At 63.1% G+C, this 56933-nt stretch carries 47 protein-coding genes, 5 tRNA genes, 1 pseudogene and 1 riboswitch (1 of these 54 running past the window's edge); of the genes and pseudogenes, 19 read left to right on the top strand and 34 right to left on the bottom strand.

Annotation, left to right across the window (positions count from 1 at the left end):
* From AC788_RS15680 to AC788_RS15670, 3 genes are all read right to left on the bottom strand, one after another.
* Positions 1-4275 carry the 5' portion of a DEAD/DEAH box helicase gene (locus AC788_RS15680; RefSeq protein WP_049861508.1) on the bottom strand. It extends 18 nt beyond the left edge of the window, so 4275 of the gene's 4293 nt are visible here — the first part of the coding sequence; the start codon lies at positions 4273-4275; the stop codon falls past the left edge of the window.
* 125 nt (positions 4276-4400) lie between these two features.
* Positions 4401-5288 carry a protease HtpX gene (gene htpX, locus AC788_RS15675; protein WP_049861507.1) on the bottom strand — a complete coding sequence of 296 codons (888 nt, stop codon included), beginning with the start codon at positions 5286-5288 and terminating at the stop codon, positions 4401-4403.
* Positions 5289-5417: 129 nt separating this feature from the next.
* A complete protein-coding gene (locus AC788_RS15670; protein ID WP_049861559.1) occupies positions 5418-6629 on the bottom strand; it encodes a pyridoxal phosphate-dependent aminotransferase in 1212 nt (403 codons plus the stop codon).
* Between the two features lie 164 nt (positions 6630-6793).
* On the opposite strand from AC788_RS15670, the gene msrB reads away from it, so the two are divergent.
* Both msrB and AC788_RS15660 read left to right on the top strand, forming a co-directional pair.
* A complete protein-coding gene (msrB, locus tag AC788_RS15665) occupies positions 6794-7201 on the top strand; it encodes a peptide-methionine (R)-S-oxide reductase MsrB (RefSeq protein WP_049861506.1) in 408 nt (135 codons plus the stop codon).
* 20 nt (positions 7202-7221) lie between these two features.
* Positions 7222-7704, top strand: coding sequence for a glutathione peroxidase (locus AC788_RS15660; protein ID WP_049861505.1), 483 nt, complete (start codon positions 7222-7224; stop codon positions 7702-7704).
* Between the two features lie 18 nt (positions 7705-7722).
* On the opposite strand, the gene AC788_RS15655 is transcribed toward AC788_RS15660, so the two are convergent.
* On the bottom strand, positions 7723-10032 hold the full coding sequence (locus AC788_RS15655) for a response regulator (RefSeq protein ID WP_049861504.1): 2310 nt from the start codon (positions 10030-10032) through the stop codon (positions 7723-7725).
* Positions 10033-10157: 125 nt separating this feature from the next.
* Between AC788_RS15655 and AC788_RS15650 the strand changes: the two genes are divergently transcribed.
* Together AC788_RS15650 and AC788_RS15645 are read left to right on the top strand one after the other, a co-directional pair.
* Entirely contained in the window at positions 10158-11048 is an 891-nt protein-coding gene (locus AC788_RS15650) for an ATP-binding protein (RefSeq protein ID WP_049861503.1), read from the top strand.
* Positions 11045-11536 (top strand): GAF domain-containing protein, encoded by a 492-nt coding sequence (locus tag AC788_RS15645; RefSeq protein WP_049861501.1) that lies wholly within the window; start codon positions 11045-11047, stop codon positions 11534-11536. Before AC788_RS15650 ends, AC788_RS15645 begins: the two co-directional genes overlap by 4 nt.
* 13 nt (positions 11537-11549) lie before the next feature.
* Here AC788_RS15645 and AC788_RS15640 read toward each other — a convergent pair whose 3' ends face one another.
* A complete protein-coding gene (locus tag AC788_RS15640) occupies positions 11550-12320 on the bottom strand; it encodes a hypothetical protein (RefSeq protein WP_049861500.1) in 771 nt (256 codons plus the stop codon).
* 331 nt (positions 12321-12651) lie between these two features.
* On the opposite strand from AC788_RS15640, the gene AC788_RS15635 reads away from it, so the two are divergent.
* The 4 genes from AC788_RS15635 (at position 12652) to AC788_RS15620 (ending at position 13063) form a co-directional block, all read left to right on the top strand.
* A tRNA-Glu gene (locus AC788_RS15635) sits at positions 12652-12727 on the top strand.
* A 2-nt stretch (positions 12728-12729) separates the two neighbouring features.
* Positions 12730-12805, top strand: a tRNA-Gly gene (locus tag AC788_RS15630).
* Between the two features lie 103 nt (positions 12806-12908).
* A tRNA-Glu gene (locus AC788_RS15625) sits at positions 12909-12984 on the top strand.
* Positions 12985-12987: 3 nt separating this feature from the next.
* Positions 12988-13063: transfer RNA gene (locus tag AC788_RS15620), tRNA-Gly, on the top strand.
* A gap of 93 nt (positions 13064-13156) precedes the next feature.
* Here the strand turns inward: AC788_RS15620 and AC788_RS15615 are convergent.
* From AC788_RS15615 to AC788_RS15560, 12 genes and pseudogenes are all read right to left on the bottom strand, one after another.
* Positions 13157-14023 carry a TauD/TfdA dioxygenase family protein gene (locus AC788_RS15615; protein ID WP_049861499.1) on the bottom strand — a complete coding sequence of 289 codons (867 nt, stop codon included), beginning with the start codon at positions 14021-14023 and terminating at the stop codon, positions 13157-13159.
* Between the two features lie 62 nt (positions 14024-14085).
* Positions 14086-15420, bottom strand: a complete 1335-nt coding sequence (locus AC788_RS15610) for an LLM class flavin-dependent oxidoreductase (RefSeq protein ID WP_049861498.1) — start codon at positions 15418-15420, stop codon at positions 14086-14088.
* A 12-nt stretch (positions 15421-15432) separates the two neighbouring features.
* Positions 15433-16410, bottom strand: a complete 978-nt coding sequence (locus tag AC788_RS15605; protein ID WP_049861497.1) for an ABC transporter substrate-binding protein — start codon at positions 16408-16410, stop codon at positions 15433-15435.
* 285 nt (positions 16411-16695) lie between these two features.
* Positions 16696-18315, bottom strand: coding sequence for a dipeptide ABC transporter ATP-binding protein (locus AC788_RS15600; RefSeq protein WP_049861496.1), 1620 nt, complete (start codon positions 18313-18315; stop codon positions 16696-16698).
* Positions 18312-19256 (bottom strand): ABC transporter permease, encoded by a 945-nt coding sequence (locus AC788_RS15595; RefSeq protein ID WP_082223690.1) that lies wholly within the window; start codon positions 19254-19256, stop codon positions 18312-18314. The genes AC788_RS15600 and AC788_RS15595 overlap by 4 nt, the downstream gene beginning before the upstream one ends.
* A gap of 20 nt (positions 19257-19276) precedes the next feature.
* Positions 19277-20236, bottom strand: coding sequence for an ABC transporter permease (locus AC788_RS15590; protein WP_043187222.1), 960 nt, complete (start codon positions 20234-20236; stop codon positions 19277-19279).
* Positions 20233-21885 (bottom strand): ABC transporter substrate-binding protein, encoded by a 1653-nt coding sequence (locus AC788_RS15585; protein WP_049861495.1) that lies wholly within the window; start codon positions 21883-21885, stop codon positions 20233-20235. Before AC788_RS15585 ends, AC788_RS15590 begins: the two co-directional genes overlap by 4 nt.
* A 153-nt stretch (positions 21886-22038) precedes the next feature.
* On the bottom strand, positions 22039-22821 hold the full coding sequence (locus tag AC788_RS15580; RefSeq protein WP_049861494.1) for an ABC transporter ATP-binding protein: 783 nt from the start codon (positions 22819-22821) through the stop codon (positions 22039-22041).
* Between the two features lie 5 nt (positions 22822-22826).
* Positions 22827-23600: pseudogene (locus AC788_RS15575) on the bottom strand (ABC transporter permease); the annotation flags it as partial.
* A gap of 64 nt (positions 23601-23664) precedes the next feature.
* Positions 23665-24459, bottom strand: a complete 795-nt coding sequence (locus AC788_RS15570; protein ID WP_049861492.1) for a class II aldolase/adducin family protein — start codon at positions 24457-24459, stop codon at positions 23665-23667.
* Positions 24460-24574: 115 nt separating this feature from the next.
* On the bottom strand, positions 24575-26158 hold the full coding sequence (locus tag AC788_RS15565) for a rhodanese-related sulfurtransferase (RefSeq protein WP_049861491.1): 1584 nt from the start codon (positions 26156-26158) through the stop codon (positions 24575-24577).
* The gene (locus tag AC788_RS15560) at positions 26155-26793 is read right to left on the bottom strand and encodes a cysteine dioxygenase (RefSeq protein WP_049861490.1); all 639 of its coding nucleotides are present in this window, start codon (positions 26791-26793) and stop codon (positions 26155-26157) included. Before AC788_RS15560 ends, AC788_RS15565 begins: the two co-directional genes overlap by 4 nt.
* Positions 26794-26887: 94 nt before the next feature.
* On the opposite strand from AC788_RS15560, the gene AC788_RS15555 reads away from it, so the two are divergent.
* From AC788_RS15555 to mntP, 3 genes are all read left to right on the top strand, one after another.
* Positions 26888-27781: a LysR family transcriptional regulator gene (locus AC788_RS15555; protein WP_049861489.1), complete on the top strand. Its 894-nt coding sequence runs from the start codon at positions 26888-26890 to the stop codon at positions 27779-27781.
* 159 nt (positions 27782-27940) lie between these two features.
* Positions 27941-29065: an acyl-CoA dehydrogenase family protein gene (locus AC788_RS15550; RefSeq protein ID WP_049861488.1), complete on the top strand. Its 1125-nt coding sequence runs from the start codon at positions 27941-27943 to the stop codon at positions 29063-29065.
* A gap of 53 nt (positions 29066-29118) precedes the next feature.
* Positions 29119-29286, top strand: a riboswitch (yybP-ykoY riboswitch).
* 5 nt (positions 29287-29291) lie between these two features.
* Positions 29292-29858, top strand: a complete 567-nt coding sequence (gene mntP, locus AC788_RS15545; RefSeq protein WP_049861487.1) for a manganese efflux pump MntP — start codon at positions 29292-29294, stop codon at positions 29856-29858.
* A gap of 107 nt (positions 29859-29965) precedes the next feature.
* Here the strand turns inward: mntP and AC788_RS15540 are convergent, their stop codons facing one another.
* The 3 genes from AC788_RS15540 to AC788_RS15530 all read right to left on the bottom strand — a co-directional run bounded on the left by AC788_RS15540 (position 29966) and on the right by AC788_RS15530 (position 34046).
* Positions 29966-30931, bottom strand: coding sequence for an aliphatic sulfonate ABC transporter substrate-binding protein (locus AC788_RS15540; RefSeq protein WP_049861486.1), 966 nt, complete (start codon positions 30929-30931; stop codon positions 29966-29968).
* A 184-nt stretch (positions 30932-31115) separates the two neighbouring features.
* A complete protein-coding gene (locus AC788_RS15535; protein ID WP_049861485.1) occupies positions 31116-31526 on the bottom strand; it encodes a PA2817 family protein in 411 nt (136 codons plus the stop codon).
* Positions 31527-31598: 72 nt separating this feature from the next.
* The gene (locus AC788_RS15530; RefSeq protein WP_049861484.1) at positions 31599-34046 is read right to left on the bottom strand and encodes an acyl-CoA dehydrogenase; all 2448 of its coding nucleotides are present in this window, start codon (positions 34044-34046) and stop codon (positions 31599-31601) included.
* A 385-nt stretch (positions 34047-34431) separates the two neighbouring features.
* On the opposite strand from AC788_RS15530, the gene AC788_RS15525 reads away from it, so the two are divergent.
* The 5 genes from AC788_RS15525 (at position 34432) to AC788_RS15505 (ending at position 39352) form a co-directional block, all read left to right on the top strand.
* Positions 34432-35364, top strand: a complete 933-nt coding sequence (locus tag AC788_RS15525) for an ABC transporter ATP-binding protein (RefSeq protein ID WP_049861483.1) — start codon at positions 34432-34434, stop codon at positions 35362-35364.
* A complete protein-coding gene (locus AC788_RS15520) occupies positions 35361-36140 on the top strand; it encodes an ABC transporter permease (RefSeq protein ID WP_049861482.1) in 780 nt (259 codons plus the stop codon). Before AC788_RS15525 ends, AC788_RS15520 begins: the two co-directional genes overlap by 4 nt.
* Positions 36141-36294: 154 nt before the next feature.
* Positions 36295-37149, top strand: a complete 855-nt coding sequence (locus AC788_RS15515; RefSeq protein WP_049861481.1) for a glycine betaine ABC transporter substrate-binding protein — start codon at positions 36295-36297, stop codon at positions 37147-37149.
* A gap of 236 nt (positions 37150-37385) precedes the next feature.
* Positions 37386-37697, top strand: a complete 312-nt coding sequence (locus tag AC788_RS15510) for a DUF485 domain-containing protein (RefSeq protein ID WP_049861480.1) — start codon at positions 37386-37388, stop codon at positions 37695-37697.
* Positions 37694-39352 carry a cation acetate symporter gene (locus AC788_RS15505; RefSeq protein ID WP_049861479.1) on the top strand — a complete coding sequence of 553 codons (1659 nt, stop codon included), beginning with the start codon at positions 37694-37696 and terminating at the stop codon, positions 39350-39352. The genes AC788_RS15510 and AC788_RS15505 overlap by 4 nt, the downstream gene beginning before the upstream one ends.
* A gap of 101 nt (positions 39353-39453) precedes the next feature.
* On the opposite strand, the gene AC788_RS21430 is transcribed toward AC788_RS15505, so the two are convergent.
* Entirely contained in the window at positions 39454-39612 is a 159-nt protein-coding gene (locus tag AC788_RS21430; protein WP_090356827.1) for a DUF3309 family protein, read from the bottom strand.
* A 167-nt stretch (positions 39613-39779) separates the two neighbouring features.
* Here AC788_RS21430 and AC788_RS15500 point away from each other — a divergent pair, with 167 nt between their 5' ends.
* Positions 39780-40112: a YnfA family protein gene (locus AC788_RS15500; protein ID WP_049861557.1), complete on the top strand. Its 333-nt coding sequence runs from the start codon at positions 39780-39782 to the stop codon at positions 40110-40112.
* A gap of 226 nt (positions 40113-40338) precedes the next feature.
* The gene (gene csrA, locus AC788_RS15495; RefSeq protein ID WP_049861478.1) at positions 40339-40536 is read left to right on the top strand and encodes a carbon storage regulator CsrA; all 198 of its coding nucleotides are present in this window, start codon (positions 40339-40341) and stop codon (positions 40534-40536) included.
* A gap of 3 nt (positions 40537-40539) precedes the next feature.
* Here csrA and AC788_RS15490 read toward each other — a convergent pair whose 3' ends face one another.
* The 13 genes from AC788_RS15490 to AC788_RS15430 form a co-directional block, all read right to left on the bottom strand.
* Positions 40540-40767: a YheU family protein gene (locus AC788_RS15490; protein ID WP_043187253.1), complete on the bottom strand. Its 228-nt coding sequence runs from the start codon at positions 40765-40767 to the stop codon at positions 40540-40542.
* Between the two features lie 111 nt (positions 40768-40878).
* Entirely contained in the window at positions 40879-42069 is a 1191-nt protein-coding gene (locus AC788_RS15485) for an osmoprotectant NAGGN system M42 family peptidase (RefSeq protein ID WP_049861477.1), read from the bottom strand.
* Positions 42070-42174: 105 nt separating this feature from the next.
* The gene (gene ngg, locus AC788_RS15480) at positions 42175-43917 is read right to left on the bottom strand and encodes an N-acetylglutaminylglutamine synthetase (protein WP_049861476.1); all 1743 of its coding nucleotides are present in this window, start codon (positions 43915-43917) and stop codon (positions 42175-42177) included.
* Between the two features lie 3 nt (positions 43918-43920).
* Complete coding sequence (locus tag AC788_RS15475) at positions 43921-45693, bottom strand: N-acetylglutaminylglutamine amidotransferase (protein ID WP_049861475.1); 1773 nt, start codon at positions 45691-45693, stop codon at positions 43921-43923.
* A 170-nt stretch (positions 45694-45863) separates the two neighbouring features.
* Positions 45864-46628 carry an ABC transporter ATP-binding protein gene (locus tag AC788_RS15470; RefSeq protein WP_049861474.1) on the bottom strand — a complete coding sequence of 255 codons (765 nt, stop codon included), beginning with the start codon at positions 46626-46628 and terminating at the stop codon, positions 45864-45866.
* A 13-nt stretch (positions 46629-46641) separates the two neighbouring features.
* The gene (locus AC788_RS15465; protein ID WP_049861473.1) at positions 46642-47757 is read right to left on the bottom strand and encodes a succinylglutamate desuccinylase/aspartoacylase family protein; all 1116 of its coding nucleotides are present in this window, start codon (positions 47755-47757) and stop codon (positions 46642-46644) included.
* Positions 47758-47766: 9 nt separating this feature from the next.
* Positions 47767-48477, bottom strand: a complete 711-nt coding sequence (locus AC788_RS15460) for an ABC transporter permease (RefSeq protein ID WP_049861472.1) — start codon at positions 48475-48477, stop codon at positions 47767-47769.
* Positions 48474-49202, bottom strand: coding sequence for an ABC transporter permease (locus tag AC788_RS15455; RefSeq protein ID WP_049861471.1), 729 nt, complete (start codon positions 49200-49202; stop codon positions 48474-48476). Before AC788_RS15455 ends, AC788_RS15460 begins: the two co-directional genes overlap by 4 nt.
* Positions 49203-49271: 69 nt before the next feature.
* Positions 49272-50054, bottom strand: coding sequence for a transporter substrate-binding domain-containing protein (locus AC788_RS15450; RefSeq protein WP_049861470.1), 783 nt, complete (start codon positions 50052-50054; stop codon positions 49272-49274).
* Between the two features lie 256 nt (positions 50055-50310).
* The gene (locus AC788_RS15445) at positions 50311-52020 is read right to left on the bottom strand and encodes an ATP-dependent DNA ligase (protein ID WP_049861469.1); all 1710 of its coding nucleotides are present in this window, start codon (positions 52018-52020) and stop codon (positions 50311-50313) included.
* A complete protein-coding gene (locus AC788_RS15440) occupies positions 52017-53027 on the bottom strand; it encodes a ligase-associated DNA damage response exonuclease (RefSeq protein WP_049861468.1) in 1011 nt (336 codons plus the stop codon). Before AC788_RS15440 ends, AC788_RS15445 begins: the two co-directional genes overlap by 4 nt.
* A 144-nt stretch (positions 53028-53171) precedes the next feature.
* Positions 53172-53247: transfer RNA gene (locus AC788_RS15435), tRNA-Asn, on the bottom strand.
* Between the two features lie 59 nt (positions 53248-53306).
* A complete protein-coding gene (locus tag AC788_RS15430) occupies positions 53307-54503 on the bottom strand; it encodes an amino acid aminotransferase (RefSeq protein ID WP_049861467.1) in 1197 nt (398 codons plus the stop codon).
* Between the two features lie 286 nt (positions 54504-54789).
* Between AC788_RS15430 and uvrB the strand changes: the two genes are divergently transcribed.
* On the top strand, positions 54790-56805 hold the full coding sequence (gene uvrB / locus AC788_RS15425; protein WP_049861466.1) for an excinuclease ABC subunit UvrB: 2016 nt from the start codon (positions 54790-54792) through the stop codon (positions 56803-56805).
* Positions 56806-56933 lie beyond the last annotated feature (128 nt).

Raw genomic sequence — 56933 nt, 5'->3', positions numbered from 1 at the left:
CAGCTGCTGGCGTAGCTCCGTGGTTTCTTCGCTCCAGTACACCGGCTTGCCAGCGATCAAGGCCGCCACGGGCAGTCCGTCGCGGTAGAGCACACGGTTGCTCGGCAACGCTGGCACGGTCTTGTGGATCAGCTGGGGGTCGGAGCCGGGCAATGGCAGGAGGGTACCTGCCAGGTTCAATGGGTCGCTGGCCGAAATGGACACCAGGCTGCCATCCACAGGTCTTTTGCGCACCTCGCGCAGGGCTGGAATGGCCTCTGGCAAGGCGAATTGCTCGCCGGACAAGCCGTCGATGAAACGCCCCCCGCGAATCTGTCCGCGCGCCTCCAGTCGCTGCAATGCCCGCAGCAGGTCGCGCCAGCTGGGCAGCCAGTCGGCTTCGCGTTGCAGCAGGCGCCAGAACACCACCCCGTAGCGACGCAACAGCACCAGCGCGATCTGTTCGACGGCTTCATCGGGGGCACTGCCGTTTGCCTGGAGCAAGGCCCAGCGCCCTGCATCGTCCATGCCGCCAATGAAAGCACCGCGACCACGGCGACTGCTGCGCGCCTGACGTTTGCCGGCCGGTGTGATCAGCGCGCGCAATCCGGCGAAACTGTCGGCGTTCACTCGGCCTGCGGCGACCAGTTCCTGCAGCGCGTTCTCCACTTCGGTGCGCAGCAGGCGCACATCGTGTACGAGATCGTCGAAGAACATCGCGCCCTGCGCGGCCAGGGTTTGTTTGACCTTCTGCGCGCGCATGGACAATTCCTGCGGCTGGACTGTCGGAGCCAGACTGCGCCACAGGGGCAGGCGCGCGCGGGGCAGCAGCACGATCGGCGTGCCGCGCAGGGTGGCTCCTTTGCCGCTGCTGGCCAGCCGCGCCCAGACCGTCTTGCCGCTACGGCAAGCGCGGTCCAGCCACGATGGGTCATAGCCACGCAGCCGCGCGGGCAGCAGATCGCTCTCCCAGGCGCCAGCCGGGGCGCTGTACCCTTCGAACTGTTCCAGGATTTTGGGCAGGGCCGCCTCGCCCTGCAGGCGGGTGCCAGGCGCCAGGCACTGCCAGTCGAGCAGAAAACGCATGAACACCTGCAGGCTGACCGGTTCGATTTCGCGCCGCAGACGCTTCACCGTATAGCGATGGATACGCGCCAGCAGGTGCCGCTCGCACCACTGGGTTTCCTCGATGTGGGTGAGAAACTGGCCGCGCATTACATAACCCTGGGATTCCAATTCCAGCAGCGCCAGTTCCACCACGGCAGGATGCAGGTTCAGCGGGGCGGCAATGTCCCCCAGTCTTTGCGGGCCGAATCCGCTCAAGCGGGCGCGGATCAGCTCCAGCGTCGCACTCTCCTGGGTCCACGTCTGGGCCAGGTGTGCCGGCACCTGCAGTGCGGGGGATAGCTGGGCGTTGGGGTAGAGGGTTTGCAGGCAGGCCATGCGCTCCAGGGCCAGCCACAGGTGATTGCCATCGCCCAGCGTCAGGCGCGCAGCACGGCCGGTGCGCGCCAGCGTCTTCAACAGCGCCAGCTCGCCGGGCTGGGCTTCGTGTTCGGCCAAGGCGCCCAGGCTCATCAAGGCTTCGTGCATCTCGTCGCCGTTGATGGGGGCGGGCCATGCTTCGGCGGCCACCGCAGCGATGGCATCCGTGTCCAGTTCACCCATGTCGTCTGCCGAGCGGGGTTCGTCCCAGCGTCGATTGAGGACTGCCTGGGTGCGTCGCTCTTCCAGCGGCGCGTCGTCGAGGAACGCATAGGGCCGGGCATTGAGGATAGCCGCCGCCAATGGCGAAGGGCTGGGCAGGTCGCGCTGGATGAGGGTGATCTGACCGCTCTCGATGCGCCGCAGCAGGGTCAGCCAGCCCGCGCTGTCCATGGCCTCGTGCAGGCAATCGTCGAGGGTCTGCTGGACCAGCGGGTGATCGGGAATCTCCCGCTCGCCGACGATATTTTCCAGGCAGGCGATCTGGTCCGGGAATACCGTGGCGATCAAATCCTCGCCTTTCATGCGCTGCAGTTGCGGGGCCACCTTGCGTCCGCCGCTGTAGCGGGGCAGGGCCAGGGCCGTCGCTGCGTTCCAGCGCCAGCGCACGCCGAACAGCGGCGCATCGAGCAGCGCCTGGATCAGTATCGATTCAGCGCTGTTGCTGTGCAGGTAATGCCACACCTCCTCCAGTTCGAAGCTGCGGCTGGTCGACAGCGACAGCACAATTGCATCTTCGCTGGCGGCCGCCTGCAACTCGAAATTGAAGGTGCGGCAGAAGCGCTTGCGCAGGGCCAGACCCCAGGCGCGGTTGATACGGCTGCCGAAGGGCGTATGGATGACCAGTTGCGTGGCGCCGGAGGCGTCGAAGAAGCGCTCCATGATCAGGGTGTCCTGCGAGGGCAGGGCGCCCAGCGCCTGACGTGTGCGCGCCAGATAATCGAGCAGTTGCTCGGCGCTGTCCCGGCCCAGGCCCAGTTCGTCCTGCAACCAGGGCAGCAACGACTCGACTTGACCTTCGCTGAGCGCCAGGCGCTGGTCGATCGATGCCTGCAATCGCGCCACGCTGGCCGACAGCTCGGCGCTGCGCCCCGGCATTTCGCCGAGCCAGAAGGGGATGTTCGGCGCCTGGCCGTGGGCGTCTTCGACCCTGACCTTGCCGCCTTCGATGCGCAGGATGCGGTAGGACCGGTTGCCCAGTTGGAAGATGTCGCCGGCGAGGCTTTCCACGGCGAAATCCTCGTTGACGCTGCCGATGCTCAACGCTTGGGGTTCCAGTAGCACCGCGTAGTCGGCGTTATCGGCAATCGCCCCACCGCTGGTGACTGCGGTCAACTTGCTGCCGCGTCGACCGCGCAGGGTGCGGGTCACGGCATCGCGATGCACATAGGCTGCACGTACGCCCTGACGTCCGCTGTAGCCCTCGGCGAGCATGCGCAGCAAGCCCTCGAAACGCGCGTCGTCGAGCCCGGCGTAAGGCGTGGCCTGACGGAACATCTGCAGCAGCGCCTGCTCCGGCCATTCCTGGCAACTGACCTCGGCGATGATCTGTTGGGCCAGCACGTCCAGCGGTGCCTGAGGAATCTGCAAGGTGTCCAGTTCGCCGCGGCGCACGCAGTCCAGCAAAGCCACGCATTCGATCAGATCATCTCGGGAAATGGGAAACAGGCGACCCTTGGGAACGCCACCGACATGGTGCCCGGACCGCCCCACCCGTTGCAGGAACGCGGAGATGGAGCCTGGCGAAGCGATCTGGCACACCAGGTCGACGTCACCGATATCGATGCCCAGCTCCAGCGAAGCGGTGGCCACCAATACTTGCAAGTCGCCGCGCTTGAGGCGCTGCTCCGCATCCAGCCGGTGTTCCTTGGCCAGGCTGCCATGGTGGGCCGCGACGTGCTCACGGCCCAGGCGCTCGCTCATATGCCGCGCCACGCGTTCGGCCAGGCGCCGCGTATTGACGAACACCAGCGTGGTGCGATGGGACTGCGCGAGGGCTGCCAGACGGTCGTAGAGCAGCTCCCAGACATCGTTGGGCATGACTGCGGCAAGCGGCACCGCGGGCACTTCGATCGCCAGGTCCCGAGGCCGCGCGTGACCGATGTCGACGATCGAACATGAGCGTTGCGTCCCCACCAGGAATTGCGCCACCTGGGCGATGGGCTTCTGCGTGGCGGACAGGCCGATGCGTCGCAAAGGTTGGCTGCACAGCGCCTGAAGACGCTCCAGGCTCAAGGCCAGATGACTGCCGCGCTTGCTGCCGGCCACCGCGTGGATCTCATCGACGATCACCGTGTGCACATCCGCCAGCATGCCTCGGCCCGAATCCGAACCGAGCAGCACGTAGAGCGATTCGGGTGTGGTCACCAGAATGTGCGGAGGCTGCCGACGCATGGCGGCGCGCTCCTTCTGCGGCGTGTCGCCCGTACGTACACCGGCGACGATGGTCACCGCGGGCAGGTTCATGGTCGTCAAGTGCTCGGCGATGCCGCGCAGCGGGCGTTGCAGATTCAGCTGGATGTCGTTGGACAGCGCCTTGAGGGGCGAGACGTACAGCACGGTCGTGCGCTGCGGCAACCGACCCTGGTGCTCCAGTCCCCGTTTTACCAGTTCGTCGAGCACGGCCAGGAACGCCGTCAGTGTCTTGCCCGACCCAGTGGGTGCCGCGATCAAGGTCGAGAGGCCCTGCTGGATCAACGGCCAGGCCTGGGCCTGGGCAGGGGTAACGGCCGCAAAGTGCTGGCTGAACCAGGCGCTTACTGCCGGGTGGAAGTGGGCCAGTGGCGAATCAGGCTGTTCAGGTAGGTTCATGATCTATTGATGGGGGGAGGGCGGCGAAGTTGCAAGCTGAACGATGCAAACGGCGCACAACCTGCCGTATTTTCGACGCCCAAGAAAAAGGGCGACTGTCGTCGCCCTCTGTCCAGCCTGTTGCTTCAACCCCGACGGCGCAGCGCTTCGATACGGTCTTCCAGAGGCGGGTGAGTCATGAGCAGGCCGGCCAGGCCGTGCTTGAGACCACCGTTGATGCCGAACGCATTGAGCGAATCGGGCATCTGCACCGGAACGCCTTGCTCGGAGCGCAGGCGTTGCAGCGCGCCGATCATCGCGTTAGTGCCGGCCAAGCGTGCACCGGCTTCGTCGGCGCGGAACTCGCGGCGACGCGAGAACCACATGACGATGATGCTGGCCAGGATACCCAGCACCAGTTCGGCCACGATGGTCGCGATGTAGTAGGCGATCCCTTGGCCTTGTTCGTTCTTGAAGATGACCTTGTCGACGAAGTTGCCGATGATTCGCGCGAAGAACATCACGAAGGTGTTCACCACGCCCTGCACCAGTGCCAGGGTGACCATGTCGCCGTTGGCTACGTGGCCGATCTCGTGGGCCAGGACCGCCTTGACCTCATCGGGCGAGAACCGCTCGAGCAGGCCCTGGCTGACCGCCACCAGCGCGTCGTTCTTGTTCCAGCCGGTGGCGAAGGCGTTGGCCTCGTACGCCGGGAAGATGCCGACCTCGGGCATCTTGATGCCCGCTTCGCGCGACAGCTCCTCGACGGTCTGCAGCAGCCATTGTTCGTGACGGGTGCGCGGTTGGGTGATGATCTGCGTACCGGTGCTCATCTTCGCCATCCACTTGGAGATGAACAGCGAAAACAGCGAACCGGCGAAGCCGAACACGGCGCAGAAGATCAGCAGCTGATTGAGGTTCAGATCCACCCCGTTGGCCGCCATGAACCCATTGAAGCCAAACAGGCTCAGGGTAATGCTGGCAATCAGCACCACCGCAAGGTTAGTGGCCAGAAACAGCAAGATGCGCATCATGGTTGTAACGTTCTCCTGACGGATAAAAGTGTTGCGTATGCGCTATATAAGGTGCGCGCCCGGTCGATTCAACCGGGGGACTATTTCAAACTGTGTATATGCAGACGGACACTTGAATACGTTCGGTTTTTACTGGCGATAATTCTTGAGGAAGCGGCCGATGCGACCGATGGCCTGCTCCAGATCATCGACTCGAGGCAGCGTCACCACGCGGAAATGGTCCGGGTTGGGCCAGTTGAACGCGGTGCCCTGGACCACCAGCAGCTTCTCCGACAGCAGCAGGTCGAGCACGAACTTCTCGTCGTTGTGGATCGGGCAGACCTTGGGGTCGATGCGCGGGAACGCGTACAGCGCGCCCATGGGTTTGACGCAGCTGACACCGGGAATATCGTTGAGCAATTCCCAGGTGCGGTTGCGCTGTTCCAGCAGGCGACCGTTGGGCAGGACCAGGTCGTTGATGCTCTGGTAGCCGCCCAAAGCCGTCTGGATCGCGTGCTGGCTCGGCACGTTGGCGCACAGACGCATGTTGGCCAGGATGTCGATGCCTTCGATGTAGCTCTGGGCGTTGTGCTTGGGCCCTGAAATGGCAATCCAGCCGGAACGGAAACCGGCCACGCGGTAGGACTTGGACAGGCCGTTGAAGGTCAAGCAGAGCAGGTCCGGCGCCAGCGACGCGGTGCAGATGTGTACGGCATCGTCATAGAGGATCTTGTCGTAGATCTCGTCGGAGAACACCACCAGATTGTGCTGGCGGGCGATTTCCAGCATGCCCAGCAGCACTTCCCTAGAGTACACGGCGCCGGTCGGGTTGTTCGGGTTGATGATCACCATGGCCTTGGTGTTGGGGGTGATCTTGGATTTGATGTCGTCCAGGTCTGGCCACCAGTTGGCCTGCTCGTCGCACAGGTAGTGCACGGCGTGACCGCCGGCCAGGCTCACCGAAGCCGTCCACAGCGGATAGTCGGGCGCTGGGATGAGGACCTCGTCACCGTTGTTGAGCAGGGCCTGCAGCGACATCACGATCAGCTCGGACACACCGTTGCCCAGGTAGATGTCTTCGATGCCGACGCCTTCCACCTGCTTCTGCTGGTAGTACTGCATGACGGCCTTGCGCGCGCTGAACAGCCCCTTGGAATCGCTGTAGCCCTGGGCGGTGGGCAGGTTGCGGATGACATCCTGGAGGATCTCGACCGGCGCCTCGAAACCGAACGGCGCCGGGTTGCCGATGTTCAGCTTGAGGATGCGGTGGCCTTCCTCTTCCAGGCGCTTGGCGTGCTTGAGCACCGGCCCGCGAATGTCATAGCAGACGTTGGCGAGCTTGTTCGATTTGCTGAACTGCATGGTGAGGTCCCGAAAGATGACAAGGCCCGCGCCGGCCCTGAAGATGAAAAAATTGAATCGCTGAAACGCGGGTGACAGACTGCTGTCCAAAGGCGCAATCATACGTGCCGCCCGATCGTTGCAAAAGACACAGATCGGGCTTTTTGAACCGCCGAGGTGTACCGATGGCCAAGCTCACGCGAACCGAACAAGAATGGAAGGAAATGCTCGACCCCGAGCAGTACAACGTCTGCCGGCTGAGTGCGACCGAGCGGCCGTTCACGGGCAAGTACAACGATTTCAAAGGTGACGGAATCTTCATCTGCGTGGGTTGCAATGAGCCCCTGTTCGATTCGCGCACCAAGTTCGATTCCGGCTGCGGTTGGCCAAGCTTCTACGCGCCGATCGGCGAGCAGGCGATGGTCGAGATCCGTGACACCAGCCACGGCATGATCCGTACCGAGGTCAAGTGCGCCACGTGCGAGTCGCACCTGGGTCATGTGTTCCCCGATGGGCCGGCGCCGACTGGCCTGCGCTACTGCATCAATTCGGTGTGCCTGGATTTCCAGCCGCGGGCCGAACAGCCTGCATGACCCCTGACAAGAAAGCGACCATGAGCAAAGATCTTCTCTCCATCCCATGCATCACCCTGGACGGCCAGCACAAGACGGTCGGCGATTTCGCCGGCAAGGTGCTGCTGGTGGTCAATACCGCCAGCCAGTGTGGTTTCACCCCGCAGTACAAGGGGTTGGAGGAGCTGTGGCAGACCTATCGCAAGCAGGGGCTGGTGGTGATGGGCTTCCCCTGCAACCAGTTCGGCAATCAGGAGCCCGGCGATACGCTGGACATCGTGCAGTTCTGCGAGAAGAACTTCGGCGTCACCTTTCCGATGTTCCGCAAGATCGACGTCAACGGCGAGCTGACCCATCCGCTGTTCGCTCACCTGAAGAAAAGCGCGCCCGGACTGTTCGGTTCGGAAAAGGTGAAGTGGAATTTCACCAAGTTCCTGGTGGCGCCTGACGGCAGCGTCAAACGCTTCGCGCCTCTGACCAAGCCTGCCGACCTGGCGCACGAGATCGAGCGGGCGCTGGGCTGAAGCAGGTTGGGTGCCTGGCTATACGGGTACCCATTGGTCGATCAGCATCACCAGCTCTTCACGGCGAAACGGCTTGGCCAGGTAGTCGCTCATGCCAGCGGCGCGACAACGTTCGCGCTCTTCGGGCATGGCGTTGGCCGTCAGTGCCACGATCGGCAACTGTGGCCAGCGGCCGCTTCGACGTATTTGCCGGCTGGCTTCGTAGCCATCCATGACCGGCATGTTGCAGTCCATCAGCACCAAGTCGAACTCGCGCTTTTCCAGCTCGCTCAGTGCTTCGCCACCATGGGCGGCCACGGTGACTTCGCACCCCAGCTTGCTCAGCATGCCCTTGGCCACCAGCTGGTTCACCGGGTTGTCTTCCACCAGAAGAATACGCGCGCGACGCTGCGCGCTACGCCGGTTGGCGAGATTGTCGAGCGTCGCCGGCTCATCACCCACCAGGCTGCGACGCAAGGCCTGATACAGCGCGTTGCGTGCCAGCGGTCGGGCTTGCTGCTGCAGCGGCATCAGCGCGTTGGCCTGCTCGGTCGGCAGGAAGTTGCCATAGGCGGTGACCAGCAGAATGGGCGCCTGAATGCCTGGGCGCAGACTGAACAGGCAGTCCAGGTTATCGGTGATCACCAGGTCCGGCGCGATGCCGGAGAGGTCCGCGCCCAGGTCGTAGCGCTGGTAATCGATGCCCCACAGTGGCAGCACGTCCAGCAACAGCTCCGCCAGACCGCTGCCGGCATGCCCGACCAACACCACCTGGCCGCGCAGCAGCGGTGGCACCTGGGCAGGGCTGTGCGCAACCAGCGGCAGGTCGGCGTAGAACTGGCTGCCGAATCCGGCTTCGGAGCTGATGCTCAAGCGGCCCTTCATAGCCTCGCAGAGGTTGTTGGTCAGGGCCAGGCCCAGGCCGGTGCCGCCGAACTGGCGGGTGATGCCGGCGCCGGCCTGGGTGAAGGGCTGGAAGATCTTGACCTGGGCTTCCTGGGCGATGCCGATGCCGGTGTCGCTGACTTCGATGCGCACCCCACCTGGCCGGGTATAGAGGCGCACGTCGACCCGGCCGAAGCGGGTGAATTTCAGTGCGTTGGACAGCAGGTTGCTGACGATCTGGCGCACTCGAGTCGGATCGCCCAGGACCAGTGCCGGAAAATGCGGGTCGATCAGGCAGGTCAGCTCGACGCTGGGTGCGGCGTTCTGCGACAGCAGATTGGCAGTGTCTTCGATCAACGCGCCGAGGTCGAAAGGGATGCGCTCGAGCTCCAGCTGCCCGGCGTCGAACTTGGACAGGTCGAGGATATCGTTGAGCAACTCGACCAGCACCTTTCCCGAGTCGTGTGCGATGGAGAGTTGCTGCCGCTGTTCGGCATTGAGCGGGCTGTCCAGCGACAGGGCGATCATGCCCAGCAAGCCGTTGAGCGGGGTGCGAATCTCGTGGCTCATGTTGGCCAGGAACGAGGCGCGCGCCTGGGCCATGTCCAAGGCCGTACGGCGCGCTTTCTCCAGCTCTTCGTTGGACATGCTCAGGCGGGTATTGCTGGCCTTGAGCTCGGTGGTGCGTGCCGAGACGATGTTTTCCAGCTCGCCCAGGTACTCGGTCAGGCGGTTCTCGGCGCTGCGCCGCTGCTGGATTTCCGTGGCCATGCTGATGAACTGCTGGTTGGCGACCTTCACCAGCACGCCGATCTCGTCATGTTCGTGGCCCGGAGGATAGTCCAGGCGCGCCGGTTTGGGTTGGTGCGGATCGCTGTTGCTCAACGCACGGATGACCCGGTTCAGCGGCTTGGTCAACATCACGTAGAAAAAGCCCAGGAGCAGGGCGGTGAGCAGCGCCGTGCGCAGGAAGCCGCTGGCCAAGGTGATTTCGGCACGGCGCAGGAAGCGGTTGCCGATGGCGAAGGTGTCGACGGTCAACTGCAGCGTGCCGAGGCGGTCGTCGGGCATGTGCGAGAGGAACAGCGGGTCTTCGTACTGGCGTTGGGCATTGAAGAGGATGTCGCTGATGAAGCGGTAGCTGCTTTCCAGGCGTGGCCGCTGCACGCTGGCGAGGATGTTGCCAGTGTTGTCCGTCAGCCGTGCAGCGGTGATCGACTCCGATTGCAACAGGCCCAGGGTCAGTTCCTTGGCCAGCTCGGCGTCGATGTTGTAGGCGATGCGCGAGGCGGGGTTGTGGCTGATTTCCAGCAGTGAACGCATTTGCCGATCGATGGTTTGATCGACGATGGCATAATCGATGCCGATCTGGATAACGCTGAGCAAAGCCCCCAGAATGAAGCCGACCAGTACCGTCAAGCGGGCTTGTTTATAGGACAGCCGCTGGGTGAATTTTATATCCATGGATACTGGGCCAATTTCCATTCCGTGCGCAGGGCCAAAGCATGGACCATGTCTGTGCGCCGTAGTGTGCGACGGCATGTCCCCTTGCCGAACCTTTTACACGCAACTTGCCTTGAGGAAAAGTCGTGGACTCTCGTTTGAATGCCTTTCTTGAGCGCGCCGAATCCGTACTGGCGCGGCTCGAGCCGCTGCTGCCTGCGCTGCGCCCTGAAATCGACTGGCACCAGTGCCTGGCTGCGCGTTGGCAGCGCGAGGGCCGCAGCGGCTATCTGCTGCCGCTGGAGGTCAGCCTGGACATGCGCCTGAGCGATCTGATCGGGGTCGATCAACAGCGCCAGCAGCTGGCACGCAACACGCAGCAATTCCTCGACGGCCATCCGGCCAACCATGCGTTGCTGTGGGGGTCGCGCGGCACGGGCAAGTCGTCGCTGGTGCGGGCGTTGCTTGCCGAGCATGCCGCGGTGGGCTTGCGTCTGATCGAGATCGAGCGTGACCACCTGGCCGATCTGCCGCGGGTGGTCGAGCAGTTGCAGAAGCTGCCGCAACGCTTCGTGCTGTTTTGCGATGACCTGTCGTTCGAGGCGGGCGAGGGCGATTATCGGGTGCTCAAGAGCGTGCTTGACGGTTCGCTGGAGCAGGCGCCGGACAACGTGTTGCTGTACGCCACGTCCAACCGCCGGCACCTGGTTCCCGAACATCAGAGCGACAACGAGAACTGGTCCCGGGTCGACGGCGAGTTGCACCCCAGCGAAGCGGTCGAAGACAAGATCGCCCTGTCGGACCGGTTCGGTCTGTGGTTGTCGTTCTATCCCTTCACCCAGGAGCATTTCCTGCGCGTGGTGGAACACTGGATCGGCGAGCTCGCCCGCGACAGCGGCCTGCAATGGTCCCGTGACGAGCAACTGGATATCCTCGCCGTGCGCTGGGCCACTGGCCGCGGCAACCGCAACGGCCGCTGCGCCTATCAATTCGCCCGCTACTGGGTGGGTCTCAAACTGTTGGAGCAACAACCATGATCGATCTGCACGCCGCAGGCGCGGGGCTGGAAGGCTACCGTATGCTGTGCGCTCAACTGGAATCGCTGTTGGCCGACGAGCGTGATTTCGTCGCCAATGCGGCGCAGTTTTCCGCATTTCTGTTCAATCAGGTCGATGACCTGAACTGGGCGGGTTTCTATCTCAACCGCAATGAGGAACTGGTGCTCGGACCCTTTCAGGGGCAGGTGGCGTGTGTGCGCATTCCGTTTGGTCGTGGCGTGTGCGGTGCGGCTGCAGCCAGCCGCGAGACCCAGCGGGTCGAGGACGTGCATGCGTTCCCTGGCCACATCGCCTGTGACAGTGCGTCGAACAGCGAACTGGTGATCCCGCTGCTCAAGGACGGCAAGCTGATCGGTGTGCTGGACCTGGACAGCCCACGCCTCGCACGCTTCAGCGAAGCCGACCAGCAGGGTCTGGAACAACTGGCGGCGATCTTCCTGCAATCGACCGACTGCAGCCGCTACTGAAGCGCGACCGCTTTCAGTCGTAGTTGGCTTTCTTCTGGAACGGGTCTTCCTTCTCGTCGGCTTTCAAACCGTCGGTGAGTTCGTTGACCTCGTCTCCGGTCGGCTCCATTTCGCTGAGGACCATGGCGTTGGTGCGCTTGAGCATCTTTTGCAGGTATTGCAGTTGCTCTTGGTAGAGCACGGCGTCGGGTTGACTCTTGAGGTACTGCACGCCGCGCTCGAAAGCCAGGCGGGCGCGACCCGGCAGACCCTCTCCCAGCAGTTGCTGGCCCAGATTGTTGAAGAACTCGATGTGCAGCAGTACGAGGATGCCACGGATTTCGTTCGCCCAGTGCTTGGTCTCGACGGGGCTGAGAAAGCCTTCCTGCCCGGCCCGGGTTACCTGGGCGTGCAGGGCTTCGAGCAGGAAGCGCACTTCCTTGGCTCGGTCTTCGGTCATGATCGGGAGAGGAGGGTTATTGATGGCAATGTCATCGCCCTTGGCGATTTCCGCCTGCAAAGCTTCCAGGCGAGCCTTGAGCGGTGCGTCCTGCTTGTCGAGCTGCAGCAGGCGCTGGCTGATGTTGAGTTCCAGTCGCGCGAGCAGTTGCTTGAGGGCAGGGGTCATCAGTTGACCGGGGAACGTCTCGTCGATACGGCCACAGCGGCGCAGGCGGTCGGTAAGCTCGAGCTTGTCGCGCGCCTTGGCCAGCTTGTTGCTCTCGACCATATTGTTGAGCAGGCCGATGACGATAAGGATGGCGATCCCCGTTACGATGAACAGGGTGATCATGAGTGGAGTCACCGGGGAGCTCTCGAGGTGGAATGAAGTTCAAGTGTAGGGCTGCTGTGCCGACACGGGTAGCCTAACCCGCCCCATCGCAGTCATGAGGTGCTTATGAGGGGCTGTGGCAACTATGGCTTTGTGCTACTAACGGTGTCAAAAGCTTATTGGTCCTCCTGCGCATTGCCGCTTGGCAGTGGCCTGCCACAGGGCCTGTAAAGCGCAGTGAAGTCATTGATTTAAATAAATTTATAACAGGGGGTTGACGACCCTCGAAAGCATCCATAGAATGCGCGCCACTTGCAGCGTAAAGCACACAGCGAAGCGCAGCAGGGAGTGAATGTTGTAGCGTGTCCCCTTCGTCTAGTGGCCTAGGACACCGCCCTTTCACGGCGGTAACAGGGGTTCGAGTCCCCTAGGGGACGCCATTGCGGGAATAGCTCAGTTGGTAGAGCACGACCTTGCCAAGGTCGGGGTCGCGAGTTCGAGTCTCGTTTCCCGCTCCAGTTTAAGCAGTGTGGCTCTCGGGCGGCACTGAGTGAAACCAGTATCCAGTCTTCGGACTCGGGTCTGGGCGCCGGAATACACACCATGTGTTTCGGTCAGCGTGTCCCCTTCGTCTAGTGGCCTAGGACACCGCCCTTTCACGGCGGTAACAGGGGTTCGAGTCCCCTAGGGGACGCCATTTGCGGGAATAGCTCAGTTGGTAGAGCACGACCTTGCCAAGGTCGGGGTCGCGAGTTCGAGTCTCGTTTCCCGCTCCAAATTCAATGAAAACGCCGCTCAGCAATGAGCGGCGTTTTTGTTTGTGCGCGTTAGCGAGCCGACTGTAGGAGCGGTCATCGGCCGCGAAGGGCTCAGCGCGATTTATCCGGATCAGCCCGGCGTCGATGGGGAATGTCATCGTCGGCGATCAGTACCCGTTCCATCACGCGCGGGAAATCACCGTAGTTGTAGACCGGATAGTGCAGGGCGGCGCGGTTGTCCCAGAACGCTACATCGCCCGGCTGCCACTTGAAGCGCAGCTGGTATTCGGGGTTGCTCACTTCCTTGAGCAGCAGGCCGACGACCTCGCGGCTTTCCTCCAGTGACAGGCCGAGAATCTGCGGCGACATCGAAAAATTGATGAACAGGGCATCTTCACCCGTTTCGGGATGGGTACGCACCAGCGGGTGCGCGAGGATCGGATAGTTGTAGCCGACCTTGTCCAGCGAGGATTTGAAGTTGTGGGTGACGAAGGCGTTATCGATGCGTTCGCGCAGCGCCGTCGGCAGGCTGCGGTACACCAGTCCCGTGTCGGCCCACAGCGTGTCGCCGCCGGTTTCGGGCAGCGACACGGCGCGCAGCACGGCGCCGAAGGTGGGTTTGAGCATCCAGCTGGTATCGGTGTGCCAGCGCCCCTTGCGGGCATCGCCATAACGGTCGCGGGCTTCGCTGGCCAGGATCAGGTGAGCGTTGGGCCGCTCTTGGTCCTGTTTCTGAGTGGTTGGATGCTGGTAAAGCTCGCCGAATTGGCGAGCGAAGGCCAACTGCTGGGCGGTATCGATGTGCTGGTCACGGAAGAACAACACTTTGTGCTTGAGCAGCAACGCACGTATCTGATCACGGGTTTGCGCGTCGAGGGGGTGGCGCAGATCGACGCCTTCGATCTGCGCGCCGATGGTCGGCTCCAGGGCGGTGGCGCGGATCGCCGTGGCGGGGCGCTGTATTTTTTCGGCAAACATGGCAGGTGTCCTTTGCAATCGAGTGCCGGAGCCCACGGCCACGGCGGGTGGGGAATCGGTTTTCAGGCCACTTCTTCGTTGCGGCGCAGGGCCGCGTTGCGATTGGCCGGCACCTCGAGGCCGAGGTTGTCGCGCAGGGTCAGGCCGGGGTACTCGGTGCGCAACAGGCCGCGTTGCTGAAGGATCGGCACCACGTAGCGGGTGAAGTATTCGAGGCCGTCGGGCAGCAGCGAGTTGATGATGAAGCCGTCGGCGGCGTGGCCCTCGAACCAGGCTTGCACGGCGTCCGCTACCTCCTCGGGCAGGCCGACGAAATCCCGCTCGGGTTTGGCAAAGCGCAGGGCCACTTCGCGCAAGGTGAGGTGCTCGTCACGGGCCAGTTGCTTGATCCGCTCGGACGTACCCTTGTGACTGTTGGCGCCCAGGTCGCCGAGGTCGGGGAAGGGGGCGTCCAGATCGTGACCGCTGAAGTTGTAGTCGTTGAACGGGCGGCCCAGGGCGACGATGGCGTCTTCGATGCCGACCAGGTCTGCGGCCTCTTGATAGCGACGCTCGACCTCTTCGCGATCACGCCCGGTGATGGGGCTGATGCCCGGCAGGACGAACAGTTTGTCCGGATTGCGACCGGCGCTGGCAGCGCGCTGTTTGAGGTCCTGGTAATAGGCGCGCGACTCGGTGAACGACTCGTGTCGGCAGAAGATCGCATCGGCGTTTTGGGCGGCGAAATTGCGGCCGTCTTCGGAAACACCGGCCTGGAAAATCACCGGTTGGCCCTGGCGCGAACGAGCGATGTTCAGCGGTCCCTTGACCTGGAAGAACTCACCACGATGGTTCAGAGCGTGCAGTTTACTGCGGTCGAAGAACTCGCCGGTGGCCTTGTTGCGGGTGAAAGCGTCGTCCTCCCAGGAGTCCCACAGTCCCTTGACCACATCCACGTGTTCCCGGGCGATCTTGTAGCGCACGGCATGGGGTGGATGCTCGGCCTTGCTGAAGTTGTCGGCGGTGCCTGAAAGCCACGAGGTGACCACGTTCCAGCCGGCGCGGCCGCCGCTGATGTGGTCGAGGGAGGCCAGTTGCCGGGCGACCTGGTAGGGCTCGGTGTAGCTGACCGTGATGGTGGCGACCAGGCCGATGTGCTCGGTGGTGGCGGCCAGCGCCGAGAGCAGGGTCAGCGGCTCGAAGCGGTTGAGGTAATGGGGGCTGGAGCGTTCGTGGATGTGCAGGCTGTCGGCGATGAAGGCGAAGTCGAAGCGAGCGTCTTCGGCCAGCCGCGCCTGGTGTTGGTAGTAACGCAGGTTGGTGCTGGCGTCGGCCAGTGCCTGCGGATGCCGCCACTCGCCCCAGCCGTGCCCTACGCCGTGGATCATGGCGCCCAGTTTCAGTTGTCGTGTGCTCATGGAAATCTCCTGTTATGGCGCGCTGGCCAGCGGGGTCTGGGTAGGTGCGCGGAAATCGTTGAAGTGTTTGTCGAAGCCCTGGGCGACTTTGACCGGCTGCGCCAGCACGCCTTCTGCCAGATAGATGTCGGCGGTTTGCGGCAGGTCGGCGATCACCGCGTCGGTGATCTCGGCGCGCGTGTAGCGGGTCTCGTTGACCGAGGCCAGGTGCACCGCCAAGGGCAGGCGGGTGACCTGGGCCTGAGCGGCGGCGAACTCGTCGTGGTGGGTATTGGCCCACTGGTAGGCACGCTCCAGGCGCACGACGAAGTCCTCGACCTGAGCGCGTTTGTTTTCGGTGGCCTGTTGAGTGGCCACCAGATAGGTGTTGTTGGTCAGCAGGTCGGTGCCCTTGCGCAGGATGCGGGCGTTGCCCTGGTTCAGCGCGATAGTGGTGTAGGGGTCCCAGGTCGACCAGGCGTCGGCATCGCCGGATTGCAGTGCGCCCTGGGCGTCGCTGGGCAGCAAATTGACGAAGGTGATGTCGGAGGTTTTCAGGCCCGCGTCGCGCAGGGCCTTGATCACCAGAAAGTGGCCGATGGAACCGCGGTTGGTGACCACGCGTTTGCCCTTGAGGTCGGCAACCGACTGCAGTGGCGAGTCCTTGGGCACCAGAATGGAGGTGGTGTAGCGGCCTTCGAAATGGGTGATGCTGACGGCTTTGAGCGGCGCGCCGGAACCCAGCGCGAATACGTAAGGCGCATCGCCCAGGTAACCCACGTCCACCGCACCGGCGTTCAACGCTTCGCCCAGGGGCGCGGCGGCAGCGAACTCGGAAAACTCGATGGGGTAGGGAACGTCTTTGAGTTCGCCCGCTGCGGTGAGCAACAGCTTCAGGCTTGATTTCTGATTGGCGACGCGCAACGGTTCGAGCTTGTCGGCAAAGGCCAGCGGGCCAGCGGCCAGCAGCCCCACCGCCAGAACGAAGGAAAGGACACGGGAACGGGTCATGGACAGCGACTCCTGAAGAGGGATTGAGTTACCTCCACCAGGCAAGGGGTCGGTCTGGGTCCAAACTAAAGCTCTAAAGGGGCGCTGTGAAATGACATTTAGTTCTATGTTAATTATTCTTTTTGTGGATTCATCTAGATCATGTTTATGCGTATTGCGCATATTGGGATCCTGTCCCATTCACTGCATCCCCGTAGGAGCGGTCATCGGCCGCGAATGCAACGCCGCGGTCTACCAGAAAGAGCGTGGTAGCAGGTTCGCGGCCAATGACCGCTCCTACGGATTCTAGGCCAGGGCTCGTTGGCGCTTGCCGGGAACGGCGTCGAGCAACGCGCGGGTGTAGGGATTCGATGGCTGGTCGAACAGCTGGGCGGTGGGGCCTTGGTCGACGATGCGGCCCTGGCGCATGACCAGCACGTCATCGGCCACGTTGGCGATCACCGCCAGATCGTGCGAAACGATCACATAGGCGATACCCAGCTCGCGTTGCAGTTCGTCCAGCAGGTCGAGAATCTGCCGCTGCACCGAAACATCCAGCGCCGACACCGGCTCGTCCAGCAATACCAGATCGGGCTGCAACGCCAGCGCCCGGGCGATGGCCACGCGCTGGCGCTGACCGCCGGACAGTTCTCTGGGCAGACGGTCGAGAAAATGCGCCGGCAAATGCACCCGTTCGATCAGCTCACGCGCGGCGCGATCCAGCTCCGCACCTTTGGCCAGCCCGAACGAGACCAACGGCTCGACGATGCTGTCGAAGATCGACAGGCGCGGGTCCAGCGCTGCGAAGGGGTTCTGCTGGACCAATTGCATGCGCCGACGCAAGGGTCTGAATTGTCGCCAGCCGAAGTCGGTCACGTCCTGATCGGCGAACTGAACGCGACCGCTGTCGGCTTTCTCCAGGCCCAAGGCGATGCGCAACGCTGTGCTCTTGCCCGAGCCCGATTCGCCGACGATGCCCAAGGTCTGCCCGGCGCAGACCTTGAAGCTCACATCGGCCAGCGCCTGGAAACGCTCGGCCTGGCCGCGCATGCGTGGCAGGCGGTAATGCTTGTTCACCGCCGTCAGGGAAAGCAGGGGCGTTTGCCCCGAGGCGGGAGCCGGGCGCGGTGCGCGGTGCTCGGCGAACGCCGGCGCTGCGGCGATCAGCGCGCGGGTATAGGGCTGTCTCGGGTTGGCCAGCACCTGATGCGGCGTGCCCTGTTCGACCAACGCGCCGGCCTTCATCACCAGCACGCGGTCGGCTCGGTCGGCAGCCACGCCCAGGTCGTGGGTGATGATCAGCAGGGAAATGCCGCGCTCGCGTACCAGCCCTTCGAGATGGTCGAGGATGCGCCGCTGCACGGTGACGTCCAGGGCGCTGGTGGGCTCGTCGGCGATGATCAGGCGCGGGTTGCCGGCCAGGGCAATGGCGATCAGCACCCGTTGGCGCATGCCGCCGGACAACTCATGGGGGTACTGCCGAGCGCGCAGCTGCGGGTTGTCCAGACCCACCTGGGCCAGCAGTTCGCTGACGTCGGCGTCCACCCCTTTGTAGCGCGCACCCTTGGCCAGCACCAAGGCTTCGGCGATCTGGCGGCCGATGCGCTGGGTCGGATTGAGGCTGACCATCGGGTCTTGCGGCACCAGGCCGATGGTGCGGCCGCGCAACTGGCGTTTGGTCCGTTCGCTGGCCTGACTCAGGTCCTGACCAGCCACGAACAGGCGCCCGGCGGTGACCACGGCGCTGTCCGGCAGCAAGCCAAGAATGGCGTTGGCGATGGTGGTCTTGCCCGAGCCGGATTCACCGACGATGGCCAGGGTCTCGCCTTGCATCAGGCTGAACGATACATCGGTCACGGCCTGGGTCTGTTGCGGCCCGTGAAGGTAGGCGATGCTCAGGTCGTGCACTTCAATGAGCGGATTCATCGCTTGATCTCTTCGAGGGTGCGGGCCAGGTGGTTGAGGCTGAACACCACCGCCACGACGAACACGCCGGGCAATAGCGCCACCCATGGTGCGGTGATCAGAAAGTGCCGCCCGGTGGCGATCAGCGTGCCCCATTCCGGCGCCGGTGGTGCGGCGCCGAAACCCAGGAAGCTGAGCCCGGCAGTGGCCAGGATGGCCGCGCCGAAATCCAGGGTGGCGAGTACCGCGACCGGGCCCCAGGCGTTGGGCAGGATGTGCCGCCACAAGGTCTGCAGCCAGCTCGCGCCGCCCAGTCGTGCGGCCTCGACATAGGGCAGGGTCTTGACCCGCAGCACTTCGGCGCGGGTGGTGCGGGCAAAGCCGGGAATGATCCCGACGCCCACGGCGAGGGCCACCGGCAAGGTGCCGAAGCCGATGGCGGTGACGATGGCCAAGGCCAGGAGCAAGCCGGGCAGGGCCAGCAGCACGTCGATCACGCGCATGATCACCGCATCCACGCGGCCACCGGCGAACCCCGACAGCACGCCCAGGGTCAGGCCTCCGAGCAGGGCCAGGCCGACGGCCAGTAGCGCAGCCTGGATCGACAGGCTGGCACCGTGTATCACCCGGGTGTAGAGATCGCGGCCCAACTCGTCGGTGCCGAACCAGTGGGTCGCATTCGGCGCGGTGAGCTTGGCCAGCGGCGCGGTGGCATTGGGGTCGAAGCCGCTCAGCGCGCCCGGTGCCACGGCCGCGAGCAAGGCGAAGGCGACCATCAGGGCTGCCAGCAGGAAGCCAGGTCGGCGTGACAAGGGACGTGAGGCCGCGAGCAGGCGCGCCCAGCGACTGCGCCGCCGCCAGGCGGGCAGGACCGCTGTCGGTGGCGGCGCGTAGACCGTCGCAGCAGGCGCGGCCGGGATGAGGCGCTGGTCGAGATCACGCACGGCATTGGATGAAGGCATGAGCGAAGTCCTTGGCTGGCCTAGGCCGCTGTGGGCGCGGCAGGCGCGTGAGTGATACGTGGGTCGAAGATCGGGTAGAGCAGGTCCACCAGCAGGTTCACCACCACGAAGGCGGCGGCCGAGATCGCGACGATGGCCAGCACCACCGGGATGTCTTGGCGTAGCACCGCTTCCTGGGCCAGGCGACCGACGCCGTTGCGGCTGAAGATGGTTTCCACCAGCACCGCGCCGGACACGGTATTGCCGACCTGCAGGCCGAACAGCGTGAGGATGGGCAGCGCGGCGTTCTTCAGGCCGTGGCGGTACTGCACCTGGGCTCGGCTGAGGCCCTTGGCGTAGGCGGTAGTGATGTAGGGCTCGCGAGCCACGTGCTGGAACCCGCGTTGCAGCACCTGCGCATACACTGCCGCGCTGGGGATCGCCAGGGTGATGGCTGGCAGCACCAGGCTGTCCAGGCCTTGGCTGCCGGTGGCGGGAAACCAGCCAAGACCGAAGGCGAACACCTGGATCAGCAGCAGCCCCAGCCAGAACACCGGCACCGAGAAGCCCAGCGAAGGCAGACGTGCCATGGCCGATTGCAGCGGCTGCCAACGTACGTAGGCGGTCAGGTAGGCCAGGCCGACGCCGCCGATCAGCGACAGCACGATGGCTGAACCGGCCAGGGTCAGGGTTTGGGGCAGGCGCTCGGCCAGCAACGCGGTCACGGGCCGGTTGAGTGACAACGACTGGCCGAAGTCACCCTGCAGGGCCTGCCAGAGCAGATGCCCGTACTGCTCGAACAGACCGCGATCCAGCCCGTAGTAGGCACGCGCCTTGGCCAGGTCCGCAGGCGACAGCGCATCGACCTCGATGCCCGACGCGCTGAGCATGATCGACAGCGTATCGCCCGGCAGCAGGTAGAGGATGAAGTAGGTGATGGTATAGGCGCCCCACAGCACCAGCAGCGCCTGGCCGACACGGCCCAGCAGGTAACGGTTCATGGCGTGCCGACCTCGATGTCACCGAGGAAGGCGAAGCCCTCGGCGGTCCAGTGGAAGTTCTTCACCCGCGCGGCGGTGGCGGCCTGCCAGACCCGCTCGTAGATCGGAAAGGCCGAGGCTTCGTCCACCAGCAGGTCCTGCAAGTCGCCATAGGCCTTGGCGCGCTGCTCGGTCTGGGTGGCGGTGATGCCGGCATCGAACAGGGCGGTCGCGCGGTTGAGAGTGGCCGGTTCGTAGGTGTTGGTGGCCAGGGTCGAGCTGTTGGCGCTGCGCGGATCGAGAATCGTCTGCAGGATGATCGGATCGGCGCGGGTCATGTAGGTGGACGTCAGGTCGTAGTTGCCCTGGGCGTTGGCCGCCGTCCATTCGGCGCGGGTCACCACGTTGAGCTTGAGGTCGATGCCCACTTTGCGCAGTTGGTCCTGCACCAGCACATCACCCGCCGTTTCGCTGCCGTTGATGTTGTAGGCCAGGCTCAGGCGCTTGCCGTCCTTGTGCCGATAGCCGTCGGCAGCCGGGACCCAGCCCGCGTCGTCGAGCAGGCGCGCGGCACCGGCGGCATCGTAGGCCAGCTTGTCGCCTTGGGCCTTGAAGTACGGCGTGGTGCTGTCGTAGACGCCGGTCACCACCGGGAAATCGGCGTTGTACACGGTGCTGGCGTAGCTCTTGCGGTCGATGGCCTTGAGCAGTGCCTGACGAACTTTCTTGTCGGCCAGCACGCGGCCGTTGCGGGTGTTGGGGTAGAGGTTCAGGGCCGGGCCCGGCAAGGCACGGCTCTGGATGGTCGCGCCCTTGCTCTGGTACAGCTTGAGGTCGACTTCCGAGAAGGGGTTGCGCGGCCACAGCACATCGACCTTGCCTTGCAGGAACAAGCCATTGCGTACGCTTTCCTCGGCGATGTAGCTGATGTCCACCGCATCGAGATGAGCCTCGGCCTTGTTCTTCATGTTCGCCGACGCCCAGTGGTAGCCCGTACGACGGGTCAGGCGGGCGCCGCTCTCCGGTGTGTAGTGCTCCAGCACGAAAGGCCCGGTGCCGATGATCTGGCCCAGAGAGCGCTGCTTGGCGGTCAATTGGTAGGACGCCGGGGCGAGAATCGCCAGGTTGGTGGTGGACGTCGCCTGGAGGAAGCCGGCGTTGGGTCGCGACAGCACCAGTTTGACGGTGAAGTCGTCCAGCACCTCGGCGTGGTCGTAGCCGGCCAGGTAGGTGGCACCGAAGGTGGCCGGCAGTTCCTGAGCGAAGGCCTTGTCGCTGTCGAACGCCGTCTTGACCGCGTGTGCATCGAAGCGCTCGCCGTTGCTGAAGCTGACGTCGTCACGCAGGTGAAAGGTGTAGCTCAGGGCGTCGTCGCTGATGTTCCAGCTTTTCGCCAGCCAGGGAATGATCTTGCCGCTGTCGGGGTCCTGATCGGTCAGGGATTCGGCAACGTTGCGCAACAGCACGCGGTGTTCGAGCCAGTAGACCTGGAACGGGTCGACGCTGACCAGGGTGGTGTTGTCGCCGAAGAAGGCGATCTTCAGGGTCTTGTCGGCCTGCTCGGGGGCCGAGGGTGAGCAGCCTACAAGCGTTGCGAGCAGTACGCCGAGCGCCAGCAGGCGGGGGCGTTGGGGTGGGTTCGAAGCCGATGAGGGGGTTGGGTGGGGCATGGGTGAGGGTCCTTTGTAGTGCTGTGATCGGCTTGGGTTTGGGGGTGGGGGCCTTCGCGGGCAGAGCCCCGCTCCCACAGGGTTGGTGGTGCCCGAAGGTCTGCTGCACTCATTGTGGGAGTGGGGCTCTGCCCGCGAAGGGCTCACCTGGATTCAGGTCGCAAGCGCTAGTGGTCTGCTGGCCAGCGGCAAGGGCCCATCGGCCACCTGAGGCGGGCTGGCGTCCACGCCCAGCAGTCCGAGCAGACGACGGCGAATGGCATTGAAGGCCGGGGTGCCTTTTTCCCGAGGGCGATCCAGGCCGATGGGCAGCGCCTCGGCGATGCGCCCCTGCTTGAGCACGATGATGCGATCGGCCAGCAGGATCGCTTCTTCCACGTCGTGGGTGACGAGCAACACTGCCGGTCCGTGGGCGCGCCACAGGTCGATGATCAACTGATGCATGCGGATACGGGTCAATGCGTCGAGGGCCGCGAAGGGTTCGTCCAGCAACAGCAGGCGAGGCTCGCGCACCAGGCTGCGCGCCAGTGCCACGCGCTGGGCTTCCCCGCCGGACAAGGTGCCCGGAAAGGCATCGAGCCGATGCGCCAGGCCCACTTCGGTCAGGGCCTTGACCGCACGCTCGCGAGCCTGCGGGGCGCGCACGCCGAGGGTGACGTTCTTCCACACCCGTTTCCACGGCATCAGGCGCGGTTCCTGAAACACTGCCGAGCGCGCCGCGGGCACCAGCAGGCGGCCGCCTTCGATCGGATCGAGCCCGGCCAGCGAGCGCAGCAGGGTGGTCTTGCCCGACCCGCTGGCGCCCAGCAGGGCAACGAACTCGCCGGGCGCGATGTCCAGGTCCAGGCCGTCGATGACACGATTGGCGCCGAACTGGCGCACCACGTTCTGCAGGCTGACGGCGGGTTGGGGGTGCAGCGCGGTGTGTGCGGTCATGGGAATCAGCTCTTCACGAAGGAGGGGCGCCAGGCCAGGGCGTAGTGCTCCAGGGCGCGGATGATGCCGTCGATCACCAACCCCAGCAGGCTGTACACCAGCAGGCAGATGACGATGATGTCGGTGCGCATGAAGTCGCGCGCGTCGCTGGCCAGAAAGCCGATGCCGGAGGTCGCGTTGATCTGCTCGACGAACACCAGCGCCAGCCAGGAAATCGCCAGGGAGTAGCGCAGGCCGACGAAGAACGACGGCAGTGCGCCCGGCAATATCACGTGCCAGACCAGCTCGCGACGGTTCAGCCCCAGGGTATTGCCGGCTTCGATCAGCTTGGGGTCGATGCTGCGGATACCGGCGAACAGGTTCAGGTACACCGGAAAGGTGGTGCCCATGACGATGAGCGCGACCTTGGTGAATTCGCCGATGCCGAACCAGAGAATGAACAGCGGCACCAGCGCCAGTGACGGCACGGTGCGCAGCATCTGCATGGGCGAGTCGAGCAGCACTTCGCCGCGTCGCGACAGCCCGGTGAACAGGGCGGCGACGGTGCCGATGATGACTCCGATGGCCAGCCCCGACACCGCGCGTTGCAGGGAGATCAACAGGTGCATGGGCAGTTCGCCGCTGACCGTCAGGGACCAGAAGGTCACCGCGATGCTCGACGGCGCGGCAATGATGCGCGGTGGAATCAGCCCGGCCCGGGAGGCCAGCTCCCACAGCACAAGGATCGCCAGCGGGCTCAGCAGCCTGAGCACGAAGCCTGGCACGCGCACGCCGCGGCGGGGCGCACTGGGGGTGATTTCCAGCATCTGCAAGGGTGCTTGTGCAACCGGCTGGAGGGCGATTTCAGGTGGCATAGTCTTGGCCCTCGCGGTCCAGCTGACGGATCAAGGCGTCCCAGTGCAGCTGGATCTTGGGGTTGTCGCCGCTGGCGGCACTGGCGGACTGCTGGTGCACCTTGTCGATGGCCGCCTGCGGCGCCAGCAGCAGGTCGGCATTGCCGCCAGCCTGGGCGGCGATCTGGATGTTGCAGGCCCGCTCCAGGCCATGCAGTTCGCGAAAGGCGTGCTCCACGCTGACGCCACCGGTCAACAGCCCATGGTTGCGCAGGATGAGGATGTTGCTGTCGCCCAGGTTGCTGACCAGGCGCGTCTGTTCGTCGAGGTCCAGGGCAATGCCTTCATAGCCGTGGTAGGCCACGCGACTGTAGTAGAGCAGGGCGTGCTGGGACAGCGGCAGCAAGCCGTTGCGTTGCGCCGACACGGCGGCGCCGTCGCGGGTGTGGGTGTGCAACACGGCCTTGAGGTCGGGACGCGCGCGGTGAATGGCGCTGTGGATCACGTAGCCGGCGTGGTTGATGCCCAGGCCCAGGGGGTCGTCGATCAGTTCACCGTCGATGTCGACCTTGACCAGGTTGGATGCGGTGATTTCATCGAACAGCAGGCCGAAGGCGTTGATCAGGAAGTGCTCCTGATCGCCGGGTACCCGCGCCGAGAAGTGCGTGTAGATATGGTCGGTCCAGCGCAATTGCGCGGCCAGTCGATAGGCAGCCGCGAGCTTGACGCGCACCTCCCATTCCTGGGGCGTGACCCGCTGGCGCAGCGTGGGCGTGGAATCGTGCAGAACGGACAACGAAGTCATTCGGGTCTCTCCTGAAAAACGTACAGACCGGCGGCGCTGGCGCTGAGGCGCGATCGCCGCTCGGTCCGGTTTCATCAGGTCCCGAGCTGCCAGTGAGGTAAGGGGTGTGGCGCGGTCAGATCACCTTGAAGCCGTGGGTGCCGTCCTTGGCCAGTTGCTCGACCAGACCGAACTCCCAGTCCAGATAGCCTTGCATGGCCTCGCGGGGGTTGTCGGTGCCCTCGTAGGGGCGGCGATAGCGATCGCTGCGAGGCACCGCCAAACGATGATCGCCTTGCTCCACCGGCAGGCCTGCCGCCACCCAGGCTGCATTGCCGCCTTCGAGGAGGAAGACAGGTTTGCCAGTCAAGGCTTGCAGGTCGGCCACGGCGAAGCGCGCCAGCAGACTGCTGCCACAGGTCACCACGTAGCGCTTGGCCACCGGCACGTTCTCCAGGGCCTGGGGCAGTTGCGCGCGCAATGCCCAGTGGGCGCCGGCGATGTGGCGCTGCACATGGTTGGCACTGGTGGTGAAATCGAACACCTGGGTGTCGCCCTCGCTCTGCCACTGGGCGAGTGTGGTCGGGCTGACCGTCGGCGCCTCGGGCAGGGGCGGCAATGGTGCCTGCCAGGCGCCCGTGGCGGTGAAGTCGCTGGATTGCGCATCGTCCAGCACGGACACGTCCCAGCCCATCTGGGCCAGCCACGACGCACTCATGTTGGCGCGCACACCGTCGTCGTCGACCAGCACAAGCCGCGCGCCGCGCACACTGGCGAAGTGATCGGTTTCCTGCACCAGCTGACCGCCGGGCGTGGAGCGAGCCGCAGGCAAATGCCCGGTCGCGTATTCTTCCGGGGTGCGCACGTCGAACACATAGGTGGTGCGCCCCTGTTCGGCCTGCCAGTTGCCTAGTGTCGCTAGCGTCGTCCGCTGCACGCCGGCCTTGTCTGCCACTGCGCGTGCCGACTGCGCTGCTGCGGCACGGGTGTGTTCGTCGACTTCACCGAAACGACGTTGCTGGCCGTGCTCCAGGGTCTGACCGGCCAGCGTCCAGCCGATGGTGCCGTTGCGCAGCGCCGCCACCGGGTTGGGGATCCCGGCGTTGACCAGTGACTGGGTGCCGATGATGCTGCGGGTGCGCCCGGCGCAGTTGACGATCACCTGGGTCTGCGGGTTCGGTGCCAGTTCGCGGATGCGCAGCACCAGTTCGGCGCCCGGCACGCTGATACCGCCGGGGATGCTCATGGTCTGGTATTCATCGAAACGGCGTGCGTCGACCACCACCACGTCCGCCTGACGGTCGAGCAGCGCCTTGACCTCCTCGGCCGCCAGCGAGGGTGTGTGGCGACGGCTTTCCACCAGTTCACCGAACGCTTTGCTCGGCACGTTGACGTCGCGAAACAATTCTCCACCCGCCTCGCGCCAGCCAGCCAGACCGTTTTCCAGCAGGGCCACATCGGTATAGCCCAGCGCCTGCAAGCGTTGCGCCGCCAATTGGGCAAGTTCTTCGCCATCGTCGTAGACGGTGATCGCGGTATCCCGGCGCGGTACGCGGGCGTAGATGTCCAGCTCCAGGCGCGACAGGGGAATGTTGGCGGCGAACAACGGATGCGCCTCGGCGAAGGGCGCTTCCTCGCGCACATCGATCAAGGCCAGTTCCTGCTGGTCCAGCAATGCCTGGCGAATCGCGGAGTAGGGGCGTACGGCAATCTTGGTCATGCGGGCGATCTCTCTTTGAACGAGCTTTCGGTGGACGCAGGCTGTTTGGACAGGTCCCAGAAATTGGGGATACCGGCATTGGAATAGCCGGAAATGAAGGGTTTCTCTTCGCCGCTCTCGCTGTACACGGCGCGCTGCACGGCGCCGATGTTGGCGCCGTAGACATGGATGCTGATGGAGACACGGTCGTCGAAGGCATTGCTGACCTGGTGGATATCGCCGACGCTGGGCGAGACCGCCTCGACCTGCCCCGGACCCAGACGCACAGGCGCACCGTCGGGTGCCAGGCGGCCATCGACCGTGCGGCTGAAGCCTTGGGAGAATTCGGCGCCGCGCAACATGCCGATCAGGCCCCACACGCGATGGTCATGGATCGGTGTGCGCTGCCCCGGGCCCCAGATGAAGCTCACCACGGAAAAGCGCTGGCGCGCATCGGCGTGCAGCAGGAATTGCTGGTAGCGTTGCGGATCCGGTTGCGCAGCGATTTCCGGCAGCCAGTCGTCATGGCTGACCAGTCGTTGCAGCAACACCGCGCCGTGCTCCAGCACCTCGAGCTCGCTGGACGTGCGCTCGAGCAGCTCGGCCAGGTCGCCGACGAACTGGCGAAAACGGTCATAGCGCAGGGGATGAGTCATTTCAGTAGCCCTCGAACAGATTCGTTATTACCCTAGCAAAGGGGGTAAGCTTCCCGAAATTCAATTTGTTCATAAGCTAATATGCGAAAAGCGAATGAAGATAGATGACATCCAAGCGTTTCTGGCGGTCGTGCGATTGCAATCGTTGAGCGTTGCCGCCGAATCCCTGCAATTGACCCAGTCCGCCATCACCCGGCGTCTGCAGAGTCTCGAAGAGTCACTGGGAGCGATCCTGCTCGATCGCCACACAAAGCCCATGAAACCCACGGCCATCGGCCTGCGTGTGTACGAACGCTGCCAGGGCGTGATGCGCGAGATCGATTCGTTGCATGAGTTGGTGGCCGAAGATGCAGCGCCTTCCGGCACCCTGCGCCTCGGCGTGCCGCAGACCGTGGGCGACGCGGTCCTGCTCGATGCCCTGCAAGCCTTGAAGCAGCGCTTCGCAGATCTGCAGGTGCAGGTCGCACACGGTTGGGGCGGCCAGTTGGTCCAGCGCATTCAGCACCGGGAGCTGGACGCCGCTGCGGCACTGTTCCCGGCCGGCAAGGTGTTTCCCGAGGGCGTGGTGGGGCACTCCCTGGCGCGCATGCCGCTGCTGGTGGTCGGCGCCAAGGGCCTGGACCTCGGTAAACGGTGCAAGCTCGCCGATTGCCAGAGTACCGGATGGGTTTTGAACCCTGATGGCTGCGGCTTCCGCGCTGGCCTTACGCACGCCTTGGCCGAACAGGGTCTGAGCCTGAAACTCAATCTGGAGATTTTCGGTACCGACCTGCAGCTGGGTCTGGCGGCCAGTGGCATGGGCCTGGGGCTGGTCCCGGCACCGCTGTTGCAGCACAGCCGACACCGCGATCAACTGCAGGTGCTGCAGATCTCGGATTTCAAACCCATGGTCGACCTGTGGCTGGTGCACGCCGCCTTCGTCGGCAATCTGCAGGGTGCGATTCGTGTGTTCGGGGAAACCGTGGCCCACGGCATGAACACGGACTGAGGGCAGTCATCGCTCGTTTTTCGCATATTAGGATATGACTAAATTGAATTTTACTCATATCACGACGGATGGTTAGATGGGCGCAAATCAACGGCGGCGCGGCGGTGAGTCGTGCTGTCGCCGGCCTGCCGTTACTAAACGGCGCGACAGAGTTTGCCCATGACCCCACTCGACCCCACCGCCCTTGCCGCGCTGACTCAGCGAATGGCCCTGCATGCCGAGCGGTACGACCGCAGCGGTGAGTTTCCTCACGACAACATCGAGCACCTGCACAGCCTGGGCCTGCTGGCCCTGACCGTGCCCACGGCCTATGGCGGCGGCGGGGCCGACCTGGCCACGGCGCAGCAAGTGGTGGCGGCCGTCGCCAAGGGCGAGCCGGCCACGGCGTTGATTCTGGTCATGCAGTATCTGCAGCAGGCTCGTCTGCATCAAAGCGAGCGATGGCCCAAGGTCTGGCAGCAACGCCTGGCTCTGGAGGCCGTGGAGACCGGAGCATTGATCAATTCCCTGCGGGTCGAGCCCGAACTCGGCACCCCGGCGCGCGGCGGTTTGCCCAACACCGTGGCGCGACGGACCACCGAAGGCTGGCGCCTCAGTGGGCGCAAGATCTACTCCACGGGCAGCCATGGCCTGACCTGGCTGCTGGTGTGGGCGCGCAGTGACGACGATGACCCGCTGGTCGGCTCCTGGCTGGTGCGCAGGGACACGCCCGGCGTCAGCATCGAAGACACTTGGGACCACTTGGGCATGCGCGCCACCTGCAGCCACGACGTGGTCTTCGACGACGTGCTGGTGCCCCTCGACCAGGCGGTAAGCGTAAGCCTAGCCAGCGCACCGCAGCCGGAGCTCGATGCCGAAGGCCTGCGCTGGATGGCGGTGCTGATGTCCAGCGTCTACGACGGCGTCGCCCAGGCCGCGCGGGACTCGTTCATCGACTGGTTGCAGCATCGTGTGCCGGCCAACCTCGGCGCCGCCCTGGCGACGTTGCCGCGCTTTCAGGAGCGGGTCGGCGAGATCGACAGCCTGCTGCTGGCCAACCAAGCCTTGCTGCAATCGTCCGCCGAAGGCCGCCTGCCCGCCGAACGCTGGCCGGCCATCAAGTACCTGGTCTGCAACCAGGCCATCCGCGCCGTGACGCTGGCCATCGAAGCCGGCGGCAACCCCGCGCTGGACCGCCGCAACGCGCTGGAGCGGCACTACCGCAACGTGCTCTGCGCACGCATTCATACGCCCCAGGATGACAGTGCACTGGTTGCCATCGGGCGGCAGGCGCTGTTGCCCTGACACCCAAGGTTGCGCTCACGAAATTTTCATGTGCGACTGCTTACAGTGGCGTCCCTTGTTGGGGAGTAGCCTGCTCTTGACCTCGGTTCAGAGCGTTCGTGTCAACATTCTCGGCCGTCTGCCGTGGCACGAACACCTTCGGGTTGGTGAGACCAACGATGCATCCATGCCTAAAGCCGGGCGTGTGGTTGCGTCGTTGACTCATAGCCCGGCTGGATGCTCGACCGTGAACCCCATTTCCATCATTTTCGTCGCCTTGGCCATGTCCACCGATGCCTTCGCAGCCGCCATCGGCAAAGGCGCCAGCCTCCACAAGCCGCGCCTGGCCGAGGCACTTCGCACCGGTATCATCTTCGGCGTGATCGAAACCATCACCCCATTGATAGGGTGGTTCATCGGTCAGGCGGCCACTTCATATGTTCAGGACTTCGATCACTGGATTGCCTTCGTGCTGTTGGTGGCACTCGGGCTGCACATGATCTACAACGGCGTCAAAGCTGAAGCCCCGGAAGAGGACAAGCCGCAACAGCATTCCTTTGTCATTCTGGCCGTCACCGCTTTCGCCACCAGCATCGATGCTCTGGCGGTCGGCGTAGGTCTGGCCTTCGTCAACGTGAACATCTGGATCGCAGCAGCCGCCATCGGCGTAGCGACCACCGTCATGGTCACGATCGGCGTCATGCTGGGTCGGGTACTGGGCGTCGTCGTCGGCAAACGCGCGGAAATCATCGGTGGCATCGTGCTGATGCTGGTCGGCGCGGTCATCCTCTATGAACACTTGTCTGCGGCGTGATCGAGAGCAAGGTTTCCGGGAGCCGCCCCGCGACGGCGCCAGACAAGGCGCCGCACAGTTGATGCCAAGCCCAAGCCCAAGCCCAAGCCCAAGCCCAAGCCGATAGACTACTGGCCCGGCGCCCATACCTCCACGTTCACCGCGTCGATCCGCTTGGGAATCAGCTTCTCGTCGTAAAAGGCGTCGGCGATCTTCTGCTGCTCGGCCAGCCCCTCGCGGGTGACCGGCTGTACGTCGTAGCTGCGACGGGCGTTGGCTTGCTGTACCACGACCGGGTCCAGGTTGCCCCACAATGGACCCAGTATCGCGGCCGGCTCGGCAGGGTGCGACTTGACCCATTTGCCGGTCTCCGCCAAATCGTCGAATACCGTCTTCAGAATGGCTGGGTTGGCCTGGGCGTAAGGCGTGCCGGCCAGGTAATAACGCTTGTACGCCGCCAGGCCTTCGCTGCCGGCCAGCACGCGTGTGGGTTGGTGCTGCTGCGCGGCGCTGAGGAAGGGTTCCCACGCCACCCAGGCATCCACTTTCTGGTTTTCGAAGGCCGCTCGGCCGTCGGCGATGGTCAGATAGGCGGGCTGGATATCGCTGAACTTCAGATCGGCTTTGCGCAAGGCGGCCAGCAGCAGGTAGTGCGCCCCGGCCGCCTTGGTAACCGCCACGGAGTGGCCTTTGAGATCGATCAGTGCCTTGAGTGGCGAGTCCTTTCGAACCAGGATCGCCTGGGCCTGCGGCGAGGCCGACTCGGATGCGTAGTAAGTGAGCTTGCCCCCGGCGGCCTGAGCGAACACCGGCACCGTATCGGCGACGTCGGCGGACAGGTCGACGTTGCCAACGTTGAGCGCTTCGAGCAGCGGTTGGCCGCTGGCGAATTCATGCCAACTGACGCGCACGCCTTGATCGGCCAGTTGTTTCTCCAACGTGCCTTGCTGCTTGAGCAGCACCATCAGGGTCGATGATTTCTGGTAGCCGATGCGCAGCTGCGTTTCGGCGTGGGCCGCGACGCTGAAAGACAAGCCCAGCGCAACGCTGAGGCTTGCGGCGAGCAGGTGTCGTGGGGTGAAGAGGGTGGACATGATGTGAGTCTCGTCTTCGACGCATCCGCTTGGCGCGGTCGGCTCGAAGAGAACAGGGGAGGGCATGCCCGGTGATCCGGTGAGGCGACTATAGAAGAACGACAAGGGGGAGGGTAATGGCGTTTGGTTATCAGCTTATGCAGACAGCACTTCGCCGTCATTGCGACGGCGAAGTGAAGCACGGTCAATGATGGCTTTGCGGACCCGACATGGCCAACAATTGCTTCTCCTGATTCCAATCGAACGGCTCGTCGTTCTCCTCGGCCTCGAAGCGGCGTTCTTCCAGTGCTTGATACAGCTCGATCTCTTCGTCGGGCATGTAGTGCAGGCAATCACCGGCGAAGAACCACAGCAGGTCACGTGGCACCAGGTGGGCGATCTGCGGGTAGCGGGTGATCACCTGACACAGGATGTCCTGGCCCAGGTACTGGCTTTCCACGGGGTCGACCGGCAGCTGCGCGCGCAGTTCATCGAAGCGTTCGAGGAACAACGCGTGGCTTTCCTCGGGTACCTGCTCCGCCTCGCCCAGCGCCACGAGGATGCCGCGCAAGTGGTCCAGCAGGACAAGGTGGTGTTCGAGATGGGCAGTGGCCATGGTGGGGTCCTCTAGAGCGAAACGGGCGCGGGAGTATAAAGCTCCACGCGCCCGCTGTCTTATTGCAGATCCTCAGCGGACCTTGCCGGCAGTGGGCAGCAGTTCATCCTTGCTGAAGTCGTCGACGTCGATCACCTTGCGCCGCGCCGCTTCGGCCTGTTGCAGCGTTTTCGCCTCAGCCGGTTGCAGGACGCCAGCCTCGAGCGCCGCATCGATCAGCGATTGCCCAGGCGTGGCGCTGAACTGGCGCGCCTTGTGGGCCTGTTGCAGCTTCTTGTGCAATGGCTGGCTGTCACGCAGCAGGTCGAAGGCGACCTGCAGGGCGCCGACCGGATCGTCTGCGCCTTGTGGGCGGTAACAGCCGGCCAGCAGCTCTTCCAGTGCCGGGTCGCCCTTGTGGCGACCGGTGATCGCCGCCACTTCGGCTTCCAGCTTGTCGGATGGGCCAGTGTGACGGCGACCAAAGGGGAATACCACGCCGCGCAACAGGCAGCCGAGCAGCTTGCTGGGGAAGTTCTTGAGAATGGCGTCCAGTGCATGTTCGGCCTTGCCCAGGCTTTCTTCCATGGCCCAGCGCAGCAGTGGCTCCAGGTATTCGGGCGAGTTCTGGTCGTGATAACGCTTGAGTGCCGCCGAACTCAGGTACAGGTAGCTGAGCACATCGCCCAGGCGCGCCGAGAGGCGCTCACGGCGCTTGAGCTCGCCACCAAGCAGCATCATGCTCAAGTCCGCCAACAGGGCAAAGGCGGCAGCCTGCCGGTTCAGAGCCCGGAAATACCCTTGGGCCAGGCGGTCACCCGGCGCCTGTTCGAAATGCCCGAACCCCAGGTTGAGAATGAAGGTGCTGGCCGCGTTGCTCACCGCAAACCCGATGTGCTTGAGCAGCAGGGCATCGAACTCCAGCAGCGCCTGGTCCTGGTCTTCACGTGCGGCCAGGGCCATTTCCTTGAGCACGAACGGATGGCAGCGGATGGCGCCCTGACCGAAGATCATCAGGTTGCGCGAGAGAATGTTTGCCCCTTCCACGGTGATGAAGATCGGTGCGCCCTGCCAGTTGCGACCCAGGTAGTTGTTGGGCCCCATGATGATGCCTTTGCCACCGTGGACGTCCATGGCGTGGGTGATGCAGTCGCGTCCGCGCTCGGTCAGGTGGTACTTGAGAATGGCCGACAGCACCGAGGGCTTTTCTCCCAGGTCCACGGCGTTGGCTGTCAACATCCGCGCGCTGTCCATCAGCCAGGCGTTGCCGCCGATGCGCGCCAGAGATTCCTGAATGCCTTCGAACGCCGCCAGCGGCACGTTGAACTGCTCGCGCACCTGGGCGTACTGACCGGTCACCAGGCTGGTGTACTTGGCCGCCCCGGTACCGACCGCTGGCAACGAGATCGAACGGCCCACCGACAGGCAGTTCATGAGCATCATCCAGCCCTTGCCCAGCATGGGCTGACCGCCAATCAGGTAGTCGAGGGGGATGAACACGTCCTTGCCCGAGTTCGGCCCGTTCATGAACGCGGCGCCAAGCGGCAAATGGCGACGACCGATCTCGACGCCGGGCGTATCGGTCGGAATCAGCGCCAGGCTGATGCCCAGGTTTTCCTTGTCACCCAGCAGGTGCTCCGGGTCGTGGGCCTTGAAGGCCAAGCCGAGCAATGTGGCGATGGGGCCAAGGGTGATGTAGCGCTTTTCCCAAGTCAGGCGGATGCCGATGACTTCTTCGCCTTGCCACTGGCCTTTGCAGATGACGCCGACGTCGGGCATTGCCCCCGCATCCGAACCGGCCAGGGGCCCGGTCAGGGCGAAGCAGGGGATGTCGTCGCCACGGGCCAGGCGCGGCAGGTAGTGGTTGCGTTGCTCGTCCGTGCCGTAGTGCAGCAGCAGTTCGGCAGGGCCCAGGGAATTCGGCACCATGACCGTGGAGGCCAGGTCGCCGCTGCGGGTGGCCAGTTTCATCGCCACCTGGGAATGGGCATAGGCGGAAAAGCCTTTACCGCCATATTCCTTGGGAATGATCAGGGCGAAAAAGCCGTGTTCTTTGATATGCGTCCAGGCCGCTGGCGGAAGGTCCATGTCCTGGCCGATCTGCCAGTCGCTGACCATGGCGCAGAGCTGCTCGGTCGGGCCGTCGATGAAAGCCTGTTCTTCTGCACTCAGCTGGACCTTGGGGTAGGCCAGCAACGTGTTCCAGTCAGGCCGACCACTGAACAATTCGCCGTCCCACCAGACCGTGCCAGCGTCGATGGCGTCGCGCTCGGTGTCGGACATCGGCGGCAGGGTCTTTTTGAACCAGCGGAACAACGGCGCGGTGAACCACTTGCGGCGCGCCTCTGGCAGCAGGAGGGGCAGGGCGCTGGCAATCAGCAGCAGCCAGAACACCGTCAGCAGCCAGCCTGGCGCGCGACTGGCCGCGCCCATGACCAGCAGGAAGACGGCGACGATGCCCATGGCAGGCAACGCGGGAATGCGGCGGTGAGCCAGCCAGGCGATGCCGACCACAAGGGCGACGATCCACAACAACAGCATAGTGTTTTCTCCGTGAAAGCCAGGTGGGACGAACCACCTGCGGACGCCGTCGAGAGAACGACGGCACACGGAAATAACGGTGGCCAGGCACGTAGCTTCGGTGTGGGACAGATCCAGGTCTTGCCTGGATAGTGACCGTTGCGGGGTAGGGGAGTTCGCACAGCCCATGGCGGTGGGCAGTTGCCCGGAACGTTCGCCAGCGGTTGTGGCCCTATGTGGATACCCAGACGCGGCACGCGTGAGACTGATGTCCACTATCGACAACGGTCACTTTACGACAGCGGAGACGGCGCCCATCATGGCGTCCGTTCCCACACATCTGGTTGCAAATCATCGCAGTCGCCCTCACTTCATCACCATTCTCAACACGGCGTATAGACCCCTTATGAGTTCTGCTCTGTCCATTCGACAGTTGACCAAAACCTACGGAAACGGGTTTCAGGCCCTCAGTGGCATCGATCTCGACGTAGCGGAAGGCGACTTCTTCGCACTGCTGGGCCCCAATGGCGCAGGTAAATCGACCACCATCGGCATCCTTTCCACACTGGTCAACAAGACCAGCGGTACGGTCAACATCTTCGGCAACGACCTGGACCGCCAGCCGGCCGCGCTCAAGCGCAGCATCGGCGTGGTGCCCCAGGAGTTCAACTTCAACCAGTTCGAAAAGACCTTCGACATCGTCGTGACCCAGGCGGGCTACTACGGCATTCCAGCCAAGGTCGCCAAGGAGCGCGCCGAGCAGTACCTGACCCAACTGGGGCTATGGGACAAGCGCGATACGCCGTCGCGATCGTTGTCCGGTGGCATGAAGCGCCGCCTGATGATCGCGCGGGCGCTGATCCACGAGCCGCGCCTGCTAATTCTCGACGAGCCTACCGCAGGCGTGGACATCGAACTGCGCCGCTCAATGTGGAGCTTTCTCACCGAGCTCAATGAGAAAGGTATCACCATCATCCTTACCACCCATTACCTGGAAGAAGCCGAACAGCTGTGCCGCAACATCGGCATCATCGACCACGGCACCATCGTCCAGAACACCAGCATGCGCGATCTGCTTGGCACTCTGCACGTGGAGACCTTCCTGCTCGATCTGGGGCAGCCGCTCAAGGCCGCACCGCAGTTGCAGGGCTATCCCTGCACGCTGGTCAATCCGCAGACCCTGGAAGTGCAGGTCGACAAGGAGATTGGCATCACCTCGCTGTTCGGCCAGTTGGCATTGCTGAACATTCCGGTGCTGAGCCTGCGCAACAAGACCAATCGCCTGGAGGAGCTGTTCGTGTCCCTGGTGGAGAAGAATCTGAGGAAGGTTGCGGTATGAGTTCCGAATTTCAGGCCAACATGGTCGCCCTGCAGACCATCATCTACCGCGAAGTGCGCCGCTTCACGCGGATCTGGCCGCAGACGCTGCTGCCCCCGGCCATCACGATGGTGCTGTACTTCGTCATCTTCGGCAACCTGATCGGCAAGCAGATCGGTGGCATGGGTGGCTTCAGCTACATGGAGTACATCGTGCCGGGGCTGATCATGATGTCGGTGATCACCAACTCCTACGGCAACGTGGTTTCCAGCTTCTTCGGCGCCAAGTTCCAGCGCTCCATCGAGGAGCTAATGGTGTCACCGCTGTCGCCGCACACCATTCTGGTGGGCTATGTGGCGGGCGGTGTGCTGCGCGGCCTGATGGTGGGGATCATCGTCACCGTGCTGTCGCTGTTCTTCACCGATCTGCAGGTGCATCACTTGGGTATCACCGTGCTGGTGGTGCTGCTGACGGCCACGATTTTCTCCATGCTCGGCTTCATCAATGCGGTGTTCGCGCGCAACTTCGATGACATCTCCATCGTGCCGACCTTCGTGCTCACGCCGTTGACCTACCTGGGCGGGGTGTTCTATTCCATCAGCCTGCTGCCGCCGTTCTGGCAGACGGTGTCGCTGGCCAACCCGGTGCTGCACATGGTCAACGCTTTCCGTTACGGTATCCTCGGCGTTTCGGATATCAGCATCGGCGTAGCGGTGGCGTTCATGCTGGTGGCCACGGTGGTGCTGTACTTCGCCTGCGTGAAGCTGCTGGTCAGCGGCCGTGGCATGCGCAGCTGAGTTCCCCCGGACGGACCGCAAGGCCCGGCCATGTCGTTTCTCGACGGTTCAAGGTCGTAGGTGGAGCATGATCATCGGCGCGTGAAGTCGATGATCAGTACGCCAACATTTGCCGTGCGGCATTCGTCGCGCGCAGCCTTATCGGGGAAGCAGAATGAGCATGAAGAAAGTTCTCGGAGCCAGTGCTGCTCTGGTTCTGGCCATGGGCTGCAGCTGGGCCAGTGCTGCCGCCAAGGAAGTCACCATCGGCTACGTCGATGGTTGGTCGGACAGCGTCGCCACCACCCATGTCGCCGCCGAAGTCATCAAGCAGAAGCTGGGTTACGACGTGAAGCTGCAGGCGGTTGCCACCGGCATCATGTGGCAGGGCGTGGCCACCGGCAAACTCGATGCGATGCTGTCGGCCTGGCTACCGGTAACCCACGGCGAATACTGGAGCAAGAACCAGGACAAGGTGGTCGACTACGGCCCCAACTTCAAGGATGCCAAGATCGGCCTGATCGTGCCCGAATACGTCAAGGCCAAGAGCATCGAAGACCTCAAGACCGACGACACCTTCAAGAACCGCATCGTCGGTATCGACGCCGGCGCCGGCGTCATGCTCAAGACCGAACAGGCGATCAAGGATTACGGTCTGTCCGGCTACAAGCTGCAGGCCAGCTCGGGTGCAGGCATGATTGCGGAACTGACGCGCGCCGAAAACGCCCAGCAGTCCATTGCCGTGACCGGCTGGGTTCCGCACTGGATGTTCGCCAAGTGGAAACTGCGCTTCCTGGAAGATCCGAAGGGCGTTTACGGCGCGGCGGAAACGGTCAACAGCATTGGCAGCAAGGGTCTGGACAAGAAGGCGCCAGAGGTCGCAGCCTTCCTGAAGAAATTCCAGTGGTCGTCCAAGGACGAGATCGGCGAAGTGATGCTGGCCATCCAGGACGGCGCCAAGCCTGACGCTGCCGCCAAGGACTGGGTCGCCAAGCACCCGGACCGTGTGGCCGAGTGGACCGCCAAGTAACCCCTCCCTGTAGGAGCGGTCATCGGCCGCGAATCAGGCACTGCGTTATATCGGGTCAACCCCGGTGCAGCCTTCGCGGCCACTGACCGCTGCTACGTTGAACCATGAAAGGTCGCCCCAGGGCGACCTTTTTGCGTCTGCGAGCCCCGATCTACTACTAAGGTCGTCTGGAGTGCGCCCCAGAGCAGCCTAAAGTGGAATACGTTCTATCCATCTATGCTGCGAGGACAAAAACAATGAACGACAGCATTTACCTCTCGATTCAAAACAGCCCGCGTTTCAAGGAGCTGGTGAGAAAGAGGGAGAAGTTTGCCTGGATACTTTCGGCGATCATGCTCGGACTGTATTCGGCCTTCATCCTGTTGATCGCCTATGGCCCCCACATTCTGGGCGCCAAGCTCAGTCCGGGATCGTCGATCACCTGGGGCATCCCCATCGGTGTCGGTCTCATCCTTTCCGCCTTCGTGTTGACCGCCATCTACGTCAAGCGCGCCAACGGCGAGTTCGACGACCTGAATCGTCTGATCCTGCAGGAGGCCAAGCAATGAGGCGGCGTCTATTGGCAACAATGGGCGCACTCGCCCTGGCCCCAAGCGTGATGGCTGCCGAGGCGCTGACCGGCGCGGTGCAGAAGCAGCCCCTCAACGTCTCGGCGATCGTCATGTTCGTGCTGTTCGTGGGTGCCACGCTGTGCATCACCTACTGGGCCTCCAAGCGCAACAAGTCGGCGGCGGACTACTACGCGGCAGGCGGCAAGATCACCGGTTTCCAGAACGGCCTGGCGATCGCTGGCGACTACATGTCGGCGGCATCCTTCCTGGGCATTTCCGCGCTGGTGTTCACCTCCGGCTACGATGGCCTGATCTACTCCATCGGCTTCCTGGTGGGCTGGCCGATCATCCTGTTCCTGATCGCCGAGCGCTTGCGCAATCTGGGCAAGTACACCTTTGCCGACGTCGCGTCCTATCGTTTGAAGCAGAAGGAAATCCGCACCCTGTCAGCCTGTGGTTCGCTGGTGGTGGTGGCGTTCTACCTGATCGCGCAGATGGTCGGTGCCGGCAAGCTGATCCAGCTGCTGTTCGGCCTCGACTATGCCGTGGCGGTAGTTCTGGTGGGCATCCTGATGTGCCTGTACGTACTGTTCGGCGGCATGCTGGCGACCACCTGGGTGCAGATCATCAAGGCGGTACTGCTGTTGTCCGGCGCGTCCTTCATGGCCCTGATGGTGATGAAGCACGTCAACTTCGACTTCAACATGCTGTTCTCCGAAGCGGTCAGGGTACACGCCAAGGGTGAGGCCATCATGAGCCCCGGCGGGCTGGTGAAGGATCCGATCTCGGCGTTCTCGCTGGGCCTGGCGTTGATGTTCGGTACTGCCGGCCTGCCGCACATCCTGATGCGCTTCTTCACCGTGTCCGATGCCAAGGAAGCCCGCAAGTCGGTGCTGTACGCGACCGGTTTCATCGGCTACTTCTACATCCTCACCTTCATCATCGGTTTCGGCGCGATCCTGCTGGTCAGCACCAATCCGGCGTTCAAGGATGCCGCTGGCGCCTTGCTCGGCGGTAACAACATGGCTGCGGTCCACCTGGCCGATGCCGTGGGTGGCAGCATCTTCCTGGGCTTCATTTCGGCCGTAGCGTTCGCCACCATTCTGGCGGTCGTTGCCGGCCTGACCCTGGCCGGTGCTTCGGCGGTGTCCCACGACCTGTATGCCAGCGTCATCAAGAAGGGCAAGACCAACGACAAGGACGAGATCCGCGTCTCCAAGATCACCACTGTCTGCCTCGGTGTCCTGGCGATCGGCCTGGGTATCGCGTTCGAAAGCCAGAACATCGCCTTCATGGTGGGCCTGGCGTTCTCGATCGCGGCCAGCTGCAACTTCCCGGTGCTGCTGCTCTCCATGTACTGGAAGAAGCTGACCACCCGTGGCGCCATGATCGGTGGTTGGATGGGCTTGATCAGCGCGGTGACGCTGATGATCCTCGGCCCGACCATCTGGGTGCAGATCCTGCACCACGACAAGCCGATCTACCCGTACGAGTACCCAGCGTTGTTCTCGATGGCGATCGCCTTCGTGGGTATCTGGTTCTTCTCGATCACCGACAAGTCGGCAGCCGCCGACGAAGAGCGCGCACTGTTCTACCCGCAGTTCGTACGTTCGCAGACCGGTCTGGGTTCCAGCGGCGCAGTCTCGCACTAATACCCGCACCCATTGCAACGCAAAAAAAATCCGATGCCCGCAAGGGCATCGGATTTTTCATTCCTGGCGCGCTGCCCCAGAAGGCCTGCACACCTGCAAGGCTATATCTTGCCGAGCAATACCAGAATCAGCAGGATGATCAGTACGGTACCGATGATACCCGACGGACCGTAGCCCCAACTTCTGGAGTGCGGGAATACTGGCAATCCGCCAATCAACAGCAGAATCAGAACGATGATCAGTATGGTGCCCATGGCGATTTCCTTATGTGGACAGTGAGAAGATTCGTCAGTAAAGCCACGCAGCGCTCGACTGCTTAATAGGTCGGACTGTGGCGCGTCATAAAAAGTCCCAAAGATTAAAAAATGTTTCTGCGATGGATGCGCTGTCGTATGCTGGCGCTCTGATATTTAGCTGGATGCCTCAGATGCTCAACTATTGCTGGTTTCTACTGGCCGCGCTTTTCGAGATCGCCGGCTGCTACGCCTTTTACCTCTGGCTGCGGCTGGATAAAAGCGCGTGGTGGGCGGTGGCCGGGCTGTTGAGCCTGACCTGTTTCGCGCTGGTGCTTACCCGGGTCGAAGCAGCCTATGCCGGACGTGCCTATGCGGCCTACGGCGGCCTCTACATCGTTGCGTCGCTGGGGTGGTTGGCAGTGGTCGAAAGGGTGCGCCCGCAGATGTTCGACTGGATGGGCGCTCTGCTTTGTGTCTTGGGTGCGAGCCTTATCCTCTGGGGGCCGAGATTGCAACAGGCTTAAGCCTGCCCAAGGTTTGAAAGTGTGTAAATATCCATACAAGATGATTGAAAGTGTATGGAAGGGTACAACTTTCTACTCCATGTCCCTTGTAAGTGCGAGTAAGTACGAAATATCTGACAGGGAATTTACTAACTTTCGTAGGCTTAAACTGTATTGCCCTGATTGCCTTGTGGTGCGCGAAAACAGGGTCCACCCTCAACAAGCATTCATTTGAGGGAACAAAGCCATGCTGGTATTGACGCGACATGTGGGCGAACTCATCTCCATCGGAGATGACGTTTGGATCAAGGTATTGGACGTGCGCGGCAACACCGTGCGCTTCGGCATTCAGGCACCCAAGGACGTGGAGGTGCACCGTGCCGAGGTCTATCGACGAATCCAGGAGAAACACGGCAAACACGCCAAGCAGGTGCCTGTAGTGTAAGTCTCAGTCGAACAGCTCGGGCGCTATGTCGTGCTTGAGCATGAGCGTGCATTGCTGGCTTTCCGGGTCGAACACGATGAACGCCTGTTTCTTGCCCAGCGCATGACGCACGCGTTCGACGCGGGTCTGCAGCGGCGTTTCGTCGCCGTTGTCGGTCCCGTCCCGAGTCACGAAGTCTTCGATCAGGCGGGTCAGGGTGTCGGCTTCGAGATGGTCGTAGGGAATCAGCATGTCAGGTGCTCGCAGGGTAGGCGCGCAGTGTAACAGTGCCGCGCACCCCGGTGTCCGAAGCCTGACGGCAAGGGCAGGGTGGCGCGGGCATTGACGAGCGCATCAGGCTTCTCAGCTACTGGTCTTCTGCCCCAGTACGTCTTCAACCGCGGGCACGCGAGTGTCCGACTCCATCTGCGCATCGTGCTCCAGTTGATGGCTGAAGCGCTCGAGCGAGCCGCTGTTGGGCTTGGCATCGCTGGCGAACACCGGCGGGCTGAGCATGTAGGCCGTGAGAATCCGGCTGAGCGCACTCAGGCTGTCGATGTGTGTACGTTCATAGCCGTGGGTGGCATCGCAGCCAAACGCCAACAGTGCCGTACGAATGTCATGGCCAGCGGTGACGGCGGAATGGGCGTCGCTGAAGTAGTAGCGAAACAGATCGCGGCGTACCGGCAATTCGTTGTCATCGGCCAGGCGCAACAGGTGCCGAGACAGGTGATAGTCGTAGGGACCACCGGAGTCCATCATCGCCACGCTGACGGCATGCTCGCTCGACTGCTGTCCGGGGGCGACCGGCGCGATGTCGATGCCGACGAACTCGCTGACGTCCCAAGGCAACGCAGCCGCCGCGCCGGAGCCGGTTTCCTCGGTGATGGTGAACAGCGGGTGACAGTCGATCAAGGGCTCGTAGTCGCTTTCGACGATCGCCTTGAGCGATGCCAGCAGCGCCGCTACGCCGGCCTTGTCATCCAGGTGGCGAGCGCTAATGTGGCCGCTGTCAGTGAACTCGGGCAATGGATCGAACGCCACGTAGTCACCGATATTGACGCCCAGCGACTCGCAATCGGCGCGGGTCGCGCAATAGGCATCCAGACGCAGTTCGACGTGATCCCAGCTCACCGGCATCTGGTCGATGGCGGTATTGAAGGCATGCCCGGAGGCCATCAGTGGCAGCACGCTGCCGCGGATCACTCCGTTGTCGGTGAATACACTGACCCGGCTGCCCTCGGCGAAACGGCTCGACCAGCAGCCCACCGGGGCCAGCGAGAGGCGCCCGTTGTCCTGCACGGCACGCACGCTGGCGCCGATGGTGTCCAGGTGGGCGGACACGGCGCGGTCCGGCGAATTCTGCTTGCCTTTGAGCGTGGCGCGAATGGTGCCGCGGCGGGTCATTTCGAACGGAATGCCCAGTTCTTCGAGACGCTCGGCCACATAGCGCACGATGGGATCGGTGAACCCGGTAGGGCTGGGAATGGCGAGCATTTCCAACAGCACTTTCTGCAGATACTGGATATCCGGTTCGGGAATTTTGGAAGTCATGGAAACTCCTGAGGTGGATAGAGGTGACGGCGAGGGTGTCACGGGCCCGGTAAAACAGGGGCGAGGTGCCTGCACGGTTGACCCGGCAGGCACCATGCACGGCCGCTACATCGGGCGGCTATGGGGAAACAGCAGATCGACGAAGCGCTCTGCCGTGGGTTGCGGTTCGTGGTTGGCCAGTCCTACCCGCTCGTTGGCTTCGATGAACACGTACTCCGGCTGGTCGGCGGCCGGCACCAGCAGGTCCAGACCCACCACCGGGATGTCCAGTGCGCGGGCTGCGCGCACCGCTGCGTCGACCAGCACCGGATGGAGAATCTGCGTCACGTCTTCCAGGTGCCCACCGGTGTGAAGGTTGGCGGCCTTGCGTACCGTCAACTCCTGGCCGCTGGGCAGGACGCTGTCCATGTCGAAACCGGCAGCCTGTACGGTACGCAGGGTTTCCTGGTCCATCGGGATGCGGCTTTCGCCCCCGGTGGCGGCCTGGCGACGGCGACTCTGCACCTCGATCAGGGTGCCAATGTTGGTATGCCCGTCACCGATGATCTGCGCGGGACGGCGGATGGCCGCTGCGACCACTTCGTAGCCGATGACCACGATGCGCAGGTCGACGCCCTCATGGAAACTTTCGAGCAGCACTCGGCTGTCGAACTGGCGCGCGTGCTCGATGGCCTCCTGCACCTCCTCCAGCGTACTCAGGTCAACGGCCACGCCGTTGCCCTGTTCACCGTCCAGCGGCTTGACCACCACGCGACCATGTTCGTCGAGAAAATCCTGGTTGTCGTCGGCGCTGCCCGCGAGCTGCTGCGACGGCAGGCTCAGGTCAGCAGCCCGCAGCACCTTGTGGGTCAGGCTCTTGTCCTGGCACAGGGTCATGCTCACCGAGCTGGTCAGGTCGCATAACGACTCGCGGCAGCGGATCCGCCGACCCCCATGGATCAGGGTGAAAAGGCCGGCTTCGGCATCGTCCACCTGCACGTCGATGCCACGACGGAACGCTTCGTCGACGATGATCCGCGCATAGGGGTTCAGATCGGCCTGCGGGCCGGGCCCCAGGAACAACTTCTGGTTGATGCCGTTCTTGCGCTTGATGGCGAAGGTGGGCAGGTTGCGAAAGCCCAGCTTGGCGTAGAGATTCTTGGCCAGACGGTTGTCATGCATGACCGACAGGTCCAGGTAGGCCAGACCGCGGCTCATGAAGTGCTCGACCAGATGCCGAACCAGCACTTCGCCCACGCCCGGACGCGTGCAACGCGGATCGACCGCCAGGCACCACAGGCTGCTGCCTTTTTCCGGGTCGCGAAAGGCCTTGGCGTGGTTGAGCCCCATGACGCTGCCGATCACATGGCCGGTATCTTCATCTTCGGCCAGCCAGTACACCGGGCCGCCCTGGTGGCGGGGTGTCAGCAGGCTTTGATCGATGGGCAGCATCTTGCGCTTGAGGTACAGCTGGTTGATGGCCTGCCAGTCGCTTTCGGTTTGCGCCCGGCGAATACGGAACCCACGGAAGACGCGCTGTGCCGGCCGATAATCACTGAACCACAGACGCAGGGTGTCGGACGGATCGAGAAACAGCTGCTGCGGCGCTTGGGCCAACACCTGCTGGGGCGCGGCCACGTACAGAGCAATGTCGCGCTCGCCCTGCTGCTCGTTGAGCAGTTCGGCAGCCAGTGCTTCGGGGTCTGGATAAGTATGACCGACGAGCAGCCGTCCCCAGCCGCAGTGTAGCGGGCGCTGTTGCAGATCGTCGCTGTTGCCGTCTTCGGCGAAGCGCGCCTGCAGCCGCTCGTACGACGGCGACTGGCCGCGCATCAGGCGCTGATTGAAGGCCGTGGCGTGAGCTTTCATCGATCAGAGTCCTTGTTCGCTGAGCCACAGATTCAACGCCGCCAACTGCCACAGCTTGGAGCCGCGCAGTGGCGTGAGCTGACCTTGCGGGTCGGTCAGCAGGTGGTCGAGCATGTTCGGGTTGAACAAGCCACGGTCCTGGCTGGGGTCCAGCAGCAGGTCCCTGACCCAGTTCAGCGTATCGCCTTCCAGATGCTTCAGACCGGGCACGGGGAAATACCCTTTCTTGCGGTCGATGACCTCACTGGGAATCACCAGCCGCGCCGCTTCCTTGAGCACTTGCTTGCCGCCGTCAGGCAGTTTGAACTTGCCGGGGATGCGCGCCGACAGCTCGACCAGACGGTAATCCAGGAACGGCGTACGCGCTTCCAGGCCCCAGGCCATGGTCATGTTGTCGACCCGCTTGACCGGGTCGTCGACCAGCATCACCGTGCTGTCCAAACGCAACGCCTTGTCCACCGCCGCATCGGCACCGGGCATGGCGAAATGTTCGCGCACGAAATCGCCGGCTGCATCGTTCGCCGTCAGCCACTTGGGCGCGACGGTTGCAGCGTAGTCATCGTAGCTGCGGTCGAAGAAAGCATCGCGGTAGGCCTGGTACGGATCGCTGGCGCCGTCCACTTGCGGATACCAGTGGTAGCCGGCGAACAGCTCGTCGGCGCCTTGGCCGCTCTGCACCACCTTGCAATGCTTGGCGACTTCGCGTGACAACAGGTAGAAGGCGATGCAGTCGTGGCTCACCATCGGTTCGCTCATCGCGCGGAACGCGGCGGGCAGTTGCTCGATGATTTCGCGTTCTTCGATGCGCAGTTGGTGGTGCTGGGTACCGTAGTGCTTGGCGATCAGGTCCGAATACTGGAACTCGTCGCCGCGCTCGCCACCGGCGTCCTGGAAACCGATGGAGAAGGTCGACAGATCCTTCACGCCCACTTCACGCAGCAGGCCCACCAACATGCTCGAATCGACACCGCCCGAGAGCAGCACGCCGACGTCCACGGCGGCCCGCTGGCGAATGGCAACCGCTTCACGGGTACTCTCCAGCACGCGGTCGCGCCAATCTTCCAGAGTCAGATTGGCTTCATCGGCATGAGGCCCGTAGGGCAGGGTCCACCAGGTCTGCTGTTCGGTCTTGCCGTTGGCATCGATGCGCATCCAGGTCGCTGGCGGCAGCTTTTCGATACCCGCGATCAATGTGCGCGGCGCAGGCACGACGGCGTGAAAATTCAGATAGTGGTTCAGCGCCACCGGGTCGAGGATCGGGCTGATGTCGCCACCCTTGAGCAACGCCGGCAGGGCCGAAGCAAAACGCAAGCGCTTGTCGGTGCGCGACAGGTACAAAGGCTTCACGCCCAGACGGTCACGGGCGATGAACAGGCGCTGGGTGTCACGCTCCCAAATGGCAAAGGCGAACATGCCATTGAGCTTGGGCAGCAGCTTTTCACCCCAGGCGTGGTAACCCTTGAGCAATACTTCGGTGTCGCCACCGGAATGAAAGGCATAGCCCAGCGCTTCCAGTTCGGCGCGCAGTTCGGGGAAGTTGTAGATGGCGCCGTTGAAGGCCAGGCTCAAGCCGAGATGGGCATCGGTCATCGGCTGCGCGGAGCCGTCCGACAAATCCATGATCTTCAGCCGACGATGGCCCAGGGCAATCGGCCCCTGCGCCTGAAAGCCCCAGGCATCCGGGCCGCGTGGGGCCAGGTCGTGGGTGATGCGTTCCACGGCCGCAAGGTCCGCAGGTTGAAAATCGAAGCGCAACTCACCAGCTAATCCGCACATAAGTCCTTACCGGTTTTTCCGTTGGGGAACGGCCGATGGAAGTTCGGCCAGGTATGAAACTGACCGAGGCAAGTAGCGAGAGTTTTAGATCGATCGGTTATAAGGGATCCATTTGCTGGGTAGGCATTTGCGGGTAGAACCCGCTCCCACAGGGGTGTGGTGCCTGAGGGTTATTTGAGATTGCCACTGAGAAACTGCCGCAAGCGTTCGCTTTTCGGGCTGCCCAGTACCTGTGCAGGCGAGCCTTCTTCCTCGACCAGGCCCTGATGCAGAAACAGCACCTGGCTGGAGACTTCACGGGCGAAGCTCATTTCATGGGTGACCATGATCATGGTGCGTCCTTCCTCGGCAAGACCTTTGATCACCTTCAACACTTCGCCCACCAGCTCCGGGTCCAGTGCCGAGGTCGGCTCGTCGAACAGCATGACCTCCGGCTCCATGGCCAGGGCGCGGGCAATGGCGACGCGCTGCTGCTGGCCACCGGACAGGAAGGCCGGATACTGGCTGGCCACGCGCTCCGGCAGGCCGACCTTGTCCAGGTAGCGCAACGCCCGTTCCCGCGCTTCGTCCTTGTCGACGCCCAACACCCGGCGCGGGGCCATGGTGATGTTGTCGAGCACGGTCATGTGGCTCCACAGGTTGAAGTGCTGGAACACCATGGCCAGACGCGTGCGCAAGCGCTGCAGTTCTTCGGCATCGGCGACGCGCATGCCGCCACTGTCGGTGGTCATGCGAATGGCCTTGCCATCCAGGCTCATGGCACCGTCGTCAGGCTGTTCGAGGAAGTTGATGCAGCGCAGGAAGGTGCTCTTGCCCGAGCCACTGGCGCCGATCAGGCTGATCACGTCACCCGTGCTGGCCTTGAGCGAAACACCCTTGAGCACCTTGTTGTCGCCATAGCTTTTGTGCAGGCCATCGATGGTCAGTTTGTACATGCGCAACAGGTCCTCAAGGTTGAAGTAGATAGCCGCTGCGGCAGGCCTGGGTGCCGGCGACATGGGCGACCAGCATGCCCGCAGTGGCCATGCGACGCAGCGAGCGGGCGTACATCAGCCCCGGCTGGCGGTTGCGCACAGGGGTGACCATGTTGCTCAGCGGATCGATGATCTCGGCGATCAACTGCCCGGCTTCCAGGTACTGGCCGGGCACCGCGGTGAACACCAACAGTCCACCCACCGGCGCGGTCACCGGTTCCACGCCGGCCAGCGGCGTAGCGGCGGCGAGCAGTGCTGGCAGCGGTGCTGGCGTGCGGTCGATGACCCCGGTGCTGGCCAGGTAGTCGAGAATGGCCTGACAGTCGCCGCTGGCCATGGGGTGGTTGACGTCACCCTGGCCGCGCAACTCGACGGTCACCGAAAAGCTGCCCATGGCGATCGGGAAACGCTCGGCAAAGCGCTGCTGAAGTTGCCACCAGAACAGACTGAAGCATTCGTCGAACGACTGCCCGCCCGAGTCAGTGGCCAGCAGGCTGGCCTGAGCGCCCAGGTAGCGTGCCAATGGCTCTACCAGCGGCCAGGCTTCGGGTGTGGTGTACAAATGCTGCACGGCCTCGAAATCGCAGTGCAGGTCCAGCACCATGTCGGCATCGCATGCCAAGCGCTGCAGAGTCAGGCGCTGTGATTGCAGGGCTGTGGTCGGCTGCAACTGGTTCAGCGCCTGGCTCAGGTGCGTGCGGATCAACGCCGTATTGCGTGCCTCATCATCACCCAGCAGCGGCTCGACGGCGCAGCCAACCTGATCGGCCAGGTCGACGAAACGGCGATTGAAATTCTCGCCGGTTTCCAGCTCGTAGCGGCCCAGTGGCGTGTCCATGACGATCTGATCGAGCCCGGCGGGGTTGGCGATCGGTACGATGACCACCTGCTGGCGCAGCAGTCCTGCGTCCTCCAGTTCGGCCAGACGCTGGCGCAGGTGCCAGGCGACCAGCATCCCCGGCAACTCGTCGGCGTGTAGCGAGGCCTGGATATAGACTTTTCCGGCACCCGTCGGGCCGTAGCTGAAGCTGTGGATCTGGCGCGCGGTGCCGGGCAGGCGAGCCAGCAATTCATGAATGTCGTGTTGCATGTTCAGGTCCTAGTGCGTCGGGCCGAGAAAGGCCAGCCAGCGGCGTTCGGCCAGGCGAAACAGTCCGACCAGGGCAAAGGTGATGGTCAGGTAGATCAGCGCGGCGATGCCGAAGGATTGGAAGGTCAGGAAGGTCGCCGAGTTGGCATCCCGTGCGACCTTGAGGATGTCCGGGATGGTGGCAGTGAACGCCACCGTGGTCGAGTGCAGCATGAGGATCACTTCGTTGCTGTAGTAGGGCAGCGAACGGCGCAGGGCCGACGGCATGATCACGTAGGCATACAGCTTCCAGCCGCTCAGGCCATAGGCCTTGGCCGCCTCGACCTCGCCGTGGTTCATGCTGCGGATCGCCCCGGCGAAGATCTCCGTGGTGTAGGCGCAGGTGTTCAGGGCGAAGGCCAGGATCGTGCAGTTCATCGCGTCGCGGAAGAAGTCGTTGAGCAGGGGCTGCCCCCGCACGGCTTCCAGGCTGTAGATGCCGGTGTAGCAGATCAGCAGCTGGATATAGAGCGGCGTTCCGCGGAACAGGTAGGTGTAGAACTGCACCGGCCAGCGCACCCAGCGCCGGCTCGAGACGCGGGCGATCGACAGCGGCACCGAAACCACGAAGCCGATCACCAGCGCGGCACTGAGCAGCCACAGGGTCATGGCCAGGCCGGTGATGTTCTGGCCATCGGAATAGAGGAATGGCCGCCAGTATTCTTGAAGAAGTTCGATCATCGCAGCGCCTCCCGGGTGCCCGCGCTGTAGCGTCGTTCAAGCCAGCGCAGGGCGATGTTGGACGCGCTGGTGATCAGCAGATAGATGAGCGCGGCCAGCACCAGAAAATAGAACAGTTGATAGGTGCTTTTGCCCGCATCCTGGGCGGCCTTGACCAGATCGGCCAGGCCGATGATCGAGACCAGCGCCGTGGCCTTGAGCATGACCATCCAGTTGTTGCCGATGCCGGGCAGGGCGTAACGCATCATTTGCGGGAAGACCACGTAGCGGAAACGCTGCGAGCGCTTGAGGCCGTAGGCCGTGGCCGCTTCAAGCTGGCCGCGTGGCACGGCGAGCATGGCGCCTCGGAAGGTTTCGGTGAAATAGGCGCCGTAGATGAAGCCCAAGGTAATGACTCCGGCGGCGAAAGGATCGATCTCGATGTACTCCCATTCAAGGGCTTCGGTCAGGCCGGTCAACCAGGTCTGCAGGCTGTAGAAAATCAGCAGCATCAGCACCAGGTCGGGCACGCCGCGGATCAGAGTGGTGTAGAGCTGGGCAGGTACGCGCAGCACTGCCGTACCGGACAGCTTGGCGCTGGCGCCGATCAGCCCCAGCACCACGCTGACCAGCAGCGACAGCAGGGACAGCTTGATGGTCATCCAGGTGCCTTCGAGCAGCAGCGGGCCAAAGCCCTTCAAACTGAACGCGGACAACCCGAGGTACTGCAAAAGGTCGTCGAACATGAATCTGGCCTGTGCCGGTCAAAAAAACGCCCATCCCCGAGCGGGAATGGGCGCTGTCACAGCGGGATTTTACTTGCCGCTGTACAGGTTCAGCTCACCGAAGTGTTTCTTCTGGATTTCGGTGTAGGTGCCATCATCGTGTAACGCTTTGATACCTTTATCGATCAACGCCTTGAGTTCCTTGTTACCTTTGGCGATACCCACGGCGGTCTTGGACGGCAACAGCTCGCTGTCGATCGGCTCGCTGACTTCATAGCCGGCGCCCTGCGGCGATTTCAGGAAGCCCAGTTCGGCCTGCAGCATGTCCTGGATCGAAGCGTCCAGACGACCCGAGATCAAGTCGGCGTAGACCTGGTCCTGGTTCTGGTAGGCCTGGGTCTTGATGCCTGCCTTGTCCAGCACGGCCTTGGCGTAGGCTTCCTGGATGGTGCCCTGTTCGTAGCCTACGGTCTTGCCCTTGAGCGAGGCCAGGTCGGTGCTCAGGCCTGCACCTTTCTTGAACACCAGCGAGGTCGGGCCGGAGAACAGTTCGTTGGAGAAGTCGATGACTTTCTCACGGGCCGGGGTCACGGTCATCGAGGAAATCACGCCGTCGAACTTCTTCGCCTTGAGGCCTGGAATCATGCCGTCGAAATCGCTTTCGACCCATTTGCAGGTGACCTTCAGCTCCTTGCAGATGGCATTGCCCAGATCGATGTCGAAGCCCACCAGGCTGCCATCGGCTGCCTTGGATTCGAATGGTGCGTAGGACGGATCGACCCCGAAACGCAACTCCTTGTATTCCTTGGCCATCGCGCTGCCGGCCGAGAACGCCAGGGCCAGAGCAGAAAGGGTCAGCAATGCTTTTTTCATCGTGCAGTCCTTAAAACCAGTTGAATGCGTTGGGTGAGGGCGATGTGCGTTACCGGCGAGTGCCAGACATCATTCTGATAGCAATTTCCGCACCATAGTCCCAGTGCAGACCGGCTCGAGTAAGGTTGTGTCGCGTCGCTGCAACTTTTCTGCGGGCTCGCACGCGTCGGCTCGCTCGAAGCGCGTGCCATTGGTACAGTAATGCCCCGAAATAATCCATGGCAAAAAAATGCACCGTGGCGGTGCATTCAGTCAGTCAGGCTAAGAGGTCCTGCAGGGTCGCCAGGCTGTCGGCTTCGGCCACCGGTTTGTCATGGCGCCAGCGCAACATGCGCGGGAAACGTACGGCGATGCCGCTCTTGTGACGCTTGGACAGGGCGATGCCCTCGAACCCCAGTTCGAATACCAGCGTCGGCGTCACGCTACGCACCGGGCCGAATTTCTCCACGGTGGTCTTGCGCACGATCGCGTCGACCTTGCGCATCTCTTCGTCGGTCAATCCGGAATAGGCCTTGGCGAACGGCACCAGCGTGCGCTCGGACGCTTCCGGCGGACCGTCCCACACGGCAAACGTGTAGTCGCTGTAGAGGCTCGCCCGGCGCCCATGGCCGGCTTGGGCATAGATCAAAACCGCGTCCACGCTGAAGGGGTCCACCTTCCATTTCCACCAGGTGCCCATGTCCTTGGTCCGGCCTACGCCATAGAGCGAATCGCGCGCCTTGAGCATCATGCCTTCGACGCCCAGTGCCCGTGACGCCTCACGCTGTCGGCCCAGATCCAGCCAGTCTTCGCCGGTCAATACCGGTGAAGGACGCAGTACCGGATCGGCCGCCTGCGCAATGACCTGTTCCATCTGTGTGCGACGTTCGTGTTGCGGACGGCTGCGCCAGTCTTCCCCGTGCCATTCGAGCAGGTCATAGGCGAGCACCACCACGGGAATCTCTTCGAGAATCTTCTTGCTCAAGGTCTTGCGACCGATGCGCTGTTGCAGCAGAGCGAACGGCTGCACCGCCGGTGCATCCGCCGAGGTGCTTGACGCATCGTCCAGGCTGAAATCCTCGGGCGCCACATCCGCCGGTGGCGGAGTCTTCCAGACCACGATCTCGCCGTCGATCACGGTGCCGTCGGGCAGGCTCGCGGTGAGGGAATGCAGCTCCGGAAAGCGATCCGACACCAGCTCTTCGCCTCGCGACCAGATCCACAGGCGTCCTTCCCGCTTGACCAGCTGCGCGCGGATCCCGTCCCATTTCCACTCCACCTGCCAGTCACTGCTGGGACCCAGCAGGGTGTCGAACTGATCGACCGGTTGTTGCAGCGAATGAGCGAGAAAGAACGGGTACGGCTGGCCGCCACGCTGGGCATGCTCGTCCGAGGATTCCTCGGCGATCAGCTTGAGGTAGCTGTCGGCAACCGGACGGTGCGAAAGGTCGGTGTAGCCCACCAGGCGCTGGGCCACGCGTTTGCTGTCCAGACCGGCCATCTGCGCCAGTGCTCGGGTCACCAGCAGTTTCGAAACGCCCACGCGGAAGCTGCCGGTGATCAGCTTCAGGCACAGCATCAGGCTTGCGCGATCCAGCTGAGCCCACAGCGGTGGCAAGCGCTCGTGCAATTCTTCAGGTGGCAGCCCGCGCAAGGTCAGCAGGGCATTCTCCAGCCACCAGGCCAAGCCTTCGTCACTGGTCTGTTCTGCTTCGGGAAGCAGCAGCGAAAACGTCTCGGCCAGATCCCCTACCGCCTGATAACTTTCTTCGAACAGCCATTCGGGCACGTTCGCCAGCTTGATGGCCAACTCGCGCAAGACCTTGGTCGGCACCAGTTGCCGAGGTCGGCCGCCGGAGAGGAAATATACCGCCCAGGCGGCATCGGCCGGCTCTGCCTGACGGAAGTAGTCTTCCAGAAACTGACGCTTGGCATTGGTCGAAGTGGTTTCGTCGAGATTGGCATACAACTGTGCGAACGCTTTCAAGACGCGGCCTCCTGAGGTTCCTCTTCGTCACCGTATTCGGTGATGAAGCCCTGGGCGTCCAGGCCGATGTCGCGCAGGTAGCGCACCAGCACTTCCACCGAGCCGTGAGTCACCATGACCCGCTCGGCCCCGGTCTGCTCGATGGCCCACAGCAGCCCTGGCCAGTCGGCGTGGTCGGACAGCACGAAGCCACGGTCCACGCCGCGACGCCGACGGGTACCGCGCAGACGCATCCAGCCACTGGCGAAAGCATCGCTGTAGTCGCCGAAACGGCGCATCCAGGTGCTGCCCCCAGCCGAAGGCGGCGCGATGATCAGAGCATTGCGCAACGCCGGGTCGGTTTTCTTGAAGTCGCCGGCGTACTGGGTTTCCGGGATGTAGACGCCGGCATCACGGTAGACCCTGTTTAGCGGCTCCACCGAACCGTGCGCCAGGATCGGCCCGATGCTGGCATCGATGCCGTGCAGCAAGCGCTGAGCCTTGCCGAACGCGTAGGCGAACAGAACGCTGGCTTTGCCTTGCTCGGCGTTGGCACGCCACCACTGGTTCACTTCCTCGAAAATCTCCGCCTGCGGCTGCCAGCGATAGATCGGCAGGCCGAACGTCGATTCGGTAATGAAGGTGTGACATTGCACCGGCTCGAAGGGCGCGCACGTACCGTCCGGCTCGACTTTATAGTCACCGGAAGCGACCCACACCTCACCCTTGTATTCCAGGCGAACCTGGGCCGAGCCCAGCACGTGTCCGGCCGGATGAAAGCTCAGCGTCACGCCATTGTGCTGCAGGACTTCCCCGTACTCGAGCAACTGCAGATTGATGTCCTGGCCAAGACGGGTGCGCAGGATGCCTTCGCCCGGCGCTGCCGCCAGATAATGTTCATTGCCGGTCCGCGCATGGTCGCCGTGACCATGGGTGATCACCGAACGCTCGACGGGCCGCCACGGGTCGATATAGAAATCCCCGGCGGTGCAATACAAACCTTCGGGACGCGCGACGACTAGGTCCATGGCAGGTGGCCAGGTGATGGGTGTGTTGTTATGAGCGAGGAGGGCGGGGGAAAGTTCGAAGGCGAAGGCGTCGGGACGCGCTGCACAAGGGCCATCGTGCAGGCAAAAAAAAGCCCCTGCAATGAGGGGCTTTCTTTCACTATTTGGCTCCACGACCTGGACTCGAACCAGGGACCCAATGATTAACAGTCATTTGCTCTACCAACTGAGCTATCGCGGAATCTGCTGCGTATGTTACTGATTGCTAAGGGGAAGTCAAGCCTCCCTCAGGCAAAAAGGCTACAGCACCTGAACGATGGCCTTGATCACGCCATCGATGTTGCGCTGGTTCAGCGCGGCCACGCAGATACGTCCGGTGTCCAGTGCGTAGATGCCGAACTCGTTGCGCAGGCGAGCGACCTGCTCGGCGCTCAGCCCCGAATAGGAAAACATGCCGGCCTGACGGGCGACGAAACCGAAATCGCGGTTCGCACCCTGGGCCGCCAGCTTCTCGACCATTTGCAGACGCATGCCGCGAATGCGCTGGCGCATCTCGCCCAGCTCGTCCTCCCACATGGCGCGCAGTTCCGGGCTGTTCAACACGTTGGCCACGATCATTGCGCCATGGGTCGGCGGGTTGGAGTAGTTGGTGCGAATGACGCGTTTGATCTGCGACAACACGCGAGAGGTCTCGTCGCTCGACTGGGTGACGATCGACAATGCGCCGACACGCTCGCCATACAGCGAGAACGATTTGGAGAACGAGCTGGAAACGAAGAAGCTCAAACCCGACTCGGCGAACAAGCGCACGGCCGCGGCGTCTTCATGGATGCCTTCGCCGAAACCCTGGTAGGCCATGTCGAGGAACGGCACATGACCCTTGCGCTTGACCACGTCCAGCACGTTGACCCAGTCGGATGCGCTGAGGTCGACGCCGGTCGGGTTATGGCAGCAGGCATGCAGCACGACGATGGAACCGGCGGGCAGGGCGTCGAGGTCTTCGAGCATGCCTGAACGGTTCACGTCGTTGCTGGTCGCATCATAGTAGCGATAGTTCTGCACGCTGAAACCGGCGGTCTCGAACAGGGCACGATGGTTTTCCCAGCTTGGGTCACTGATCGCGACCACGGCGTCAGGCGACAATTGCTTGAGGAAGTCGGCACCGATCTTCAGGGCGCCGGTACCGCCGACGGCCTGCGTGGTCACCACGCGACCTGCCGCCAGCAGCGGGGACTGGGCGCCGAAGATCAGGGTCTGTACAGCCTTGTCGTAGGCGGCGATACCGTCGATGGGCAGATAGCCACGTGCAGCGTGCTGTGCAACGCGCTGGGTTTCGGCTTCGATGACCGCGCGCAGCAGGGGAATTCGCCCCTCTTCGTTGCAGTACACGCCAACGCCCAGATTCACCTTGTCGGTGCGGGTGTCGGCGTTGAATGCTTCGTTGAGGCCCAGGATAGGATCGCGGGGTGCCAATTCGACAGCGGAAAACAGGCTCATTTTTACCGTAGCTCTGATCGGGAGTGAAGAGGATGCACGCTTCATCCATGCGGCACGAAGCGGTGCACGAGTGGGGAGTCAGTATAAAGACGCTTGGCCCATGGGGCGACAGGTTGCACCTGGTTTTACCGATTTTTGCCGATTATTTTTCGACCATTGGTCCCGTGCTTGCCGAAGGTCTTGGGCCATGCCCTTGAAACTTGCCGCAACAGGTGCCAATTAGGGTTAAGTACTGTCTATAAATACAGTCGGAAAAGTCCGGCTGTAGCGACTCATGAGGTGTGGCATGTCCGAGTTTCAACTGGTTACCCGTTTCGAGCCGGCCGGCGACCAGCCGGAAGCCATTCGCCTGATGGTGGAGGGTATTGAAGCGGGCCTGGCGCACCAGACCTTGCTGGGGGTAACCGGGTCGGGCAAGACGTTCAGCATCGCCAATGTGATTGCGCAGGTTCAGCGCCCGACGCTGGTGCTGGCGCCGAACAAGACCTTGGCCGCTCAGCTGTACGGTGAGTTCAAGGCGTTCTTCCCCAATAACGCGGTCGAATACTTCGTCTCCTACTACGACTACTACCAGCCCGAGGCCTACGTGCCATCGTCGGACACCTTCATCGAGAAGGACTCCTCGATCAACGACCACATCGAACAGATGCGCCTGTCCGCGACCAAGGCTTTACTCGAACGCAAGGACGCCATCATCGTCACCACTGTGTCCTGCATCTATGGTCTGGGCAGTCCCGAAACCTATCTGAAAATGGTTCTGCACGTCGACCGCGGCGACAAGCTCGACCAGCGCGCACTGCTGCGCCGGCTCGCCGACCTGCAATACACCCGCAACGAGATCGACTTCGCCCGTGCCACCTTCCGCGTCCGTGGTGACGTGATCGACGTGTTCCCCGCCGAATCCGATCTGGAAGCCATCCGTATCGAGCTGTTCGACGATGAAGTCGAGAACATCGCCGCGTTCGATCCGCTGACCGGCGAGGTCACGCGCAAGTTGCCACGGTTCACCTTCTACCCCAAGAGCCACTACGTCACCCCACGGGAAACCCTGCTGGGCGCCGTGGAAGGCATCAAGGAAGAACTCAAGGACCGCCTGGACTACTTCCGCGACAAGAACAAACTCGTCGAAGCCCAGCGTCTGGAACAACGCACGCGCTTCGATCTGGAAATGATCCTGGAGCTGGGCTACTGCAACGGTATCGAAAACTATTCCCGCTACCTGTCCGGACGTCCTGCTGGCGCAGCTCCGCCCACCCTCTATGACTACCTGCCCCCTGACGCCTTGCTGGTGATCGACGAGTCCCACGTCAGCGTTCCGCAGGTGGGGGCCATGTACAAGGGCGACCGCTCACGCAAGGAAACCCTGGTCGAATACGGTTTCCGCCTGCCCTCGGCGTTGGACAACCGACCCATGCGTTTCGACGAATGGGAAGGGGTGAGCCCCCAGACCATTTTCGTCTCGGCCACCCCCGGCAACTACGAGGCCGAGCATGCCGGGCGAATCATCGAGCAGGTGGTACGGCCGACCGGTCTGGTCGATCCCCAGGTCGAGGTGCGGCCCGCATTGACCCAGGTCGACGATTTGCTGTCGGAGATTCGCAAGCGGGTGGCCAACGACGACCGCATTCTGGTCACCGTACTCACCAAGCGCATGGCCGAGGACCTTACCGATTACCTGGCCGACCATGACGTACGCGTGCGCTACCTGCACTCGGACATCGATACCGTGGAGCGAGTGGAGATCATCCGCGACCTGCGTCTGGGCGCATTCGATGTGATCGTGGGCATCAACCTGCTCCGCGAAGGCCTGGACATGCCCGAGGTTTCGCTGGTGGCCATCCTGGATGCCGACAAGGAGGGGTTCCTGCGTTCGGATCGCTCGCTGATCCAGACCATCGGCCGTGCCGCGCGAAACCTCAATGGCCGGGCCATCCTCTATGCCGATCGCATGACCGGCTCGATGGAGCGCGCCATCGGCGAGACCGAGCGTCGTCGCGAGAAGCAGATCGCTTTCAACGAAGCCAACGGCATCGTGCCCAAGGGCGTGGTCAAGGACGTCGCCGATATCATGGAAGGCGCCACCGTGCCTGGCTCGCGCAGCAAGAAGCGCAAGGGCATGGCCAAGGCCGCCGAGGAAAATGCGCGCTACGAAAACGAGCTGCGCTCGCCGAGCGAAATCACCAAGCGCATCAAGCAACTGGAAGAAAAGATGTACCAATTGGCCCGCGACCTGGAATTCGAAGCCGCCGCGCAGATGCGCGACGAAATCGGCAAACTGCGCGAGCGCTTGCTCAAGGTCTGACGCCGAACCGCGAACACCACACCAGAGCCCACCCGCAACCCCCCGACCTGGGGGGGCGGGGCGGGCGGCGAGCCCTCTGCTCGCGAAGGCCACGCCACCGTCCCAACGCCGAACGCCCATACCCCCCC

It is taken from the genome of Pseudomonas sp. RIT-PI-a (assembly GCF_001187875.1).
In the GTDB taxonomy this organism is placed as follows: domain Bacteria; phylum Pseudomonadota; class Gammaproteobacteria; order Pseudomonadales; family Pseudomonadaceae; genus Aquipseudomonas; species Aquipseudomonas coleopterorum.
This window is presented reverse-complemented; position numbering and strand designations above follow the sequence as displayed.

What these genes read in the sequence shown, in the direction of transcription:
- htpX (WP_049861507.1), bottom strand. Translation starts at nt 5,288, where the DNA reads ATGATGCGCATCTTGCTGTTTCTGGCCACTAACCTTGCGGTGGTGCTG.
- AC788_RS15670 (WP_049861559.1), bottom strand. Translation starts at nt 6,629, where the DNA reads ATGCAGTTCAGCAAATCGAACAAGCTCGCCAACGTCTGCTATGACATT.
- msrB (WP_049861506.1), top strand. Translation starts at nt 6,794, where the DNA reads ATGGCCAAGCTCACGCGAACCGAACAAGAATGGAAGGAAATGCTCGAC.
- AC788_RS15660 (WP_049861505.1), top strand. Translation starts at nt 7,222, where the DNA reads ATGAGCAAAGATCTTCTCTCCATCCCATGCATCACCCTGGACGGCCAG.
- AC788_RS15655 (WP_049861504.1), bottom strand. Translation starts at nt 10,032, where the DNA reads ATGGATATAAAATTCACCCAGCGGCTGTCCTATAAACAAGCCCGCTTG.
- AC788_RS15645 (WP_049861501.1), top strand. Translation starts at nt 11,045, where the DNA reads ATGATCGATCTGCACGCCGCAGGCGCGGGGCTGGAAGGCTACCGTATG.
- AC788_RS15615 (WP_049861499.1), bottom strand. Translation starts at nt 14,023, where the DNA reads ATGTTTGCCGAAAAAATACAGCGCCCCGCCACGGCGATCCGCGCCACC.
- AC788_RS15610 (WP_049861498.1), bottom strand. Translation starts at nt 15,420, where the DNA reads ATGAGCACACGACAACTGAAACTGGGCGCCATGATCCACGGCGTAGGG.
- AC788_RS15605 (WP_049861497.1), bottom strand. Translation starts at nt 16,410, where the DNA reads ATGACCCGTTCCCGTGTCCTTTCCTTCGTTCTGGCGGTGGGGCTGCTG.
- AC788_RS15600 (WP_049861496.1), bottom strand. Translation starts at nt 18,315, where the DNA reads ATGAATCCGCTCATTGAAGTGCACGACCTGAGCATCGCCTACCTTCAC.
- AC788_RS15595 (WP_082223690.1), bottom strand. Translation starts at nt 19,256, where the DNA reads ATGCCTTCATCCAATGCCGTGCGTGATCTCGACCAGCGCCTCATCCCG.
- AC788_RS15590 (WP_043187222.1), bottom strand. Translation starts at nt 20,236, where the DNA reads ATGAACCGTTACCTGCTGGGCCGTGTCGGCCAGGCGCTGCTGGTGCTG.
- AC788_RS15585 (WP_049861495.1), bottom strand. Translation starts at nt 21,885, where the DNA reads ATGCCCCACCCAACCCCCTCATCGGCTTCGAACCCACCCCAACGCCCC.
- AC788_RS15580 (WP_049861494.1), bottom strand. Translation starts at nt 22,821, where the DNA reads ATGACCGCACACACCGCGCTGCACCCCCAACCCGCCGTCAGCCTGCAG.
- AC788_RS15570 (WP_049861492.1), bottom strand. Translation starts at nt 24,459, where the DNA reads ATGACTTCGTTGTCCGTTCTGCACGATTCCACGCCCACGCTGCGCCAG.
- AC788_RS15565 (WP_049861491.1), bottom strand. Translation starts at nt 26,158, where the DNA reads ATGACCAAGATTGCCGTACGCCCCTACTCCGCGATTCGCCAGGCATTG.
- AC788_RS15560 (WP_049861490.1), bottom strand. Translation starts at nt 26,793, where the DNA reads ATGACTCATCCCCTGCGCTATGACCGTTTTCGCCAGTTCGTCGGCGAC.
- AC788_RS15555 (WP_049861489.1), top strand. Translation starts at nt 26,888, where the DNA reads ATGAAGATAGATGACATCCAAGCGTTTCTGGCGGTCGTGCGATTGCAA.
- AC788_RS15550 (WP_049861488.1), top strand. Translation starts at nt 27,941, where the DNA reads ATGACCCCACTCGACCCCACCGCCCTTGCCGCGCTGACTCAGCGAATG.
- AC788_RS15540 (WP_049861486.1), bottom strand. Translation starts at nt 30,931, where the DNA reads ATGTCCACCCTCTTCACCCCACGACACCTGCTCGCCGCAAGCCTCAGC.
- AC788_RS15535 (WP_049861485.1), bottom strand. Translation starts at nt 31,526, where the DNA reads ATGGCCACTGCCCATCTCGAACACCACCTTGTCCTGCTGGACCACTTG.
- AC788_RS15530 (WP_049861484.1), bottom strand. Translation starts at nt 34,046, where the DNA reads ATGCTGTTGTTGTGGATCGTCGCCCTTGTGGTCGGCATCGCCTGGCTG.
- AC788_RS15525 (WP_049861483.1), top strand. Translation starts at nt 34,432, where the DNA reads ATGAGTTCTGCTCTGTCCATTCGACAGTTGACCAAAACCTACGGAAAC.
- AC788_RS15520 (WP_049861482.1), top strand. Translation starts at nt 35,361, where the DNA reads ATGAGTTCCGAATTTCAGGCCAACATGGTCGCCCTGCAGACCATCATC.
- AC788_RS15515 (WP_049861481.1), top strand. Translation starts at nt 36,295, where the DNA reads ATGAGCATGAAGAAAGTTCTCGGAGCCAGTGCTGCTCTGGTTCTGGCC.
- AC788_RS15510 (WP_049861480.1), top strand. Translation starts at nt 37,386, where the DNA reads ATGAACGACAGCATTTACCTCTCGATTCAAAACAGCCCGCGTTTCAAG.
- AC788_RS15505 (WP_049861479.1), top strand. Translation starts at nt 37,694, where the DNA reads ATGAGGCGGCGTCTATTGGCAACAATGGGCGCACTCGCCCTGGCCCCA.
- AC788_RS15500 (WP_049861557.1), top strand. Translation starts at nt 39,780, where the DNA reads ATGCTCAACTATTGCTGGTTTCTACTGGCCGCGCTTTTCGAGATCGCC.
- csrA (WP_049861478.1), top strand. Translation starts at nt 40,339, where the DNA reads ATGCTGGTATTGACGCGACATGTGGGCGAACTCATCTCCATCGGAGAT.
- AC788_RS15490 (WP_043187253.1), bottom strand. Translation starts at nt 40,767, where the DNA reads ATGCTGATTCCCTACGACCATCTCGAAGCCGACACCCTGACCCGCCTG.
- AC788_RS15485 (WP_049861477.1), bottom strand. Translation starts at nt 42,069, where the DNA reads ATGACTTCCAAAATTCCCGAACCGGATATCCAGTATCTGCAGAAAGTG.
- ngg (WP_049861476.1), bottom strand. Translation starts at nt 43,917, where the DNA reads ATGAAAGCTCACGCCACGGCCTTCAATCAGCGCCTGATGCGCGGCCAG.
- AC788_RS15475 (WP_049861475.1), bottom strand. Translation starts at nt 45,693, where the DNA reads ATGTGCGGATTAGCTGGTGAGTTGCGCTTCGATTTTCAACCTGCGGAC.
- AC788_RS15470 (WP_049861474.1), bottom strand. Translation starts at nt 46,628, where the DNA reads ATGTACAAACTGACCATCGATGGCCTGCACAAAAGCTATGGCGACAAC.
- AC788_RS15465 (WP_049861473.1), bottom strand. Translation starts at nt 47,757, where the DNA reads ATGCAACACGACATTCATGAATTGCTGGCTCGCCTGCCCGGCACCGCG.
- AC788_RS15460 (WP_049861472.1), bottom strand. Translation starts at nt 48,477, where the DNA reads ATGATCGAACTTCTTCAAGAATACTGGCGGCCATTCCTCTATTCCGAT.
- AC788_RS15455 (WP_049861471.1), bottom strand. Translation starts at nt 49,202, where the DNA reads ATGTTCGACGACCTTTTGCAGTACCTCGGGTTGTCCGCGTTCAGTTTG.
- AC788_RS15450 (WP_049861470.1), bottom strand. Translation starts at nt 50,054, where the DNA reads ATGAAAAAAGCATTGCTGACCCTTTCTGCTCTGGCCCTGGCGTTCTCG.
- AC788_RS15440 (WP_049861468.1), bottom strand. Translation starts at nt 53,027, where the DNA reads ATGGACCTAGTCGTCGCGCGTCCCGAAGGTTTGTATTGCACCGCCGGG.
- AC788_RS15430 (WP_049861467.1), bottom strand. Translation starts at nt 54,503, where the DNA reads ATGAGCCTGTTTTCCGCTGTCGAATTGGCACCCCGCGATCCTATCCTG.
- uvrB (WP_049861466.1), top strand. Translation starts at nt 54,790, where the DNA reads ATGTCCGAGTTTCAACTGGTTACCCGTTTCGAGCCGGCCGGCGACCAG.